The organism is Adhaeribacter rhizoryzae, assembly GCF_008629685.1.
Taxonomy (GTDB): domain Bacteria; phylum Bacteroidota; class Bacteroidia; order Cytophagales; family Hymenobacteraceae; genus Adhaeribacter; species Adhaeribacter rhizoryzae.
This window is the reverse complement of record NZ_VWSF01000022.1, coordinates 1-57,671: the sequence shown is the minus strand read 5'-3', so window position 1 is coordinate 57,671 and position 57,671 is coordinate 1. Positions and strand designations below refer to the sequence as shown.

General features: G+C 43.6%; 39 protein-coding genes and 1 pseudogene (1 of these 40 running past the window's edge). 23 read left to right on the top strand and 17 right to left on the bottom strand.

Features of this window, described 5'->3' with window-relative positions:
- The 4 genes from F0145_RS20970 to F0145_RS20955 all read right to left on the bottom strand — a co-directional run.
- Nucleotides 1-1,145: the 5' portion of a Gfo/Idh/MocA family protein gene (locus tag F0145_RS20970; RefSeq protein WP_150091643.1), read on the bottom strand. The gene continues 292 nt to the left of window position 1, outside the view; only the first 1,145 of its 1,437 coding nucleotides appear in the window; it begins with the start codon at nucleotides 1,143-1,145; its stop codon lies beyond the left edge, outside the window.
- 57 nt (nucleotides 1,146-1,202) lie between these two features.
- Nucleotides 1,203-2,060, bottom strand: coding sequence for a ThuA domain-containing protein (locus tag F0145_RS20965; RefSeq protein ID WP_150091641.1), 858 nt, complete (start codon nucleotides 2,058-2,060; stop codon nucleotides 1,203-1,205).
- Between the two features lie 289 nt (nucleotides 2,061-2,349).
- Nucleotides 2,350-4,305, bottom strand: coding sequence for a RagB/SusD family nutrient uptake outer membrane protein (locus F0145_RS20960; RefSeq protein ID WP_150091639.1), 1,956 nt, complete (start codon nucleotides 4,303-4,305; stop codon nucleotides 2,350-2,352).
- Nucleotides 4,306-4,316: 11 nt separating this feature from the next.
- Nucleotides 4,317-7,451, bottom strand: a complete 3,135-nt coding sequence (locus F0145_RS20955) for a SusC/RagA family TonB-linked outer membrane protein (protein WP_223816185.1) — start codon at nucleotides 7,449-7,451, stop codon at nucleotides 4,317-4,319.
- A gap of 577 nt (nucleotides 7,452-8,028) precedes the next feature.
- On the opposite strand from F0145_RS20955, the gene F0145_RS20950 reads away from it, so the two are divergent.
- From F0145_RS20950 to F0145_RS20940, 3 genes are all read left to right on the top strand, one after another.
- Nucleotides 8,029-9,081: a LacI family DNA-binding transcriptional regulator gene (locus F0145_RS20950; protein WP_150091721.1), complete on the top strand. Its 1,053-nt coding sequence runs from the start codon at nucleotides 8,029-8,031 to the stop codon at nucleotides 9,079-9,081.
- 109 nt (nucleotides 9,082-9,190) lie between these two features.
- A complete protein-coding gene (locus F0145_RS20945; RefSeq protein ID WP_150091637.1) occupies nucleotides 9,191-11,359 on the top strand; it encodes an alpha-glucuronidase family glycosyl hydrolase in 2,169 nt (722 codons plus the stop codon).
- A 116-nt stretch (nucleotides 11,360-11,475) separates the two neighbouring features.
- On the top strand, nucleotides 11,476-12,588 hold the full coding sequence (locus tag F0145_RS20940; RefSeq protein ID WP_150091635.1) for an endo-1,4-beta-xylanase: 1,113 nt from the start codon (nucleotides 11,476-11,478) through the stop codon (nucleotides 12,586-12,588).
- Nucleotides 12,589-12,923: 335 nt separating this feature from the next.
- Here F0145_RS20940 and F0145_RS20935 read toward each other — a convergent pair whose 3' ends face one another.
- Nucleotides 12,924-14,108 carry a parallel beta-helix domain-containing protein gene (locus F0145_RS20935; RefSeq protein ID WP_150091633.1) on the bottom strand — a complete coding sequence of 395 codons (1,185 nt, stop codon included), beginning with the start codon at nucleotides 14,106-14,108 and terminating at the stop codon, nucleotides 12,924-12,926.
- A 455-nt stretch (nucleotides 14,109-14,563) separates the two neighbouring features.
- On the bottom strand, nucleotides 14,564-15,130 hold the full coding sequence (locus F0145_RS20930) for a hypothetical protein (protein ID WP_150091631.1): 567 nt from the start codon (nucleotides 15,128-15,130) through the stop codon (nucleotides 14,564-14,566).
- A gap of 792 nt (nucleotides 15,131-15,922) precedes the next feature.
- Here F0145_RS20930 and F0145_RS20925 point away from each other — a divergent pair.
- On the top strand, nucleotides 15,923-16,516 hold the full coding sequence (locus tag F0145_RS20925) for an HD domain-containing protein (protein ID WP_150091629.1): 594 nt from the start codon (nucleotides 15,923-15,925) through the stop codon (nucleotides 16,514-16,516).
- Here F0145_RS20925 and F0145_RS20920 read toward each other — a convergent pair.
- From F0145_RS20920 to F0145_RS20910, 3 genes are all read right to left on the bottom strand, one after another.
- Nucleotides 16,488-16,946: a Crp/Fnr family transcriptional regulator gene (locus F0145_RS20920; RefSeq protein WP_150091627.1), complete on the bottom strand. Its 459-nt coding sequence runs from the start codon at nucleotides 16,944-16,946 to the stop codon at nucleotides 16,488-16,490. The two genes, F0145_RS20925 and F0145_RS20920, sit on opposite strands and share 29 nt — an antisense overlap.
- An 8-nt stretch (nucleotides 16,947-16,954) precedes the next feature.
- On the bottom strand, nucleotides 16,955-19,717 hold the full coding sequence (locus F0145_RS20915; protein ID WP_150091625.1) for an MFS transporter: 2,763 nt from the start codon (nucleotides 19,715-19,717) through the stop codon (nucleotides 16,955-16,957).
- Between the two features lie 309 nt (nucleotides 19,718-20,026).
- A complete protein-coding gene (locus F0145_RS20910; RefSeq protein WP_150091623.1) occupies nucleotides 20,027-20,350 on the bottom strand; it encodes a hypothetical protein in 324 nt (107 codons plus the stop codon).
- 522 nt (nucleotides 20,351-20,872) lie between these two features.
- On the opposite strand from F0145_RS20910, the gene F0145_RS20905 reads away from it, so the two are divergent.
- Nucleotides 20,873-21,154, top strand: coding sequence for a hypothetical protein (locus F0145_RS20905; protein WP_150091621.1), 282 nt, complete (start codon nucleotides 20,873-20,875; stop codon nucleotides 21,152-21,154).
- A gap of 104 nt (nucleotides 21,155-21,258) precedes the next feature.
- Here the strand turns inward: F0145_RS20905 and F0145_RS20900 are convergent, their stop codons facing one another.
- The 3 genes from F0145_RS20900 to F0145_RS20890 form a co-directional block, all read right to left on the bottom strand.
- Nucleotides 21,259-22,533: an MFS transporter gene (locus F0145_RS20900; RefSeq protein WP_150091619.1), complete on the bottom strand. Its 1,275-nt coding sequence runs from the start codon at nucleotides 22,531-22,533 to the stop codon at nucleotides 21,259-21,261.
- A gap of 44 nt (nucleotides 22,534-22,577) precedes the next feature.
- Complete coding sequence (locus F0145_RS20895; RefSeq protein WP_150091617.1) at nucleotides 22,578-23,486, bottom strand: ROK family protein; 909 nt, start codon at nucleotides 23,484-23,486, stop codon at nucleotides 22,578-22,580.
- A 213-nt stretch (nucleotides 23,487-23,699) separates the two neighbouring features.
- On the bottom strand, nucleotides 23,700-24,896 hold the full coding sequence (locus F0145_RS20890) for a PQQ-dependent sugar dehydrogenase (RefSeq protein ID WP_150091615.1): 1,197 nt from the start codon (nucleotides 24,894-24,896) through the stop codon (nucleotides 23,700-23,702).
- A gap of 254 nt (nucleotides 24,897-25,150) precedes the next feature.
- Between F0145_RS20890 and cysC the strand changes: the two genes are divergently transcribed.
- Both cysC and F0145_RS20880 read left to right on the top strand, forming a co-directional pair.
- A complete protein-coding gene (gene cysC, locus F0145_RS20885; RefSeq protein ID WP_190277611.1) occupies nucleotides 25,151-25,744 on the top strand; it encodes an adenylyl-sulfate kinase in 594 nt (197 codons plus the stop codon).
- A 118-nt stretch (nucleotides 25,745-25,862) separates the two neighbouring features.
- Nucleotides 25,863-26,966 carry a hypothetical protein gene (locus tag F0145_RS20880; RefSeq protein WP_223816184.1) on the top strand — a complete coding sequence of 368 codons (1,104 nt, stop codon included), beginning with the start codon at nucleotides 25,863-25,865 and terminating at the stop codon, nucleotides 26,964-26,966.
- Between the two features lie 524 nt (nucleotides 26,967-27,490).
- Here the strand turns inward: F0145_RS20880 and F0145_RS20875 are convergent.
- Nucleotides 27,491-27,886 (bottom strand): hypothetical protein, encoded by a 396-nt coding sequence (locus tag F0145_RS20875; RefSeq protein WP_150091611.1) that lies wholly within the window; start codon nucleotides 27,884-27,886, stop codon nucleotides 27,491-27,493.
- A gap of 214 nt (nucleotides 27,887-28,100) precedes the next feature.
- A complete protein-coding gene (locus tag F0145_RS20870) occupies nucleotides 28,101-28,979 on the bottom strand; it encodes an AraC family transcriptional regulator (RefSeq protein ID WP_150091609.1) in 879 nt (292 codons plus the stop codon).
- Nucleotides 28,980-29,119: 140 nt separating this feature from the next.
- On the opposite strand from F0145_RS20870, the gene F0145_RS20865 reads away from it, so the two are divergent.
- From F0145_RS20865 to F0145_RS20835, 7 genes are all read left to right on the top strand, one after another.
- A complete protein-coding gene (locus F0145_RS20865) occupies nucleotides 29,120-32,689 on the top strand; it encodes a PVC-type heme-binding CxxCH protein (protein ID WP_150091607.1) in 3,570 nt (1,189 codons plus the stop codon).
- A 250-nt stretch (nucleotides 32,690-32,939) separates the two neighbouring features.
- On the top strand, nucleotides 32,940-33,854 hold the full coding sequence (locus tag F0145_RS20860) for a sugar phosphate isomerase/epimerase family protein (protein WP_150091605.1): 915 nt from the start codon (nucleotides 32,940-32,942) through the stop codon (nucleotides 33,852-33,854).
- A gap of 23 nt (nucleotides 33,855-33,877) precedes the next feature.
- The gene (locus F0145_RS20855) at nucleotides 33,878-35,014 is read left to right on the top strand and encodes a Gfo/Idh/MocA family protein (protein ID WP_150091603.1); all 1,137 of its coding nucleotides are present in this window, start codon (nucleotides 33,878-33,880) and stop codon (nucleotides 35,012-35,014) included.
- A 572-nt stretch (nucleotides 35,015-35,586) separates the two neighbouring features.
- Nucleotides 35,587-38,772 carry a SusC/RagA family TonB-linked outer membrane protein gene (locus F0145_RS20850; protein WP_223816183.1) on the top strand — a complete coding sequence of 1,062 codons (3,186 nt, stop codon included), beginning with the start codon at nucleotides 35,587-35,589 and terminating at the stop codon, nucleotides 38,770-38,772.
- 15 nt (nucleotides 38,773-38,787) lie between these two features.
- Nucleotides 38,788-40,632, top strand: a complete 1,845-nt coding sequence (locus tag F0145_RS20845) for a RagB/SusD family nutrient uptake outer membrane protein (RefSeq protein ID WP_150091601.1) — start codon at nucleotides 38,788-38,790, stop codon at nucleotides 40,630-40,632.
- A 9-nt stretch (nucleotides 40,633-40,641) separates the two neighbouring features.
- Nucleotides 40,642-41,343 carry a DUF3823 domain-containing protein gene (locus tag F0145_RS20840; RefSeq protein WP_150091599.1) on the top strand — a complete coding sequence of 234 codons (702 nt, stop codon included), beginning with the start codon at nucleotides 40,642-40,644 and terminating at the stop codon, nucleotides 41,341-41,343.
- A 232-nt stretch (nucleotides 41,344-41,575) separates the two neighbouring features.
- Nucleotides 41,576-42,784 (top strand): aldose epimerase family protein, encoded by a 1,209-nt coding sequence (locus F0145_RS20835; protein WP_150091597.1) that lies wholly within the window; start codon nucleotides 41,576-41,578, stop codon nucleotides 42,782-42,784.
- A gap of 300 nt (nucleotides 42,785-43,084) precedes the next feature.
- Here the strand turns inward: F0145_RS20835 and F0145_RS20830 are convergent, their stop codons facing one another.
- The 3 genes from F0145_RS20830 to F0145_RS20825 form a co-directional block, all read right to left on the bottom strand.
- Nucleotides 43,085-44,188, bottom strand: coding sequence for an arabinan endo-1,5-alpha-L-arabinosidase (locus F0145_RS20830; protein WP_150091595.1), 1,104 nt, complete (start codon nucleotides 44,186-44,188; stop codon nucleotides 43,085-43,087).
- 297 nt (nucleotides 44,189-44,485) lie between these two features.
- The gene (locus F0145_RS26315) at nucleotides 44,486-44,644 is read right to left on the bottom strand and encodes a hypothetical protein (protein WP_190277610.1); all 159 of its coding nucleotides are present in this window, start codon (nucleotides 44,642-44,644) and stop codon (nucleotides 44,486-44,488) included.
- A 147-nt stretch (nucleotides 44,645-44,791) separates the two neighbouring features.
- Nucleotides 44,792-46,270: an arabinan endo-1,5-alpha-L-arabinosidase gene (locus F0145_RS20825; protein ID WP_150091593.1), complete on the bottom strand. Its 1,479-nt coding sequence runs from the start codon at nucleotides 46,268-46,270 to the stop codon at nucleotides 44,792-44,794.
- 356 nt (nucleotides 46,271-46,626) lie between these two features.
- Between F0145_RS20825 and F0145_RS20820 the strand changes: the two genes are divergently transcribed.
- The 9 genes and pseudogenes from F0145_RS20820 to F0145_RS20780 all read left to right on the top strand — a co-directional run.
- Nucleotides 46,627-47,328 carry an NUDIX hydrolase gene (locus F0145_RS20820; RefSeq protein ID WP_150091591.1) on the top strand — a complete coding sequence of 234 codons (702 nt, stop codon included), beginning with the start codon at nucleotides 46,627-46,629 and terminating at the stop codon, nucleotides 47,326-47,328.
- 95 nt (nucleotides 47,329-47,423) lie between these two features.
- A complete protein-coding gene (locus tag F0145_RS20815; protein ID WP_150091589.1) occupies nucleotides 47,424-47,642 on the top strand; it encodes a hypothetical protein in 219 nt (72 codons plus the stop codon).
- A gap of 367 nt (nucleotides 47,643-48,009) precedes the next feature.
- A complete protein-coding gene (locus F0145_RS20810) occupies nucleotides 48,010-49,806 on the top strand; it encodes a ribulokinase (protein ID WP_150091587.1) in 1,797 nt (598 codons plus the stop codon).
- 2 nt (nucleotides 49,807-49,808) lie between these two features.
- Nucleotides 49,809-50,507 carry an L-ribulose-5-phosphate 4-epimerase gene (locus tag F0145_RS20805; protein WP_150091585.1) on the top strand — a complete coding sequence of 233 codons (699 nt, stop codon included), beginning with the start codon at nucleotides 49,809-49,811 and terminating at the stop codon, nucleotides 50,505-50,507.
- Nucleotides 50,508-50,617: 110 nt separating this feature from the next.
- A complete protein-coding gene (gene araA / locus F0145_RS20800) occupies nucleotides 50,618-52,123 on the top strand; it encodes an L-arabinose isomerase (protein WP_150091583.1) in 1,506 nt (501 codons plus the stop codon).
- A 104-nt stretch (nucleotides 52,124-52,227) separates the two neighbouring features.
- Nucleotides 52,228-53,925 carry a sodium:solute symporter family transporter gene (locus tag F0145_RS20795; RefSeq protein ID WP_150091581.1) on the top strand — a complete coding sequence of 566 codons (1,698 nt, stop codon included), beginning with the start codon at nucleotides 52,228-52,230 and terminating at the stop codon, nucleotides 53,923-53,925.
- A gap of 102 nt (nucleotides 53,926-54,027) precedes the next feature.
- Complete coding sequence (locus F0145_RS20790; RefSeq protein ID WP_190277609.1) at nucleotides 54,028-54,726, top strand: 3'-5' exonuclease; 699 nt, start codon at nucleotides 54,028-54,030, stop codon at nucleotides 54,724-54,726.
- Nucleotides 54,723-56,630 (top strand): DUF294 nucleotidyltransferase-like domain-containing protein, encoded by a 1,908-nt coding sequence (locus F0145_RS20785; RefSeq protein WP_150091577.1) that lies wholly within the window; start codon nucleotides 54,723-54,725, stop codon nucleotides 56,628-56,630. The genes F0145_RS20790 and F0145_RS20785 overlap by 4 nt, the downstream gene beginning before the upstream one ends.
- A 424-nt stretch (nucleotides 56,631-57,054) precedes the next feature.
- Nucleotides 57,055-57,671 (top strand): annotated as a pseudogene (locus F0145_RS20780) (hypothetical protein); the annotation flags it as partial.

The window sequence follows — 57,671 nt, the reverse complement described above, 5'->3', positions numbered from 1 at the left end:
ATTTTGGGGTCGCTGGCCGTGAAGGCTTTGTTTTGTTTGCCACCGGAAGTTGGGTCTGAGGCGGTAACGCCGCCTTCGCCACGGGTAACAAATATCCAGCCGTTGGTGCCTTCAAACTTAATACCGTTCGGGTTTTTACTGTTTATAAACATGGTTACCCCGTTAGCATACTTCGATTCTACGGCATAATCGCCGTGCACCGACCATAATCCTTTTTTCGGGAAATCTGCAAATTTTGCTTCTAGTTCAATGGGGCCGGTTAGTTCTGTATTCATACCCCAATGCGCAATATCTATGTGGTGAACACCCCAACCGGTTATCATACCGGCCCCAAATTGCTCAGAGCGCAACCACCCCGGACGGGAATTAACGTCTTTTTGCGAATGCACCCGCTCTTCGGTATAATAAATATAAGGGGTAGAGCCCAGCCACATGTCGTAGTTCAGATTTTCTGGAATCGGCATTTCGGCGGTGCTGCCACCGGCAGGGTCAGAAGGTAAACCTACATGCACATTTAATAATTTACCAATACGGCCATTCCGGACCAGCTCGCAAGCTTTTTTAAACTGCGGCCACGGATTTATAGAACGCTGCTGGCTGCCCAACTGAAACGTAACCCCTGATTTACGCACGGCATCGCTCATTTGGCGGCCTTCTTCTATGGTAAGGGAAGTTGGCTTTTGCAGGTAAATATGCTTGCCGGCCATTGCGGCCTCTATGGCGGGTTGGGCGTGCCAGTGATCCGGGGTGCTAATCATAACCGCATCAATATCTTTATTGGCCAGCAGTTCTTTATAGTCGTCGTAGATTTTTACATCCAGGTAGCCTTTGGTATTCATTTTTTTATCGTACCAACCTTCTATCATTTGTTTGCCGCTTTGTAGCCGGTTTTTATCTACGTCGGCTACGGCCATAATCCGGGCCACATCGTATTTAAAGGTTTCGGGTAAATCATGGCCCCGGGCTATCCGGCCAATACCAATCTGCCCAATATTAATTTTGTTGCTGGGGGCATTTTTGCCAAATACCGAGGCGGGCACAATAGTAGGAAAGCCGGTAATAGCCACGGAAGTAACCAAAGCACTTTTTGCTGCTTTTTTAATAAACTCCCTTCTGCTATTTAATTCATGCTCATTTTTATTCATGATAAGTTTACTATAGTTGGTGGATAATTTTAGTATAGGTTAATTTAGGCATAAAATTTAATACCGCACGGGCGCATCTTTCGATTGGGCATATGCTTTGGTATAATCGAGTTTTTTGCTTTGGCCAGCAATAAATTGGATGCCTTGTAATAAGTGCTTTAAAAACATAGGTTCCTGGTAGTATTCTTTGTTATGGCCCAGGGTGGTAACCCAAATATTGCCGCCGTCAAAATGCTGGTACCAAACTGCCGGAAACAAATCTTTATAAGGGCCAGAATATTGCTTAACTTTTTCGGCATCGGCGGCATCTAAAGCTTTAAAAGAAGTTAAGTCGTGGGCCATGGTAACTTTTATGCCCGGGTAAAGCTCTTTGGTAAAATAGCATTCGTCGCCTAAACTGCGTTCCCAAACTTTAGGCAAACCTTGCATGGTGGGGTGCGATGGATCAATTAATTTTACATTAAATACCTGGTTTTTGGCATGCCAGACAAAAGTTCCGCCCACCATTTGCTTAAACCAGGTCCAGTTACGTTCGGTACCGGTTACCGAGTGCACTCCTACAAAGCCGCCGCCGGCTTGTATGTAGCGCCGGAAAGCCGTTCTTTGGGCATCGGTATCAAATACATCGTTGTTGGTACTGGTAAAAATAATTAAGGTAAAATCTTTTAGTTTGTCTTCGGTAAATATTGCCGGGTCTTCGGTTACTTCTACTTTAAACCCATTCTCCTGGCCCATTTTCTGAATACTTTTAGCCGCAAAAGGTATATTATCGTGCACATAACCTTTACCGTTTTTGGTATACACCAAAACTTTTACATTTTTCCAGTTTACTTTAGCACCGTTCTGCGGGGGAGCGGCAGCCGTTAAAGAAGCTATTATTAAACAAAAGAGTAAGCTTTTCAAAAATAATTTCATGAGCGCAAGCTGGTGGATAGTTGGTTAATAATTTTTATCTGAGTTCGGGAATTTCAATTTTAATAAAGGAAGCGGGTGTTTACTTAATGAGCATTAACTGCATAAGTAAGTGCCTAAAGTAATTATTTTTTATGTATTAAGTCTGCCTGTTTTTAAATTTTCAGGATTACTGTAAGCAGTGGTTTTGCGCCAGGCCAGCTTTTGGTTTTTTAAAATAGTTAACAGGCCTTTGGGCAGGCTTTTAAATAAACAAGGTGTACCGGACTGGTACACCTTGTTTAGCTAGCAATTACAAATAGCCTGGGTTCTGAAATTTGGTTTTTTCTTCGGCGGTCATTTGCATTGCATCCAGCTGCCCGAGCGGAATTGGGCGCAAATAATGGAATGGTTGAATGGTACGCGTTACGGTAACCGCTTTATGATCTCCTTTTGCAACACCGGCAATCTGGTAAGTAGAAGCCAGTTCCGTCCATTTTTGGGTACGCACCAAATCAAACCAGCGGTATCCTTCACCAAAATACTCCCGCGAACGTTCTGCCAGAATATAATTAATATCTATAGTGGCGGGCGTAGCCGCAATCATCGCTGCACTATTATCTACTACTTTGGCCGTATTGCCGTTGTTATCCCAGCGCCATTTGCCGGCACGGGCCCGAATAACGTTAATCAGATCTCTGGCGCTTTTACCCGGTTGCGTAGCGGCACCCTTTACCGCAGCTTCGGCCGCTATAAAGTAGAACTCTGAATATTTAGCAATGTTAAAGGGCCGGGTACTGCCCGCATTTGGCTGGCCTAATCCATTGCCGTTGTCGGTACGGTAAGGTCCAAGCTTCCAAAGACCGGGATATACAATTCTGCTTATGCCTTGCGGCGATATTACAAAATCAGATCTGCCGGGTAATTCACCGGCACCAATACCGTTTCTGCCTGCTCCGTTAGGATACGTAATAGGCGTAGCGGGTTCGTCGTTCAGGAAAGTTAATATTGCTCCGCCTGGGCTAACCGGCAAACTATTGGCATTATATACCACCGCTTTTGTATCGCCGGCTTTGGGCCAGTTGCCCCGGAAAACGGTGGTAAAGGTACCATCGTAGCGCGAATCATTTGTTTTATCAGCAAAGGTGTTGGTAAATACCCCAATGGTAGGAGCCATCCGGGTCCAAGGGCGCCCTAAGGCTTGTACTGCTTCCCGCTGAACGGAGTTGATGGAAGCCGCCCAGTTTGGATCGGCGCCACTTCTGAGCTCGGTATAATTCCAGGTCATCATCCAGCCGGCAAAGTTATCGGGAGCACCGCCAGAGCCAAAAGTAAGGCTACCGCCGTTATAAAACTGGCTCGATTCCGTATGGTCGGCGTACAGCATTGTTTCCTTGTTGCGGTCGTTTGATCCTAGGTTTACATCGTAGTAAGTAGGCTGTAAAGCATACGGGCCAGGGTTATTAATGGCGGTTGCAGCTACGTCGTATGCCTGCTGAAAGTACCACTGGGCATTGTGTCCATCCGGATCAGTGCGCGGAGCTTCCGGGTAAGTAGGAATATTGTTTGGATTTTCCAGCCACCAGGCGTAAGTAAGATAGGCTTTTGCCAAATAATGGCGCGCAACATTTTTAGATGCCCCTCCGGTAACACGTGGGGTTTCTGGCAAATCATTTACCGCAATCAATAAATCCGGGAATATAGCTTTGGTATAAACCTCAGGTACCGTGTTGCGTACGGCTGTCCGCACCGCGTTGGTGTTAAACTTTAGTTCTCCGGCGCCTAAATCTAAAGGAACCCCGCCAAACGTTTGCACCAACTGAAAGTAATCGAATGCGCGGAAGAACCTGGCTTCGCCAATCAGCGCATTTGAAATTGTTCCTACTTCGGCAGCATTCTCGATAATACCGCTAGCCGTATTAATGTTAGAGAATGCGGCTCCCCACAATACATCGGCCCGGCTGCTGGCAGCATTCAGTTCTCCCTGACCCGACAGATCCATTACCTTAAAGTTTTGATCCGCACTCTGGGCCCATGTTACTTCGTCGGTACCGGTTTGGGTAGCATTATAGTAGTAGGCTTGCCCATATATATAACGCAAGTGGGCATACATAGAAGTTAATCCTCCCTGAACACCTCTTTCGGTACGAAAAAAACCGGGTTCATAAATACTTCGCGGTTGTTCTTCTAAAATATCGGAGCATCCCGCCAGAAATAAGGTTAGGGCGGCTGTTCCTATAATTGATTTTATGTTATATCGTTTTTTCATGGTGCTTTTCGTTAAAATGTTACATTTAAGCCTACCAGGTAGTTCCGCGTGGCGGGTGAGTTGGTGCCTAAAGTCAAAATGCGTCTCAGGTTTCCGGAAAGCGCTACGGCTGCATTTTCGTTACCAAATGAGTTGGTTTCGGGATCCATACCGGTTTCTTTATGATAAGGCGAGAACAACACAAATGGATTTTGGGCAGTAACATAAAGCCGCAGGTTACCTACACCGGCCTTTTGCATCCAGTCGTTTTTGTTAAAGTTATAACCAAGCGAAACAGTGCGTATTTTCAGGTAAGAGTGATTGAAATAACCCAGGGTACTGGCATACTTCGGATTGTCGCCGCTTAAATATTTGCCGGGTCTTGGATAAGCGGCATCGGTGTTTTCGGGTGTCCAGTAATCTACCTTTACGTTATTGCGGCGACCGCTCAGCATATTTAAATAGCCTCCCGAGCCGTAGATGGTGCTGTTAACGATGCCGCCGTTTTGAAAGGCCGCTACCGCGCTCAGGTCAAATCCTTTATAAGAAACGCGGGTATTAAAGCCTCCCTGGAATCTGGGATTCACGTCAATAATTTGCCGGTCAGCGGGTCCGATAGCCCGGGTGGGTGTACCATCTGCGTTAAAAGTGCCGGTATATTTTACTCTTATGGAACCTAGTGTTTCATCAGCATTGGCGGTTGGCTCCAGAATATTCCGGTGCGGGTCTTCTGCATTCCATAAACCTAATTTCTCAAAGTCGAATATTACATTCACAGGATGTCCGACAAACCACCAATTAGATTCATCTCTATCTTGTCCGGAAGCCAGCGCTACCACTTTGTTGCGGTTGGCGTACAAATTAACACCGGCTTCCCAGGTCCAGCCATTAAGGTTTTCCAAAATTACGCCGTTAAGCGAAAGTTCTATTCCTTTGTTTTGGGTTTGCCCTACGTTTTGCACAATACTGCCCACGCCCGATGTAGGCGGCAGGTTAACCCCTAGCAGCAAATCTTTGGTCTTTGTTCTATAATATTCTACCGTACCTGACAGGCGATTATTCAGGATAGCGAAGTCTAAGCCATAGTTAAAGGTCTGAGAATATTCCCATCCCAGATTTGGGTTAGGTATTTGGGATACATAGAAACCGGTTTGGTAGTTGGTAGGGCCAAAATTGTATGGCCGGGTACTTAAAAGGCCCAGAGTAGCGTATGGATTAACCGCCTGGTTAGAGGTTTGTCCATAACCTACCCGCAGTTTTAACATGTTTACCAGACCCACGTTCTGCATAAATGATTCTCTGGCAACATTCCAGCCTACCGAAACGGCCGGATAGGTATGCCATTTATATCCCGGAGCCAGCCGAGAGGAACCATCGGAACGGACGGTAGCGCTTAATAAATAACGGTCGTCGTAGGAGTACATCGCGCGGCCCATCCACGACATCAAGCCGCTTAAAGTATATTGCTGCTCGCCCGGGGCAACTGTAATTTCGCCGGCCGCATTACCTAAGTTGTAATATTGAAAAGCATCCGACGGAATATCGATTGCCGCTATCTGGGACCTGTTGAAGGCGGTTTGCGAAGCAGAGTACAAGCCTACTATATTTACATTATGCTTCCCGGCAAAGGTGCGATCGTAGGTGAGTAAGTTTTCAATGGTCCAGTCGGTTGTAACGCTGTTACTAACCGAACCCGTGGAAGGGGTTTCCGCGTTAACGGCGTTAACTCCCCGTGCGGTGTAGCCGCCACCCTGCGACTGCCGGTAATTCAAGCCCAGGTTGGCCCGATACTTTAAACCTTCTACGCCCGGGATTTGTACCTCCCCGAATAAGGTGTTATAGGTAGCAAAAGCCTTGGTTTCGCTTAACCACCTGTCACTTAAGCCTTCTATTATATCTCTGGTAAGTACAAAGCTTTCATCTAACGGCATCTTGATGGTTCTTTTCAGGGTGCCGTCTGTATTATAGGGGTTGGCAATCGGCGAATTGCTTAAATTACCATACAGCCCCACGTTGTTTCCTTGGGTTTTGTTATAGTTGTTGTTGGTGGTAAAACCTACGCGGATATAATTACCAATACCCTGATCAAGACTACCACGCATAGTATAACGGTTATATTGCTGGGTAGGAATTACACCTTGATCATTAAAATAACCTGCACTAAAATTGTAGCGCCCCTTTTCGGTACCACCAGAAACGCCTAAGTCATGGCTCTGGGTTGCCCCTCTTCTGTATAATAAATCCTGCCAATCGGTATTAACATCATCAGATTCATCTAATGAGTTGTTATACAAACCGGCTGCCTTACGGAGAGCGGCAAACTCCTGGCCGTTCATCATCGGAAATTTAGAGAAAACCTCTTTTACACCATAGAAACTGTTATAGCTTATTTGGGGTTTCTGCCCGATTTTACCACTTTTGGTTGTTACTAATACCACACCGTTAGCGCCGCGCGAACCGTAAATAGCCGTGGCGGAGGCATCTTTTAAAATATCTATGCTCTGGATATCATTCGGGTTGATGTCGCTGATAGAGCCCGGATACGGGATACCATCCAATACTACCAGCGGGTCGTTGCTGGCAGTAAGCGACCGCGTACCGCGAATTCGGATTTGCATAGAAGCGCCTGGCTGGGATGATGTCTGCGAAAATTCAACGCCAGGCAAACGCCCTTGCAAGGCCTGCGTAATATTTCCCGCCGGCACTTCCCGTAGCACATCTCCGCTGATAGATGCAACCGAACCGGTTACGGCTTCTGCCCGTTGGGTACCATAACCCACTACTACCACTTCTTCCAAAGCTTTTGCATCGGGGCTTAAAACCACATTTATAGTAGTTTGGTTACCTACCGTTACTTCTTTCGCAACATACCCTACGTAACTAATAACCAGCACCGCATTATTATCCGGAACCGCAAGCGTAAAGTTACCTTCAGCATCAGAGGCGGTTCCGTTGGTAGTACCTTTTATCTGTACCGTAACCCCGGGTAATGCGCCACCCCCAGCTTCCGTTACCTTGCCAGATACTTGCCGGCTCTGCGCCTGCACCGTAGACCAGGCCAATCCTAAAAACAGGAATAAGGCCGTAACAACTATCAACTTCAGCCTCAGAAACCGATGGTTCTGAGTAGCAGAAGTTGGAACTTTTTGTAAAACGTAATGCATCATAAATTAATTAAGGATTTAATAATTTAAGTAGTAGCCGTTTAACGCTTTTGTAACTACCTGCTTGTTTCAGCCCGTTAGGTTGTACCAAAGGTTAAGCTGCTTAAAATCAGCAATAAATTGTCTTTCAGGCTTTAAATATCATAAGAATTACTATAATTACAATCGATTGCATAGCATAATTTTACTTAATTTTTAAATATTGCAACCAAAATTATAATCTATTAAATTTATATTCATAAAACACAAATATTATTAAATAATATTTAAAACATTTGTTAGCTCTAATTAATCAATTGTAAAATTGTAATGTTCTTTGATATTATCCAGATAAATATTACAGACTTAGACAATATTTACACTTTATACATGCAAGTAAGACTGCTTATAGTAATACTTTAGAATATAAATATCGTAAACAATTAATATACATACAGAAACACCTTTATAAAAGGCAAGTTTAACCAAGGTTATTTCTAAAAATTATACTTTGTTGTGGTAAATACAGGAATACCTTTTTATATTGCAACCGATTACAACAACTTTACAGCTTTAGTTGTAATTAGTGGCCGCAGTATATATGGAACTACTCAGTACAGGTAATAAAGAGATTACCATTTATGATATAGCCCGGGAGTTGAATATTTCGCCGGCCACGGTTAGCCGGGGCCTGAACGACCATCCGGCCGTAAATAAAGAAACTAAGAAGAAAATATTTAACATGGCAAAAGAAATGGGCTATCGCTCTAATACTTTTGCCAGTAATTTGCGGCGGCAACGCACCAATACCATTGGGGTAATTGTACCCCGGCTCAATAGTAATTTTATGTCGTCGGTTATAGCGGGTATGGAAAAAGTAGCCAACGATGCCGGTTACAACTTAATTATCAGTCAATCGTTGGAAACTGCTAAAAAAGAAGCTACCAATGCCCAAACCATGTTTAACAGCCGCGTAGACGGCTTGCTGGTTTCGCTGGCTTACGACACCGACAATATTGAGCATTTTAAAGACTTCCTGAAAAAAGGCATTCCGGTTATTTTCTTCGATAGGGTTTTTAACCATAAACAATGCACCGGCATTGTTATAGATAATGTAAAAGCCGCCCAGGAAGTAACCTCGCATTTAATCGGGCAAGGCTGCCGACGGATTGTGCATATTACGGGTAACCTGAAAAGAAACGTTTACGCCGATCGCCTGAAAGGTTATAAATACGCCTTAGCAGACCATAACCTGGAACTAGATAATAATTTAATTATTCAGACGAATCTTAGCGTGGAAGATGGCATAGCAGCTGCCGAAAAAATTTTGCAGATGAATACTTTACCCGATGGGGTATTTGCCGCCAACGATGCTTGTGCCGTTAGCTGCCTGCAAACCCTGAAACAAGCCGGTATTGCCATTCCGCAGGATATTGCTTTTGCCGGTTTCAACAACGATCCGGTTTCGAAGGTGGTAGAACCAAACCTGACTACCGTTGATTATCCGGGCTACGAAATGGGGGAAGTTGCCGCGCAAAACCTGATCAGCCATTTAAACGGCACTTCAAATATTAACAGCACCAATACCATTATTCTGCGGTCGGAGTTGGTTATCCGGGCATCTTCGCTGCGAAGCGATTCTCTTAATAAATAACACTTGTTTAAACTTTACTGCAGATTTAACCACCCAATAATATTTTAACCCAAATGGCTGCCCGCAGTAGCAACCTTAATTATAAAAACACAGAATCAGGTAAAATTTTATGATACAAAACAAGATTGCCTTAACCCTTTTATTACTCCTGCTCCTGGCCGGCCTATCCGTAGGTGCTTACGCCGAAGATGGTTACCGCCTCTGGCAACGGTACGATTTGGTAAAGGATGCTAAAAAACTAAAAGAATACCAGGGCCGCGTACAACAGGTAGTTATTGAAGGTAGCTCCCCCACGCTTACCGTAGCCAAACAAGAATTACAACAAGGGCTGCAAGGTTTATTAGGCAAAAATATTGGCAACAGTAATATGCTAAAACAGGCTAACAGTTTGCTGGTGGGTACACCGCAAAATTCCCCGGCCATTGCTGCTTTAAACTTAAATCAACAACTTGGTTCGGTTGGCAAAGAAGGTTATTTAATATTAACCACAACCGTTAATCGCAAAAAAGCCACCGTTATTGCGGCTAATTCCGATGTGGGGGCACTTTACGGCGTTTTTCATTTTCTGCGATTAATTCAAACCCACCAGCCTGTAGACCAGCTAAATATTAGTAATGCCCCTAAAACGCAGCACCGTATTCTGAACCACTGGGACAACCTAGACCGTACCGTAGAACGGGGTTACGCCGGCTTTTCGTTATGGGACTGGCATAAATTACCCGATTATATCGACGACCGTTACCTGGAATATGCCCGCGCCAATGCTTCTATTGGTATTAACGGCACCGTATTAACCAACGTAAACGCCAACGCCTTAATATTAACCAAACCTTACCTGGAGAAAGTAAAAGCCCTGGCCGATGCTTTCCGGCCGTACGGCTTAAAAGTTTACCTCACGGCCCGCTTTAGTGCTCCCATTGAAATTGGCGGCTTAAAAACCGCTGACCCGCTAGATGCACAAGTTCAAGCTTGGTGGAAAACTAAAGCCGAAGAAATATATACCTACATTCCGGATTTTGGCGGTTTTCTGGTAAAAGCTAACTCCGAAGGCCAGCCCGGTCCGCAGAACTACAAACGCACCCACGCCGATGGCGCCAATATGCTGGCCGATGCCGTTGCCCCCAAAGGCGGCATTGTAATGTGGCGCGCTTTTGTGTACGACAACGAAGTACCCGAAGACCGGATAAAACAAGCTTACAACGAGTTTAAACATTTAGATGGTCAGTTCCGGAAAAATGTAATGGTGCAGGTTAAAAACGGTCCGCTAGATTTTCAGCCCCGCGAACCTTTTCACCCGTTGTTTGGTGCCATGCCCCAAACCCCGCTCATGATGGAGTTTCAGCTTACCCAGGAATATTTAGGTCAGGCTACGAATCTGGTGTACCAGGCGCCGCTGTACAAAGAAGTTCTGGATGCCGATACCCACGCCAAAGGCGCCGGTTCTACAGTAGCTAAAGTAGTAGATGGCACTTTGCACAACTACCAGCTTACCGGCATGGCCGGCGTAACCAATATTGGCAACGATCGCAACTGGACTGGCCACATGTTCGGACAATCTAACTGGTACACGTTTGGGCGGCTGGCCTGGGATCATACCTTAACTTCCGAAGCTATTGCCGACGAATGGCTGCGCATGACTTTTAATAACGAAGAAAAATTTGTTTCGCCGGTTAAGGAAATGATGCTGCAATCGCGCGAAACGCTGGTGAATTACATGACGCCCCTTGGCTTGCACCACATTATGGGCTGGAGCCACCACTACGGCCCCGGGCCTTGGGTAGATAAAAAACACCGCGCCGACTGGACGGCTGTTTATTACCACCGGGCTAGTGCCGAAGGTATTGGCTTTGACCGTACGGCCAGCGGCAGTAACGCCATTGCCCAATATTTCCCGCCGGTAGCGCAAAAATTTGGTAACCTGGCTACTTGCCCCGAAGAATTTCTGCTGTGGTTTCACCGGGTAAGCTGGGATTATAAAGTAAAATCGGGTCGCAATTTATGGGATGAACTTTGCCATAGATATTACGCAGGTGCCGAGGGCGTAAAACAGATGCAACAAACCTGGAATGCCCAGGAAGCCAACGTAGACCCGGAGCGTTTCCGGCACGTGAAAACTTTTTTGAGCATTCAGGAAAAAGAAGCCCGTTGGTGGCGCGATGCCTGCGTGTTGTATTTTCAATCTTTCTCTAAAAGACCAATTCCGGCCGGTTTACCCAAAACCGACAACACCCTGGAATATTACAGGAAGTTAGAACCTAAATTTGTACCAGGTATTTAATTAATTTTTTAGTCTTACAACCAGAATATTTAAAAGAGAAGTATTCTGGTTGTAAAGGTTATCATTAAAATCAATATTCATTCTATTAAAATCGCTACAACGCTTTACAATTAATAATGAAAAAAATAATTATCTCGGCTTGCTTGGCGGCGTTTGGCCTGGGCTTTGTACAAAAATCGGAACCTACTTTAAAAGAAGCTTTTGCCAAGGATTTTTACGTGGGGGCAGCTGTAAATAATGCCCACGTGAGCAGCCGCGACGAAAAAGCTATTGCTTTAATTAAAAAGCAATTTAATACCATTAGCCCCGAAAATTCTCTAAAATGGGGACCAATACATCCTAAACCAGATGCCTACAACTGGCAACCAGCCGACGATTACGTAGCTTTCGGGCAGAAAAATAAAATGTTTATTGTGGGGCATACGCTGGTTTGGCACCAGCAAACGCCTAACTGGGTGTTCGAAGACGAAGCAGGCAAACCGGTTAGCCGCGAAGTATTACTGAAACGGATGGAAGACCACATTAATGCGGTTGTTGGCCGCTATAAAGGTAAGATTAACGGTTGGGATGTGGTAAACGAGGCCATTAACGACCAGGACGGCGGCATGCGAAAAACCAAGTGGTTCGATATTATTGGCGAAGATTTTGCAGCCAAAGCTTTTGAGTTCGCGCACAAAGCCGATCCGAAAGCCGAATTATATTACAACGATTACAGCCTTTACCGCGCCGATAAACGCGCAGGCACCATAAAATTGGTAAAAAGTTTGCAGGCAAAAGGCATTCCGGTAAAAGCCATTGGGATGCAAGGCCACTACGGTTTAACGGTACCAACTATTGACCAAATAGAAGCCAGTATTGTGGCTTTCTCAAAATTAGGCGTAAAGGTTAATTTTACCGAGTTTGATATTGACGTGCTGCCAAACCCCAGCCGCCGGCAAGGGGCCGATATTGCCGAAACTTTTGGCCAGGACGAGAAATATAATGTTTATACCCAAGGCTTGCCCGATTCGGTGCAGCAAAAACTTACCAAACGCTACACCGAATTATTTGCCTTATTCCGGAAGCACGCCGATAAAATTGACCGCATAACTTTCTGGGGCGTAACCGATGCCAACTCCTGGCTAAACAACTGGCCCATTAAAGGCCGCACCAGCTATCCGCTCCTCTTCGACCGCAATTATCAACCAAAACCAGCTTTCCGGGAAGTAATTAATACTACCAAAAAGTAAAATCTTAAACCATGAGCTTACGAGTAAATTTTAAGTGGTTCATAAAGCATAGAAGCAATAGGTAGCGTTTTTACCGGACTGGCAAGTAATACCAAAATAAAATGATTGCTGTGCTTTAAAATACAGCAAAGGCCAGGCCTCCCACCACGGTCATTCTGGAAGAATCTTATTCGTAGGTAGCCAATAAGATTCTTCCAGAATGACCGTGGTGAGTGGGTGTTCTTTAGAAAATATTAATTAGAAAGCTAATGCGCAATTTTAATTTAATCGGGGTTTAATAACACAACTTTAACGAAGAAGAAAGCCGCACCTAACTGGTGCGGCTTTTTGGTTCGTTACTTTTTAATAGCTACAAAACTTTCCGGACAGGCGGGCAAAACAGCCGGAAAACTAATAGTGTAAATATTATCGCGCCAGCAATTATCTGTACCGGAGCCATCCCAGAATAAATCTGCGCCGGGTAGTGGCAGGTTGGTCGGCGGAGCAGCACCATTATTTTTTACTACATTTTTAATAACCCGGGTGCCGTCCGGATTTGGCTCAATTAAATTAAAAGCTTCGGATGGCAAGCCGGCTAAACCACCCAATAACCGGGTGCTTACTACCGCTATGCCTAAAAAATTATTACCCATTACCTGATTCTGTACCAAACGCGTATTATCGGTGCCTACTACTAAAATACCCGTACCAGTTGGCACAAAATTCTCAAAGCCGCCACCCGGCTCGGCAAAATTTGCCAAATTATTATTTACCACCTGGTTATGGGTTAGCAGAATATCGGATGCGGTAGTAACCCGCAAACCGGGCAATAATACCACCAACATACCGGCCGTATTATTATAACTTTGGTTATGGCTGGCGATAACCTTCGAGCTATTTTCAATCTCCAGCCCTATTACATTTTTGTAAGTTTTGTTGTGGAGTAGTTGCGTGTCTTCGCACTGACCAATGTAAATGCCGCTATCGGTGTGGCCAGAGGCTACGCAATGTTCTATCAGGCCGCGGTTAGAAGCAATCGGGAACAAACCATACTCACCGCAATTAATAGTAGTAACATGGCTCAGCACATAATCATCGGCCCGAATCATGAACACACCGTTCTCCTCAAAATCGCGCAAGGTAACCCCATACAACTTAAAACCGTCGCCGTTGGCTGTTACCCGAATACCATCCTCAGCGCTGCCGGGGTTCTGAATAATTACGTTTTGGCTGCCCTTAATGGTAATATTGGGTTTATCTACCAGAACAGCTTCTTTGTAAACGCCCGGTTTTATCAGAATTACACTGCCGGGTTCAGCCGCATTTACAGCCGCTTGTATAGATTGGCCGGCCGATACCATAATATCGGGTTTTTGCCTTTTTAAATCTGATTGCGTTTTACTTTTCAGATTTTCAGTTTCTGAGGCAGGCTGCACGCCTTCTTCGCAAGAATTTAATATAATGGTTAAAAGAATGGTACTGGCTAAAGTACCGGTAACCTTAACAAGCCGTGGCAGGAAAAGTATTAAAAATGCTTTCATAAACTTTTGATTTAAGGTTTTTTAAAAATTAAAAATCTACAAATTTTAATAGCCTGAATATTCAAACTTGCCTAGGTTTAGAAGGTAAGTAAGGAATAGTAAGGTTTAAAATTCAGGTTAAATAAAGGCCGGATGTAACTTTTACCGGAGCGACGGGTCGAAAAAATTAAAAGAATTACAATTTAGATGGCGTAGTAAGAAAGGCGCAATTCTTAACCCTAACCGTATTAATATCCTTATCAAATGCATACTGCGCTTTTAAATAAAGCCAAGGCTATACCTCCCATCGCGGTCATTCTGGAAGAATCTTATTAGCAGATAGCCAATAAGATTCTTCCAGAATAACCGCGGCGAGTGGATTTTGGTTGTAATTATTTTGTTGCTTTCAAAGCGCAATTCCTGCTTAATATTTAGTATAATTTATTTCGGGAGTTAATATTTAAGCTAGTTTTCAACTAATTTGTTTTGGGTAAGTAACTGATTAGATTACTTTTGTGCTGCTCAAATAATTGCTGATTGCCACTTATCTGAAAACGCTTACTTACCTTGCCAAGCAAAATACCAATACCAGTACCCGTAGCAGCACCCAACCCTGCCCCAATAATCGTGGCCCCTGTTTTATCAATTATTTCAAACGAACATTCGCTTAACCCAATAAATCCAGGTGTGGGATTACAAGGCTTATAAGCAATATTCCCAATAATACTTCCTAGAATTAAGCCGCCAATGCCTCCCAATATGCCTCCTGCTTTAGCAGAATCACTTCTCCGGACCTTAATCGCTGAAATATCTTTTATCGCTAACTTCTGATTATTGCGGCCTTCGGGGTTTAAACTTGTAACTACGCCAATGCGGCTTATTTCCAGGCTCGAATCATTTACCGAAAATAAAAAGCCGTTAACAATCCGGCTGCCTGTTAAATAAACCGTAGCTTTTGCTAATTTAATACCGGGCGGAAAAGCCCAGCTTTTTTCGGGGATATGCAAAAACAAACTAAGAAGAAAAACAATCAACGTTTTCATACCTATTCTTCTTAAAAAGACCTTAACTCTAATAAATAATTCAGAAAGCTGTATTTTACTTACTTTACACCAAATAAAATTTAGCATAGAAAAGCTGCAACTACCAAAACAAGGTAAAAGCCGAAAGAAGCAGGCAGCAATGTTGTTATAAGAAGTAACTTAAAATCTTTTTTGGTTTTGATTGCAGCTAGGGTATTGCAAGCAGTAATGCAAATTGGTTAAATATTGTTAAACACCTGTTAATAAATAACTTATCAATTATTACGCTACTAAAAAACAGTATAAATTAAAACCAACTCAAATTTTACTTGTTTAAACAGGCATCAATTATATTTGTAATATATAAATAAATTATTGCATTATAATATAAATCCCAAAGAAATTTTATTTAATATTTTTAACACTCTTTCTGGTTGAGTTAGATTATCCTGTGGTGTAAACGGCTATTATTTCGTTAAAAATTATTAGTAAGTAGTATTAGCGAAAAGGTTTGCAGAACAACAGCGTATTAGCCATAAACCTGCAATAGCTAGAGAAGAACCTGGTTAGCCAATTATTTATTATCGTAATATTTAATTTTACGTAAAATATAATAGCGGCGCTGCTTTGTATTCTCTAAATATCCAGTATTTTAGATACTTAATTAAAGCATTCATTATTTAACCAAATAGATAAGCCAAATTGCTACCAAATTACTTAAGTTAATTTTTTAGCGCATGAATCCGCTATACTGCTGGTTACACCCATAAACACCTGACTACATCTGCTGAACTTTCGCTACTGGGCCCTGCCATGGAAATATTCCCCCGCATAAAACAACATGTTTTGCATACATTAAAAACCGGACTTTCTCAAAACCTGACCTACCATAATTTAGGCCATACACTGGATGTGCTGGAGCAGGCCTGTGTAATTGCAGAACACGAAAACATTACCAACCCCGATGACCTATTATTGCTACAGGTAAGCGCATTGTACCACGATGTGGGCTTTCTGAAAATCTACTCGGGGCACGAAGAAAAGAGTTGTGCTATTGCTACCGCCGATTTAACTTATTTTGGGTTTAATCCGGACCAAATAAATCGGGTTAATGGCATGATTAACGCCACCAAGGTGCCGCAATCGCCGTTAACTAAACTGGAAGAAATTATTTGTGATGCCGACCTGGACTACCTGGGCCGCGATGATTTTTACCGGATTGCAGCCGGCCTGTACTTAGAATTTCTGGAGCAAGGCATTGTAAAAAACGAGCAGGATTGGGATTTGCTGCAGATTCGCTTTTTAGAAAGTCATCGGTATTTTACCAAATCGTCGTTGCAGCGGCGTCAGGCCAAAAAATTAGCGCATTTACAGGCCATTAAAGAGCGAGTGGGTTTGTTTCACTAGCTTTTTGGGAGGTAACGCTTTTAGCATCCATAATGCGCAAACGGCGGCACAAGGTTTTCAATATACCTTTTAACACCTCGGCGTTATTCATCATAATATCGTAAAAAGGCTCTTGTTCCAGTTTTAAGAGAATAGATTCTTCGGCGGTAGTGGCACTAGCCGACCGGCTTTCGGCATCCAGAATAGATAACTCTCCTACAAAATCATTTTCTTCCAATACCGCCAACGCATAACCGCCATCGTGCACCCGTATTTTGCCTTTAAAAATAAAGTACATGCAGGTTCCGGGGTCTCCTTTGGCAAATAATGTAACGCCGGGTTCCAGGTATATTTCCTCTAATATACCAGCTAATTCTACTAACTCTTGTTCGGGTGTTTGCCAGAATATTTCCGAAGCTCGTAAAAGCAAAACTTTTTCTATCAGCAGCATTCTTGTATTTACGTAAGCACAGATAAAACATACTGTTGGGTTTCCCGGAACAGCACATCGCCGGGTGCCGGCTCTTGGTTAATAACATGCGCCGGTATGAGCTGATTCCGTAGTTTCGGCACTTCGTACAGCGCTACCGACTTGGTCCAGGCATTACACCCGGCTTTATTCTGTAGCAATATTTCCTGCACAATATTATCGGCGGTTAGGGTTGCTTTTATGGGTAAAACCACTGGCACCCCGTTATTAATATCCTGCAGTAATTCTATTAAATTATTTACTTGCAAAAAATATTTTTTTGGCAAAAGTAATTCCAGCATTTCAATAGCGTTTGATATTTTATGCTGATTTCCTAATTGATACAACTGAATAATTCTATCTAGCTGCGACCGATCGTACAACAAGGCTAAACCTTTTAACAAGGCGGTTAAATCTTGTTTTATTTCCGAGTGTAAAGCTGTTTGCAATAATGCTGCTTCTTTGCAAAAGGCTAATTGTTTAAAATAAAATGTTTTTAACTGGCTCTGGCTTAACTTATTTTCAATCCAGAATCCTATTTGATGCCGCGACTCTTCGTCCGGAGTCTTCGTTTTTTTTGCCCAAAGTGCTTCAATCAATAAATTATCAATGTGTTTACTATGGCCGGTGGTGAGTAATTGCAGTAAAAACCGCGTCGAATGCTCGCCTTTTATTTTGCCGGCTGCTTTAACCAGTAATTCTTTTAAATTCCTATCCGGCAATTCAGCCGGCAAGTTTCTGGCGGCAAAAATACCGTCGCCGTATTCGAGCAAGGCAATTGCCAGGGCATTGTAAGCTTTCTTTTCGGCGGCTAACTTAAAAGCTTCCGGAAACAAAGAATAATCTTTTACCCGGCCCACCGCTTCTAAGGCATTATTAAAAACTGTGGGGTTATCATCGCGCAGCAACGTAGCCAATACCGGCGAAAAAATACCCATCCGGGTTTCCATTATTACCTGGCATACTAATAAACGGTCGTCGGGGTGGTAGCTGTTCGCCAATGTAATTAACTCTTGCTGTACCAATTGGTTTATCTGGGTTTCGTTGCGTTGCAATAACCCCACCAAAGCGGCTCTTTTACTTTTAGAATCAAGCAATTGGGCAGTAGCCAGCAAATCCTGGGGCAAACTATCGCTTAAATAAAATATTGCTTTTTGTAAAGAAACCCGCACCTGGCTGTCAGCACTGGTTTCCAGGTGTTTTTTTATTAAGGGCAACGCTTCGGAAATGTTATTCTGAATAATCCGGGAAAGCACATATTCTTTTACTTCCGGCGCTGAATTATCTAACTGCTCCAGCAACAACAAATTAAATTTGGGGTAATCGGCCCGTTCCAGCAAGTTTAATGCGTGAATTATTTCAACGGGTTTGGCAATCTTTATTTTCTGCAGCAAAGTATCAATCACTTTGGCATCATTTAAAAACATTTCGGTTTCAGAGAAGTAGCCTTTTTTTAAGGCGCTTACCAGGGTATCGCGGTATTCTTTTTTAATGAGCGGTACACTTAACGCCCATAAAACCAATAATACAGCCAGCAACTGCACCACATACGGAATACTAACATGCGCATGCTGCTGCAAGTAAAGCGTTAAAAACAAACCCACCCCCAGCAAGGCAAACGGCAAGGTGTACCCTTTGGCAATTAAATGGCCTTTTAGCCGGATGTGCGGATTAAGCGGCTGGAACAAAATAAAGAAAACCGGCTCCTGTATGGTCGACTTTAATATTTCGGCGAGCAACACCATACCCCCAAACGTATACAAATGGGTACGCAAGCCGGCTTCCGAAAAAAACAAGTACGCAATAATAAGCAACAATAAAAAAGGGGTAACCAGTAAGGCATTCGCCAAACCCAAACGGGCAATTACGCGGCTGCTAAATACCGTTTTTATAAAAATGGCCAGAAAGCGGCCCAAGGCAAAAAATATACCTATAAAAGTGGCTAATTCGTGTTCGTTCTGGTAATGATTTTTAATTTCGGCTAAAAACGTAAAATCAATAATCGAGAAAATACAATAGGCCAACAACGACCATAACGAAATAACAAAAATAAGCTGGTTATAGAAAAAGCGCTTAACAACCGATTTTTCGGCGACTACCCCGTGCGCGTGACTGGTTGGCCCGGCCGGGGAACCGTGCTGCTGATTAGCTTTAAAATTAGCGGAATGGGAATATTTATGCAGCAAAAAATACGTAACGAGGAAAGCTGCTACCGAAACCCAGATTAAATTTTTGACCGCAATAACCGGCACCAGCACCGATACCGAGAAATAACCCAGCAATTTGGCCGGAATATCGCCGGCGCCCACAATAGAAAACAGGCGCTTGCTTTCCCGTACATTAAACAATACAGCCGCCATTCCCCAGAAAGCATACCCCACCACCATATAAATTACCATGTTCCAGACGGCCAGCAACAACGAAAGCCAGGGGCTACTGATAAAGGAAATACAAACCCAGTATATAATAAGGGATGTTGCCGAAAGTGTAATAATTACTTTTAATAAATTTTCCGGAGCTAAACGTTCTTCGAGGCGGGCATATAAATAATTAACGCCCAGCAACAAACAAGCCGCCAGCATGTACACCCGCGGCAATAAATTTATTTCGAAGGCCGAAAGGAATAACGTAAGCGAGCTGATAAACAAAAAAGCGGTAGCCAAACCCAGGAAAAATTGTACCAGAAAAAGCTTCTTAACCAAACTAATTTCGCCTGGCTTTACATTTAGTAAAGATATTATTTGGTTATACATTTAAAAGCCAGCCAAAATAGTTAACACCCAAACTTACTTTAAGTTACGCTCATTAAGTTAGGAATTTTATATAAACAAAGCTTCGTTTTGTGTAAATTTTTTAATAAAGAAGCAATTTGATTGTTCTGTGGCTTGCTTTGTTACTTTACTGGTTTAATGGTTATAGTAGCAAGTGCTTATAACCGGCAAATAAAACACCCGACCCAAACGCGGATATTCCTATAAAAAACAATTGAAAAAGAGAAGGAGAAGTAAAGGTTAAATATAACCCAGGCAACAGAAGAGGAAAATTATTAAAAAAGAGAAATATTAAAAATAGATTTCGGCATTCTGGCTAACAATAACGCCTCTTTTAAATGATTCCAAATCGGAACAATAAGCTTCGTGCAACATTTTTATAACCGGCGATTCCTGCTTCTTTTTATCCAGCAGCTTGCAAATTTTTTGCAAGTGGCATAAATGCGCATCCGACAGAAAAATATTAAAATAAATTAAATTAATTTCTTGTTTTAAAGCCGCCACTTCCGGGCATTCTGCCTCGTACACCATTATGGTTTTCCGCAAGCGATCTAAAATCAGCTTGTAATTTATGGTAATTTGCTGCGGGTTGTTCTGGTTATCTTTATACAACATTGGTATTAAAAATAATACTTATACAAACAAGATATGGCAGGATTAATGGTTGCTATGGTTACGTATGCAGCTTTTAGCTCCGGCTTTCTGCTATAAATATTGCAAACTTATATTCTTAAAAAAAGTAAATTTCGGCCAACCACATACTTTGCCCGGCAGACTGGTTTAATTGCAGTTTAAATACACCTAAAGGCTATACAAACATAACCATAACCGCTTTAAAAGCCATTATGGCTTTTAATATAACATCAAGTATAACCAATTTATTGTTCTGGCCGCTAAAAATAGCAATCTTAAACTCCTGATTTATAACTTACTGCCTAAAACAAGCCTTAACTTTATAAAATCTAAAAAATTAAATTTTAAAAAAATATTTGTTTCTTCGTTAAGTTCTGTATTTTTATCTGATAGCAATTAAATTTCGCATGGATTTATAATATAATTGTAAATACAAGAATTAATTTTCCAAGTAATCATATTAGAAAAATACTTTTTTATAGAATTACCATTTTAATATTGCTCATGGATATAAATTATACTGGACTTGTAGTAACCGAGTGTGGCCGGAAGTTGAAGATTGATTTATTTGATCAACTGGCGGTTGGGGTGATAGAATGCGATAATTTTTTAAAAGATCCTTCATTTATACCCTCTACTTTCTCGGTTTACAAAACCGCGTCGGGTTTGTATTTATTACAGATTACCTCTTTTAACGAGCAAAACGATACCTTAGAAACTACTTATAAAATTATTGCGGAGGCAGAGGTTCCGGCTTACCTCGAAAATTGTTTTCACAATATTTAACCCTTTTTACAGATAATAATTTTAGCTACAAGTATATAAACAAGCAGGCTGGTTATTTAAATAATCAGCCTGCTTGTTTATATACTTATAATATTGGCGCTTAATTATTCTTCCAGAAAATCCAGGTCTTTGCCAAAAGTTTCGGATAGTTTCCAAAGCGCCAGCAAGGCAATGGTAACCGTAAGTAACCCTACTAAACCGGCTCCTTGTACAATACCATATTCGCTTCTGAGGGTTAGAAAAAGCGGGGTAATAATATTCACGCTGCCTCGCACAAAGTTGGGCACCGTAGTAGCCACCGTAGCCCTTAAATTAGTACCAAATTGTTCGGCGGCAATGGTAACAAACAAAGCCCAGTAACCAATAGCAAAACCCAGGCACAAACATATGGTATAAAATAATGCCGTCGACTGAATGGGTACAAATAAATAAACCAGGATAAACAAACAGGTTAACAAAATAAATACCAGTACAATTTTCTTGCGACTACCCACATATTGGCTAAAAAAACCGCTCGAAAAATCGCCCAGCGATAATCCAATATAAGCAAACATAATAGCCCGGCCGGCCACAATAGGTTCTTGCACACCCAGCGCTACCCCAAATTCCGGCGAAAAAGTTATTAAAATACCTATAACGTACCAGATGGGCAACCCAATTAAAATGCAGCTCAGGTACTTCACAAATTGTTTACCAGAAGAAAACAGTCTAAAAAAATTACCCCGGCTTACCGGCTTTTCTTTAACGCTTTTAAATATTCCAGATTCGAAAACACTTACCCGCATTAACAGCAGCAACAAGCCCAAACCACCACCAATAAAGTAGGCAATTTGCCAGTCAAATAAATCGGCGACAAAGTACGCCAGCACCGCCCCCAGCACGCCCACCGAAGCCACCAGCGAAGTACCATAACCCCGGATTTCTTTGGGCAATATTTCGGCAACCAGCGTAATGCCGGCGCCTAATTCACCGGCCAAACCAATACCCGCAATAAATCGCAGAATGGCGTACTGATCAACGGTAGTAACAAAGCCATTCACAATATTGGCCAGGGAATACAGCAAAATAGAACCAAACAGCACCGACAACCGGCCTCTTTTATCGCCCAAAACTCCCCACAGCACCCCTCCTACCAGCATACCGGCCATTTGCATATTTATCAGGTAAATGCCTTGCTCCAACAACGCCGATTCCGGTACACCCAAATATTTAAGGCTGGGCACCCGCACAATACTAAACAGCAATAAATCGTAAATATCTACGAAGTAACCCAGGGCGGCTACAATTACGGGTACTTTAAGCAACTGCCGAAGCTTGGAAGGCTGGGGCAAGCCGGTTTCGGTTGTCAGGGCTACCTTGGGGTTAGTGTCCTGTAGCATTGTTTAATATTATTTGAGGTGGAAGAATTAGTAGCGGTAAAATATTAAGCGGTTAGCATGGCAGCACCAAAAACTCCGGCGCTATCGCCCAATTTTGGTTTTAAGAGCAAAATATCCGGTTTTAAGTTAAAGACATATTTTTTTACCGAAGCAACCCCCTCGGTATAAAGCAACGGAATATTACCCACGCCGCCGCCAATTACAATAGCATCGGGGTCCAGAATATTCACCAGCACGGCTAATCCCCGGCCAAAAAACTCGATTAAGCGCGCTACTGTTTGTTGGGCATAAACATCTGTTCCGGCCTCCGAGCGGGCTACAATTTCCTTTAAGGTTAGTTTCTCGCCGCTTAAACTGGCGTAATAACGCTGTAGGGCTGGTCCGGACAATACGGTTTCTACGCAGCCTACCCGGCCGCAATAACAAGGCCCACCCGATTCGTCTAAAAAGTTATGGCCCCATTCGCCGGCTATTCCCTGGCGGCCTTGCAATACCCTATTATTTACCACAATGCCGCTGCCTACCCCAGTACCTAAAATTAAACCTACTACTACTTCGGCAGCCGGCGCAACTTCGGGTACCACGCCCAACAAGGTTTCGGCTAAGGCAAAACAATTGGCATCGTTGCTAATAATAACCGGCAAACCCAATTTGGCTTCTAAATCTTTTTTTAGGGGCTGCTTGTTCAGGCAGGTGGTATTGCTGTTTTTGAGCAATTGTGTGGCCGGGTCCAGGGAACCGGGGGTACCAATACCTATTTGGGCGGGCTGTTCTCCGGTTTCGGTGGCCAGCATATTTAGTAACGCAGCAATCTGGTTCAGGATGTGGCTGTATCCTTTATCGGCTTCGGTTGGTACCCGAAGCCGGCTCAGCACTTTATACGATGGTCCGGGTTCCAGCACTACGCCTTCTATTTTAGTGCCGCCTAAATCAATACCCCACAATAATTGCATACAGAATTAATTATGTTTTTTAATATTTTCTTGTTCTAATAACCAAGTAGTACGCTTCCTTTACCATTAAAATTATTACCCAAAAAGCTGCGGCTAAAGATAGAAATTAAAATATATAAAAAAATAATCTGGTCGGGCGCTGTTAAATATTAGCCATAAAAAAAGCTCCTGTTCTTTTTTTCAAGAGCAGGAGCTTTCACGCATTAGAAATAATTATTGTTTTACGGGGCTAAACTTATACACTTTGCCCGAACTGTAAGCCAAAACATAAATATTGTTTTGGGTATCCTCACCAAAAGACGATAAACCATTGTCTAATTTGGTAACTAATTCGTTTTTAACAGCTTTGTTGTTTTCAAAAGTTAAAGCCCAAATATTGCCCGTAACAAAATCGCCGTAAACGTATTTGCCATTTAAACCAGGCAGGTTTTTATCGCGTACCACGTAACCGCCGGTAACCGAGCGGCCGGTTTCGCTGCCTTGCTGATAACTGTAAATAGGCAATTTCAGATCGGTTTTATCGCAGTTTCTGCCACCGTAACATTCGTCGGCTTCCATGATGCGCCAGCCGTAATTACCGCCTTTTTCTATAATGCTTATTTCTTCAATTTTATTCTGGCCCACATCGCCGGCCCACAATGCCCCGGTTGTCCGGTCGAAATTCATCCGCCACGGATTGCGCAGCCCGTAAGCAAATATTTCGGGGCGATAGCCTTCAGCATTGTTTTTATAAGGATTATCGTTGGGTATGCCGTATTTCAGGTTGCCTTCGGTTTTATTTACATCCAGCCGCAATACTTTTCCTAACAACTCTTTCCGGTTTTGGGCATAGTTTTGCGGATCGCCGCCGTTACCGCCATCACCCACCGCAATATACAGGAATCCATCGTTGCCAAAAGTTACCTTGCCGCCGTTGTGGTTAGAATAGGGCTGATTATATTTGAGTAATATTTCTTCACTTCCCGGATCGGCCTGATTGGGGTTAGCGGCACTTACTTTAAACCGGGATATAAAAGTTTGCAAGGGATTGCCACCGGTATAATTTACGTAAAAATAGCCATTGGTTTTATAATCCGGATGAAATGTAAGCCCCAATAAGCCGCGTTCGCCGCCACTTACCACGCGGCTGCTTATATCCAGAAATACCGTTGCGCTGGCAGCATCAGATTTATTGGGGAACACGTGAATTTTACCTTTCTGTGCTACCACAAAAATGCGGTTAGTGCCATCGTTGGGGCTGGTAAGCTCCACGGGCTGCTCAAAAGTAAGGCTCGGAAAAGCTTGGGCTAATTCGTACTTTTCTGGCGGTGTATTACTGTTGTTGTTGTTGTCTTGCTGGTCATCGGTTAAATCGCAACTGGCTATTGCCATAAACAAGCTAAATAAAGATACAAATAGAGGCATTTTCATAAATTTGGTTTATCAAATTAATTAAATTCGGAATAATAATCAGCAGCATTCGGTAAAAGATTGGTATATAAATATTATAGGAGTTTAAATATTAAACCTGATTAAAATATTTTAGCGAGTTACTGGTATTCAGGTGGTTTTCAAAACGTTTAAGCCAACGTAGTGCTAATTATTTAAACGCATTAATTATTTTATTCTGTTACGTTTCCGGGAAAACTACGTACAGGAAATCCGAAACAAAATCCAACATTAATTTGGACCAGCTACAACACACCCTGCATAATTACCGGATAACTGACCTGAAGCGAGATTTTTTGAAACAACGACCGGTAGCCGTTTGGATTACCGGTTTACCGGCATCAGGCAAAAGTACCCTCGCCAGTAATTTGGAAAAAGCCTTACTCGAACGCGGTTTTTTTACCCAGTGGCTCGACGGTGATTACCTGCGCAACGGCCTTACCAAAGATTTAAGTTTTACCGATGATGACCAGGAAGAAAATGTAAGGCGAAGTGCCGAAGTAGCTAAACTCTTTTTAGAAAGTAATATTATTACCATTTGCACCTTTATCAGCGCCTCAGAACGCCTTCGTACGCTGGCCCGCGATATTATTGGCACTAGTCAGTTTTTAGAAGTATATGCTAATTGCCCGTTAGAAGTTTGTGTACAGCGCGACGATAAAAATATGTACGGGCGGGCCTTACACGGCGGCGTTACCAATTTATCGGGGGTAAATTTTCCGTACGAACCGCCCCGTTTTCCGTGGTTGCAATTGTATACCAGCTACCATTCCGTGGATGATTGCACCAATCAATTATTAGAAGCGCTGCTCCCACGTATTAAAATATAAATATTCTTTTTTCAGCCCAATCTGCCCAAAGCGGTGCAAATAAGTTTTGTAATTGTTTGGGGCTTCAGATTGTTCTAAGTAATTTGACCACGCACATTCATTTTTTATTTAAGTTTTCGTGATTAATATTTTTAAAAGTATACCGCGTATTTTCTCTTTTTCTGGTAAAACTTCCTGGGCCTGGTACCTGATACTGCCCGCTTTGGTGCTTAACAACGGTTGCCAATCTAAGCAAAAGCCAGTATTAACTCCGGCAGTAGCTTCCGAAGCAATTAAAGCACCTGTGCCCGATACAACTACAAAAAAAGTTACTCCGCCACCCGATACTTTGGCTAAAGCTGAGGCTAAAAAGCTCGCCCCAGACTCTTTGGCTACCGCTAAACCCGTTGCCAAAGATCCGCCCGGCTGGCCGGTAAAAATGCCGAATGCTTTACCCGGCGCTATTTTACCCGAAAAACGCATTGTGGCTTTCTACGGCAATCCGCTCTCGAAGCGCATGGGTATTTTGGGCGAATTAGAGCCCGAACAAATGTTTGCCCAACTAGATAAAGAAGTAGCGGCCTGGGAGAAAGCCGACCCAAGTACCCCGGTGCAACCGGCATTTCACGTAATTGTGGTTACGGCCCAGGGCGAACCAGGCAAAGGTGCCAAATACCGGCTCCGCATGTCGGACCACGTGGCCGAAAAAGTAATTGGCTGGGCCGAGCAAAAAGGCGCTATTGTTTTTCTGGATTTACAAATTGGCCGGAGTACCCTGCAAGAAGAAATACCCCGCCTGGAGCCATTTTTAAAATTACCTAATGTGCACTTGGGCATAGATGCCGAATTTGCCATGAATAGCACTGGCGTACCCGGCCGCCGCGTAGGGTCTTATGATGCCGCTGATATTAATTATGCTACCTCCTTTTTGGCCAGCTTAGTCGATAAATACCAGATTCCGCCCAAACTCCTGATTGTGCACCGGTTTACCCAACGCATGATTACAAATTATAAAAATATTAAGCTCGACCCGCGCTATCAAATTGTAATGCACATGGATGGCTGGGGTAACCAAGTCTTAAAAAAAGATACTTACCGGGCTTATATTCAGAAAGAGCCGGTTCAATACACCGGATTTAAAATATTCTATAAAAACGACAAGCGTAAACCAGGCTGGCGCATCATGACCCCAGAGGATGTGCTAAAACTTAACCCTAAACCACTCTACATTCAATATCAATAAAAATATTCATTATTAATAAAAAGAGAGCGCCTGTTACGTAGCAGGCGCTCTCTTTTTTAGCTAATTCCAAATTACTCCAACTCTATTCCGAATAATACCAGCTGTTTGTAGAACCTTTTATAGTTGCTAAAAATAATCCCATTCAAACCGGAATATTCTGCCTAGAAAGCGTTACAGGAAAAATACAGGCTTAGTTTATTACCTGTTTATCTAACCCATACAGAATATTCTAAACAGAGTAGCAGGCAGAGAAAGCTTTTTGTTGCATTGCTATGGAACCTTGAATTTGCTGTTTGGTATAACGAAAATATTCAGGCAGGAATATTTATAAATATTGGCTTAATATTTTCTCGTAAACTAAGCGAATGGCTTTGAGGGGTTAATAAATTACAACAGTTTAATCTGGCAAGAGCAATTATTCATTACGAACCAAGCACAATAAGCCATACCTAAACGCATATAGCTACAGATTAAGCTTATTAGTAGCTTAAATAAATAAGAAACCAGCTGGCGCTACAGGCTTGTTAATTTACGGCGGCGTAGTTTAAGGAAACTGATTCTGTAACTGGCACACAGCGGCTTACTTTTGAACCATAATGGTCGTTTAGGTATAAGACACCGGCATGAAAAGGAAGTTCCGGATTAACCAAGTGCATGTAATCTTTGAGGAAATTCGAGAATAATTCTTCGAGGTAAGGCGATTCGGGGACTTTGTTAACCAGACTTACAGTGATAGAAAGTAAATGATTTATTTGTCCGTCCAGGGTAAAGGTTACCTGTTCCGGCACATCAAACTTGCCCTGAAATTGGGCAATAACCGCCACCTTATTGTACTCCTGTAAAGTTGCGTTAAGTTTGCTTATAATATGGTGATAAAACCTTGTTTTTGCTTCCAGCCTTAGTTCCTCAAGCGTATTCATGGGCAGTATTACGTGCAACAATAAGTTTAGATGCAAATTTGTAAAAATTTTTATCCTTTAATCACTAATTTATTTAATTTTTTTCAGAAGTCTAGTTTTTATTAAATTAACCTCTACAAACAAATCTCTTAAAAACCTGTTATTCAAGCACTTTGTAGTTCAGCCAATATAATATGTAAATTTTCTAATATTTACTAAATTAGGGGCTTAACACTTAGGTTAAAGCTATATTGGCGTATTCTTTCCGGTACTCAAAGGGTGTTTTGTGCATTAAATCCTTAAACTGCTTATTAAAATTAGATAAAGTATTGAAGCCGCACTTGTAACAAATTTGCGAGATAGAATCTTCTTCTTCCATCAGCATTTTACAGGCCAAACCAATGCGCAATTCGGCAATAAACGCCGAGAAAGGTTTATTCGTACGTGCTTTAAAATATCGGCTAAAGGTTGTCGGCGACATATTGGCAATGGCCGCTACTTCTTCCAGCATAATATCTCTTTTAAAATTTTGCACAATATAATTGTACACGCCGCTCATTTTATCTTTATCTGTTTCTTTAGAGGTATTTAAATAACCAATGCTGGAGATATAAGATATTTCGTGCGATTCGGCTAGTACCTGCAAAATGGAAAGCAGTTGAATAATACTTTCCAGGCCTTTTAGAGCCAATAAATCCTTCATCATTTGGGTTGCCCGCGCTGCTGTAGCCCCGGTTATGTGTATTCCCCGAACCGCTTTCTCAAAAAGTTGCTTAATCAATAGCATTTCTTCTTTCCGCAGCGAGCCTTCTCCCAAAAAATTCTCCGGGAAATAAATAACAATGCCCTGCACCCGCAATTGGTTAACCCGGTCAAAGTAAACTTCATCGTTTCGCCAAAGGTGAGGCAGGTTGGGGCCGGTAAAAACCAAATCGCCTTCCTGAAAGTGGCTAATATTATCGCCGATAAAGCGGGTACCCGAACCTTCCAAAACCACGAACAACTGGTACTCCGAGTGAAAGTGCCATTTTGTATCGAAACAAGGATCGTTCAGGTAATTAATAACAAAGGTTTTAGCCTCCGGAATTTGAGATTTATGCAATGCTTGTTTCATAATAACACTTATTTGCCTTAAAACAGCTGCTACAATTACAAAGTTGGCAAAAAACAGTCAGAAAATGGCAGGATAAAGAATGTTTCTTAAAAATTTAATTAGTATAATTGTATAATCTACACCACAATAATTAACCTATAATGAAAAACGTAAGAATAATAGTACTCCTCCTGGTACTGGTGTTCCTGAACAGCTGTGCCAAGCAAGGCAGTTCTACCAGTAACTTGTCTGGGAAAGAACCCCGCCGGATAGAAATATTATTCCTGGGTCATAAAAGCGAGCACCATAACTCTGCCAAGTATGCCCCTATGCTGATGACGGCATTATTTAACAAAGGAATAAATATTTCCTACACCGACAACCCCAACGATTTAAATAAAGAAAACCTGGCCAAATACGATGGCTTGCTGGTATATGCCAACCACGATAAAATTACGCCGGAGCAGGAAACGGCTTTGCTGGAATTTGTGGAAAGCGGCAAAGGCTTTATTCCTATTCACAGTGCTTCTTTTTGCTTCCGGAACTCCGATCCGGTGGTAAAAATGATTGGTGGTCAGTTTAAAACGCATAAAACCGGCACTTTTACGGCCCAGATTACCGACCCGAAACATCCGGTAATGGAAGGCTTAACCGAATTTGAAACCTGGGATGAAACCTATGTACACGATAAACTACAAGCCGATAACCAGGTACTAATGGTTCGCGACGAAGATGGTCGCAAAGAACCTTGGACTTGGGTTCGTAACCAAGGCAAAGGTCGCGTGTTTTATACTGCTTACGGCCACGACGAGCGCACCTGGAACAATCCCGGCTTCCATAAACTGGTAGAAAACGGCATTTTGTGGGCTGTAGGCGATCCGCTGAAAAAGCAATTAGCTAAACTTAAATTACCGGTATTATCTTACGTAGATGCCCAGGTTCCGAATTACGAAAAACGTGATCCGGCACCAAAACTGCAAAATCCATTATCGCCAGCCGAATCGATGAAGTTGATTCAGGTACCGGCCGGCTTTGACTTACAATTATTTGCGGCTGAACCAGATGTAATTAACCCTATTTCGATGGCTTGGGACGAACGCGGCCGTTTGTGGGTGGTAGAAACCGTTGATTACCCGAACGAAGTACGCGAAGAAGATGGTGTAGGCGATGACCGAATTAAAATTTGCGAAGACACTAACGGCGACGGCAAAGCTGATAAATTCACGATTTTTGCCGATAAATTGAATATTCCGACCAGTATTGTATTTGCTAACGGTGGTATAATTATTTCGCAGGCACCCGTATTTGTTTTCCTGAAAGATACCAACGGCGACGACAAAGCCGATGTACGGGAAGTAATTATGGAAGGCTGGGGCAAATCAGATACCCACGCGGGGCCTTCTAACTTAAAATACGGTTTAGATAACCGCATTTGGGGCACCGTAGGCTACTCGGCTTACCGTGGCAAAGACGGCGACCGTGAAATTCAGTTCAGCTCCGGTTTGTATAACTTCCGCCCCGATGGCAAAGATTTACAGTACATGGGCCGCACCACCAACAATACCTGGGGTTTAGGCTTCAACGAAAATTTTGAAGTATTTAACTCTACGGCCAACGGTAACCACAGCGATTATTTTTACATGCCAGAGCGTTACCTCAAAAGAGTATTAGTAGGCGGTACCGCCCAAGCTATCCGCAAAAACGATGGCCACGCCAACATGCCTACTGTTACCGATAAAATTCGCCAGGTAGACTTTCATGGTGGTTACACCGCGGCTGCCGGCCATAACTTGTACACCGCCCGTAGCTTCCCGAAAGAATATTGGAACCGCATTGCTTTTGTGTGTGAGCCAACCGGCCGCGTAGTACACCAGGCTATTCAGGAACCAGATGGTGCCGGCTACAAAGAAGTAAACGGCTTTAACCTGGTGGCTAGTTCTGATGACTGGATGGGCCCGGTACACGCCGAAGTTGGCCCGGATGGTGCCGTTTGGGTAGCCGACTGGTACGACTTTATTATTCAACATAACCCCACTCCTTCGCCGGAGCGCGGTGGTTACCAGGCTAAAAATGGTAAAGGTAATGCTTACGAAAACCCCCTCCGGGATCACGAGCGGGGCCGTATTTACCGGGTAGTTTACAAAGGTGCCAAGCCTTATACCCCGGTTAAACTGGAACGCAACAACCCGGCTACTTTGGTAAAAGCCCTGGAAAACGATAATATGTTCTGGCGTACTACCGCTCAGCGTTTGTTAGTAGAAACCAAAAACACTACTGTTTTACCTGAATTATATAAGCTGGTAAACAACAAAAATGTAGATGAAATAGGGCTGAATGCACCTGCCGTACACGCTTTATGGACCATGCACGGTTTAGGCGCTTTAAATGGTTCTAACAACGAAGCCATGCAAGTTGCCATTAGCGCTTTGTCGCACCCGGCTGCCGGTGTAAGAAGAGCCGCTGCGCAGGTACTGCCCCGCAACCAGCAGGTACTGGATAATATTATCAAGTCGGCAACTTTGAACGACCCGAACCTGAATACCCGGATGACAACGTTCTTAGCCGTATCGGAAATGCCAGCTTCAGTTGAAACTGGCCGGGCGCTGTATACCGCTAGCTTAAACCCCGACAACGAAAAAGACCCCGCAGTAGCGCAAGCCTTATTTGTTGCCGCTGCTACGCATCACGAAGGTTTCCGGGAAGGTGCTAAATCGCAGCCTGACGCAAATGCTGCTGGTTTAACCGGCCGCATCCTGCAAAGCTTAGACAAAGATATCCGGGTATTAGAAAGATACGTGGGTATTTCGCAGGCAAATGCCCCGGATTTAGTAGGGAAAGAAATTACTTTCCGGACCAATGTTACCCGTCGGGGTCGCCCAGGCGGCGGCGGTGGTAATAACCCTAACTTCACTCCTCCTCCGTTCGAAGGCACTTTAATGGCGCAAGGCGACAAGCAAAATGGCTACGCCGTTTTCATTAAAGATCAGAAAATAAATATGCTGGTAACCCAGAACGGTAAACCTACTACTATTTCAGCGCCAGTTCCCGAGTCACAACGGTTTAGTGTAGTAGCCCAATTAAAACAAAACGGTGCGATGGTGTTAGAAGTAGACGGTAAGCAAGTAGCCCAGGGCAAAACAGCCGGCTTATTTAAAAAACCTTTAGCTAATGGTGTTCGGGTAGGTCTGGATGGTAAAAACGAGGTAAAAGTAGGCGATTACAAAGAAGACTTTTTCCTGAGCAGCAGCGATATTGCCCAAGCTTTCCTGGAAGTAGGCTCTACCAGCAATAACCAAGTGGCGAAAGCTGCTGGCGCTGCCGATGTTACCATAAATATTAAAGTGGTGAAAAACGAGATGAAGTTCGATAAAACTTCCTTCACCGTTAAAGCCGGCCAAACAGTGGAATTGGTGTTGGATAACCCGGACTTTATGCAGCATAACCTGGTACTGGTACAAACCGGCATGGTACAAAAAGTAGGTGCTGCTGCTGATAAAATGGCCAGCGATCCTAAAGGCGCCGAGAAAAACTATGTACCGGCCATGAAAGAAGTAATTGCTGCTACCGAGTTAATCGACACTGATGGCCGTTCGGTAATTCGGTTTAAAGTGCCGGAAAAAGTAGGCGACTATCCTTACATCTGTACCTTCCCGGGCCACTGGCGCATCATGAATGGTGTAATGAAAGTGGTGAGCGCCGGCACCAGCAGTGCTTCGGCAGTAGCCAAATAATAATTGAATTCAGGTCTTAGTTTATAAAGAAGGCCAGCTACATAACCAACCACCAATTTGTTTAGGAGATTACCGAGCCCAATCGGAAACCTGCGCAAATTGGTGGTTCAATGGTTCTCCTTTTGAAGTTCGTTGTAATCTGAATCCGGACTTGTTTTCCCGACTGCTTAATTATTTGCCTGATAACAAAAATTACCGGGGGACCTATTTTTTTTCGGGTAATCCCCTCCTATAATTCAAATCTTATTACATGAGTTTAAATGTAAAATTTGGAGTTAGTACCTGGCTTTGGACTTCTCCTTTCAGTACCGAATCAGTTTCTTTATTTCCGAAAATAAAACAAATGGGCTACGATAAAGTGGAGCTTGCCGTAGAAGATCCTACTCTTATCGATACCGCCGTAGTAAAAAAAGTCCTCCAGGACAATGACCTGGAAGCTATTATTTGCGGTGCCTTTGGCCCTACCCGCGACTTAACCAGCGAAGATGAAGCCTTGCACCAAAACTGTTTTAATTATATTCAAAGCTGCCTGAATATTTGTGTAGACCTGGGCGCTACCTTCCTGGCTGGTCCTATGTATTCAGCGGTAGGCAAAGCCCGGTTGGTTTCGCCGGAACAGAAACAAATTGAGTGGAACCGCGCCGTTACCAACCTGCGGAAAGTTTGCGATATGGCCAGCGAAAAAGGCTTGTTTATTGCCTTAGAACCCCTGAATCGATTCGAATCTGATTTAATTAATACCACCGAAGATGTGGTAAGATTGGTAAACGACATTAACCATCCGGCTGCTAAAATTATTCTGGATGGTTTCCACATGAATATTGAAGAGCCAGACGTGGAAGCTGCTATTCACCTGGCCGGCGATAAATTGATTCACGTGCAGGTTTCTGAAAATTACCGGGGTACACCGGGTACCGGCCAAACCCGCTGGGATGCTTTCCGCCGCGGCCTGGAAGCCATAGGTTATAGCGGTACTGTTTCTATCGAAAGCTTTACGCCGGCTATAAAAGAACTGGCCGGAGCCGTTTGCATCTGGAAACCTTTGGCTGAAAGCCAGGATAAATTTGCATCGGAAGGATTACAATTTTTGAAAAGCTGGGCCAATAATCCTGCACCCAACCATTCTCAAATATCAGCTAATCAGACTGTAGAATCTAATTTTTAATTATCTAATACACTGCAATTTTTATGAAGAAAGACAAAATTAATGTTGCTATTGTTGGATTGGGTTTTGGAGCCGAATTTATTCCGATCTACCAAAAACACCCCAATGCCAACATGTACGCCATTTGTCAGCGTAACGAAGATAAACTGAACGAAATTGGTGATGCTTTTGACATTAGTGTTCGTTACACCGATTACGACGAATTGCTGAAAGACCCAAATGTTGATGCGGTTCATATTAATACACCCATTCAGGCCCACGCCGAACAATCTTTAAAAGCCTTGCGGGCCGGCAAACACGTAGCTTGTACGGTTCCCATGGCCACTACCGTAGAAGAATGCCGCCAGATTGTAGAAGCCGTAAAAGAAACCGGCCTGACTTACATGATGATGGAAACTGTTATCTATAGCCGGGAATTCTTGTTCGTAAAAGAAATGTACGAAAAAGGCGAATTAGGTAAAATTCAGTTTTTACGGGCTTCGCACCAGCAGGAAATGGCCGGCTGGCCCGGCTACTGGGAAGGTTTGCCACCCATGCACTACGCCACCCACTGCGTAGGTCCGGTATTAGCCTTACCTCGTGCTGAAGCGGAATATGTATCATGCTTAGGTTCCGGCCGAATTGATGAAGATTTAATTCCCAAGTACGGTTCGCCGTTTGCCATTGAAACCTGCCATATTAAATTCCGGAATTCTGATTTAGCCGCTGAAGTTACCCGTTCTTTATTTAACACCGCCCGCCAATACCGCGAAAGCTTTGATGTGTACGGTTCTAAAAAATCCTTTGAATGGACCCTAATCGAACACGAAGACAATATTATTCATACCGGCGAACAACCTAGTAAAGTTAAAACCCCGGACTACGCCCATTTACTGCCCACCGAAATACAATCGTTCACTTCGGCTGGCGTGTACGACGGCGAAGGAAATCAGCACTTATCATTTATTCAGGGTTCTGGCCACGGTGGTTCGCACCCGCACCTGGTACACGAATTTGTAAGTGCTTTGGTAGAAGGCCGCGAGCCGTTCCCGAACGCTGTACAATCGGCTAATATTACCTGCGTGGGTATTTTGGCGCACGAGTCGGCTATGCAAGGCGGCAAAATTATGTACTTACCCGAGTTTACGCTTTCGGAAATTTCCGAAATGGCAACGACTTAATATTTTTTTTAAATCAGCATTTCCTGTACAGCAATTGGGTTAAAGAAACAACTCAAAATATTTCCGGAAAAATGCTTAACCTACAAAGGTACTCACCTGGCACAATAACCAGGTGAGCCCTTCTTTCTTAATAAAAATTGCTTAAAATCTTACTCACTAAGCAGTTTATTATTTAAGCAAGCGCATATATTCTACAATTTACAACAGCCAAAACTCCGGCTAATTTTTTAGTAAAAAATTTTAAAACTGATTTTAGGTTATTCAGAATCATTTAAAATTTTTATAAATGTTAAAAAAACATTTATTCTATTAAATAAAGGATTCCTTAATTACGCATTCAGCAACAAACCTTTAACTTAATCTTCAAAATCATTGATTTTTAACTAATAACCGCTTTAACTAACCTAACACACATTATTTGGAATATGAATAAAAATTAGTAAATCGTTGTAAAAAATTAATGTTTAAATGACAATTATTACGCCACACCCTGTATGATGTAAATTAAAATCAGATCAGAAAATTACCCACGAATTTTATCACCAATTCACTTAGTCCAAACACTTTCATTTATGAAAAATCAATTACCTAAAAACTTACCTCCTTCCGGCGAGCCCTTCTACAGGTGGCTATTCCGGAAAGCGACTTTATCATTAATAATGGTTTCGGCCATTGTATTTATTTGTGCCGGTCAGGTTTTAGCCCAATCGACTGCCGTTAGTGGTACTATTAAAGGTGAAAATGGCGAAGGCCTACCTGGTGTAACCGTACTGGTGAAAGGCACCACTAATGGAACTGCTACTAACCCAGATGGTGGTTTTACCTTAAACGTTCCAAACGGCACAGGTACCCTGGTTATATCTTTTATTGGTTATGTAACCCAAGAAGTTCCGATTAATAACCGCACTACGGTAAACGTAACGCTGGCGCCAGATGCCAAAGCTTTGGAAGAAGTAGTAGTGGTAGGTTATGGTACCCAAACCCGTGGTACGGTAACAGGTGCGGTTAGCCAGATTCAGGCTACCGATATAGCCCGTACTACTTCTACTACCGCTACTGGTGCGTTGGTAGGTAAAGTACAAGGTATTACGGCCCGCCAGGCCGATGCCCGCCCAGGTGCTGGTACCAGCATCCAAATCCGGAACATGGGTACGCCGCTCTATGTAATTGATGGGGTAACTTCAGATGCCGGACAGTTTAACAACCTGGCCGTAGATGACATTGAAAGTGTATCTATCCTGAAAGATGCTTCGGCGGCTATTTATGGTTTACGTGCGGCTAACGGCGTAATATTAGTAACTACCAAAAAAGGTAAAGCCGGCATGAAGCCCCAGATTAATGTGGGCGCTTATTACGGTGTTCAGGATTTTACCCGCTATCCAAGACCAGCTAATGCTTATCAGCATATGCGCGCTTTAGCCGAGTCGGAGCAAAACCAAGGCAGAGATCCCAGAGGCGTGGTAACCCCGGAAAATTTAGAAAAGTGGCGGGTAGGTACCGAGAAAGGTTTTATCAGCACTGATTATTATTCAGAGGTAATGGATAAATCTGCTCCTCAATATAATATGAATGCCAGTGCTTCTGGTGGTTCCGAAACCATGAATTATTATTTCTCGGTGAGCCACGTAAACCAGGACGCTATTATTAAAGATTATAACTTTAACCGTACTAATATTCAGGCAAATATTGATGCCGGGGTAGCCAAAGGCTTACGGGTAGGTACGCAAATTTACGGTCGTCTGGAAGATCGTTCGCAGGCCGGCGTACCAGGATTAGATGATTATTTTAACCCTTTCCTGAGTATTTTTAGTATGTGGCCAACCGAACGCCCATACGCCAACGATAACCCGAATTACATAGCGCAAAACCACAACGTAAACGTAAACCCAGCCACTTATAAAAAGAGTGTTACGGGTTACATCGACGAAATCTGGCGGGGTGCTAAAGGTAACTTCTACGCGCAATACGATTTTAATTTTGGTTTAAGCGCGCGCGGAACTTACTCTTATAATTTCAGCAACTTCGATTTTGATGGTTTTGAATATACTTACAACGCGTATTCTTATAACCCTACTACCGATACTTATAAATTAGAATCGGGTAACCAAAACCCTTGGCGGGAACGTCGTAAGCGGAATATTATTGACCGTTTTGCCCAGTTTCAGTTAACTTATAACAAGCAATTCGGCGACCACGGCTTATCTGCGGTAGCGGCTTACGAGCGAAACGATACGAAGAATAATTACATGGTAGTACATACCGTACCGCCTAATAATTATATTCCAATCATGTATTTCGCGAACCAGGATTTATTGATTGATGAATTTAACCAGGAAGCCCGGGCCGGTTATATTGCCCGTGTAAACTATAACTACAAACAAAAATACCTGTTAGAGGTTTTAGGCCGTTACGATGGTTCATTCTTATTCCGCGATGATAGCCGCTGGGGCTTGTTCCCAGGTGTTTCGGTAGGTTACCGTATTTCCGAAGAAGCTTTCATGAAAGACCGCTTTGGCACCTTCCTGAACGATTTAAAACTACGCGCTTCATACGGTTTAACCGGTTCTGACCGTTTAAATAATGATGCTTATGTAGTAGATCCGTATAGCTACACCCCAGGTTATAACTGGGCACAAGGCAGCGCCATATTCGACGGAACTTATTATACAGGTGTTCGCCCAAGAGGACTTCCTATTACCACCCTTTCCTGGATTAGAAACCATACCCGTAACGTAGGTATCGACTTTACCATCTTTAACCGCTTAACTGGTCAGTTTGATTTATTCGAACGCAGAAGAACTGGTTTACCAGCCGCCCAGACCGATGTAATATTACCGGCAGAAGTAGGTTATACCCTGCCCCAAGCCAATGTGCTGAAAGAATCTAACCGGGGTGTGGAAGGAGCTTTAACCTATAGCGGTAAAGTAAAAGATGTTACTTTCTCAGTAGGCGCAAACGCCACCTTGGCCCGTAGATGGGATATTTACCAGCGCTATAACCCACAATGGGGTAACTCCTGGCAAGAATACCGCGATGCCTGGGAAGACCGTTGGGGTAGCGTAAACTGGGGTTACGAAGTAGTGGGCCAGTTTCAATCACAAGAACAAATTGATAACTACGATGTAGATAACGACGGCCAAGGTAACCGTACCCACCTACCCGGCGATTTAATTTACAAAGATGCCAACGGCGATAAAATTATTAATGGCTTAGACGAAAGACCAATTGGTTACCAGGAAGGTGCTAACCCTTACATGAGCTTTGGCTTAAATACCAGCGTGGGCTGGAAAGGGTTTAACCTGGCTTTCGACTTTGCCGGCGCTACCCTGCAAACTTTCCGCCGGGAAGTAGAAATGAAAATTCCGTTCCAGAACAATGGTACTTCACCTAACTACATGTTCGAAGACCGCTGGCACCAGGCCGATCCGTACAACAACGATAGTCCTTGGATTGCAGGCAAATATCCAGCCGTTCGGAAAGACCAAAACAGCCACGTTAACTTCTCTCGCCGGAGCAACTACTGGAACACCAACGTAAGTTACATCCGCCTGCGTAACCTGGAATTAGGCTATACTATTCCGCAAGTTATTGTAAACAGACTTGGCATGAACCGCCTGCGGGTGTTTGTAACCGGTACCAACCTCTTCTCTATCGATAATACCAAAGAGTTTGGTTTAGATCCGGAAGTTTCTTCTAACGGGGGTCTGGTTTATCCGCAGCAAAAAGTATTTACTGCCGGTTTTAATTTAAGCTTATAATTTTTAGTGAGATTTATGAAAAGTATATATAAGTATTTATTTCTTGGAGCCTCCTTATTGCCGCTGGCGGCTTGCGAGGATGATTTTCTGGAGCGGCAATCGCCCACGCTTATTAAAGAAGAGCAGGTATGGAACGACCCAAAAATGATTACCAGTTTGCTGGCTAATTATTATGACCGTTTACCTACTTCTTTATCAACCCTTTCGAACTGGGCCGATTTTGCTGCCTATGACGAAGCCATGTGGTCGGGTAATAACGACGACCGGAATAACCTGGTAACGTATGGTACCAACCGTTGGGAACTTTGGGATTATGGTCTGATCCGGGACATTAACCTGGCCTTGGAAAACCTGGATAAATTTGGAACAACCTTAACTGCGGCGCAGAAAACGCAATTTCAATCGGAGCTGCGTTTCTTAAGAGCCTACACGTATTTTGAGCACGTTAAAAGAATGGGCGGTGTACCCATTATTACAAACCAGCTTATTTACGATTTCAGTGGTAATGTAACACCCCTGCAACAGCCCCGAAACAAAGAAGCAGAAGTGTATGATTTTATTGCCACAGAACTAGATGCCGTAAAAGACAACATTGGCAATGGTGTTAGCCAGACCCGGGCAAATAAATTTACCGTATTAGCGCTGAAAAGCCGGGCCATGTTATATGCCGGTTCTATTGCCAAATACAACAACCTGATGGGCGCGCCTATTGCTACTCCTGGTGGTGAAGTAGGTATTCCGGCCGATAAAGCCAATGATTACTATACCAAATCATTGGAAGCCTCTAAGGAAATTATTAACAGCGGTACCTACTCTTTGTATCAGCGGAACCCTGATTTAGGCGAAAATTTCTTTGATGCTATTACAAAGAAATCAAACAACCCGGAGGCAATATTTGCGCAGGATTTCTCGGTAACCAAAGACAAAAGAATTTCTTTTACCTACGATAATATTGCCCGTAACGTGCGCGAAGATAATCTTTCCTCTTCTAACATTACGCCAACTTTAAACCTGGTAGAAGATTTTGAATACCTGGACGGCACCCAGGGCATTTTGAAAAACCGGACTGCCGATAACAGCGATTATATTTATTACGATCGGCCGCAGGATATTTTTGCGAACAAAGATGCCCGTTTATACGGTACGGTGGTTTACCCAGGTACTGCATTCAGAGGCTTACCGGTAGAGATTCAGGCTGGGGTTAAAGTTTGGACTGGTTCTGGTTATAACACCGTAGAAAGCGGTCAGCTAGGCACGAATTATACTGATGGCAAATTGCTAACCGGATCTTCTGGACCGCACCGGAGTATTACCGAAGTTTCTAACTCTGGTTTCTATATGCGTAAATACATCGACCCAACTCCTATGTCGAGTACCCGGGGTATCCGCAGCGAATTATGGTGGATCAGATTCCGTTACGCCGAAATATTGTTAAATGCCGCAGAAGCTGCGCTGGAGTTAAATATGCCAGCAGAGGCTTTAGGTTACGTAAATAAAGTTCGGGAAAGAGCTGGTTTCGGGGCCAACAGCCTTACCACACTTACCGTGGAAAGACTTCGGAATGAGCGCCGGGTAGAATTGGCTTTTGAAGATCACCGGGTTTGGGATTTAAAACGCTGGCGTATTGCCCACGAAATCTGGAACGGTAGCGCAACTAACGAGGATGCCATTCCTATGGCGTTGTACCCTTACCGGGTCGTTCGTCCGGGCCATCCAACCCACGATAAAATAGTTTACGATAAGTTAGTTGCACCCCGTTTCCGGGCACCGCGCAACTTCCAGTTAAACAATTATTATTCGGCTATTCCGCAAAACGTTCTGAATAGTAATCCTAAAATCACCAGAAATCCATTCCAATAATTTAGAAGTATGAAACTTAAAATATATTCTTATTTAACCGTATTGCTGGCAGTTTTTATGGCCGGCTGTGAGTACGACAATTATGAGCCACCCAAATCTACGTTAACCGGGCAGATAGTACACAATGGCGAACCAATTGGGGTAAGATCCAACGCTGTGCGGCTGGAATTACGGCAACCAGGTCCGGAGTACCCGTTGTGGAAGACTACTCCCATTAACATAAATATTGCCCAGGACGGCACTTTTTCGGCGGTTTTGTTCGACGGTAATTATAAGCTTACCCGTGTAAGAGGTAATGGCCCTTGGGCAGACCAAAACGATACCATTAATGTAGAAGTTAGAGGTTCGTCGATGGTAGAAGTACCGGTAGATCCGTTTTTTATAATTAAAAATGCAGCTATTAAAAAAGGTACCAGCACCATTGATGCTACCTTTAACCTGCAGCAGGTAAACACCACCCGGCAACTGGAACGGGTTAACCTGTACGTGAGCAGCACCAACATTGTAGATGCGACCAACCAGCGAGCCAGCGCCCAAAAAGTAGCTGCGGATATCAATGGCTTAAATGCACCTGTAACGTTGAGTGTAAATATTTCTAGTTTACCAGCCGCTGTTGCCGGCAAACAATATGTTTTTGCCCGGGTTGGTGTAAAAACAGTAGGTATACAGGAACTGGCTTACAGTGCTCCAATAAAAATCCAGTTAAAATAATCTGGTAAAAACCCTAACCAAAAGCATTATACCAGCGGCTAACCCTAATGGTATAATGCTTTTTGTTTTTAAACCCGTCTGCTTATAATATTTAGCTACTAAATTACCGGCATATTCCAAATCATGATGCCGGTAGAATTCTTTTACAAATGTTTAGTTTCGGCAATTTTAAATATTTGATTAGTTTTAAACCATTAATTCCAAACCTTCTAAAACCAGGAAATCTGCTTATATGAAAAAAAGTAACCTGCGCCACACGTTGCTATTGCTGGCCGGACTAGGCGTTACCGCTCCTACCCTGTACAGTTGCAACAATAAAAGCGCACAAACCGAAGAAACTTCTACCACTAACAGTAACGAAGAAACTAACTCCAACATGAGCATTCAGAAAGAAAGCTTTGGCAAAACCAAAGACGGCACCGAAGTACAATTATATACCCTGCGCAACGAGAAAGGCATGGAAGTAAAAATTACCAACTTCGGCGGTATTGTTACTTCGCTTATTACCCCCGATAAAAATGGCAAGCCCGGCGATGTGGTACTAGGTTTTGACAGCGTAGCAGGTTACCAGAGCGATGCCTACCTAAAAAGCGGCCCGTACTTTGGTGCTCTGATTGGCCGTTACGGCAACCGCATCGCTAAAGGCCAGTTCACGTTAGATGGAAAAACCTATACCCTGGCTAAAAACAATGGCGCCAATCACCTGCATGGTGGTATTAAAGGTTTTGATAAAGTTGTTTGGCAAGCCGAAGAAGTAGCCGGTCAGCAGGCTTTAAAATTAACTTACGTGAGCAAAGACGGCGAAGAAGGCTATCCTGGTACGCTAACGACGCATGTTACCTATACCTTAACACCCGACAATGAATTGCGCATTGATTACGAAGCTACCACCGACAAAGCTACCCCGGTAAACCTAACCAATCATAGTTATTTTAACTTAGCCGCCGGCCAGGCCGAAGATGCGCTGCAGCATATTTTAACCATTAACGCCGACCGCTATACCGTGGTAGATGCCAGCCTGATACCAACCGGCGAGTTACGCCCGGTAAAAGGCACGGTTATGGGCTTTACTGAGCCTACTGCCATTGGGGCGCGCATTACCCAGGTAGAAGGTGGCTACGACCACAACTATGTACTCAGCAACCCCGATGGCTCGATGAAACAGGCGGCCACCGTGTATGAACCAACCAGCGGCCGGTTTATGGAAGTAACTACCACCGAGCCCGGCATTCAGTTTTACTCTGGTAACTTCCTGGATGGCTCATTAACCGGCAAAAACAATACGGCTTACAAGAAGCATTACGGCTTTTGTTTAGAAACCCAGCACTTCCCGGATTCGCCAAACCAGCCAAGCTTTCCGTCTACCATTTTAAAACCCGGCGATACTTATAAAACCAGCACTATCTATAAGTTTTCGGTAAAAGACCAGCCAGCACAGTAGCGCTAATATTTTTCTAAATACATAACTTATAAAAATAATAGCCCGGACAAATAATATTGTCCGGGCTATTTTTTTATGCCGTAGTTTAATACCAAAATAAAATGATTGCTGCGCTTTTAAATATATAAGGCCATACCACCCAACGCTGTCATTCCGGAGGAATCTTATCGGTTAACTGCTAATAAGATTCTTTTGGAATTCTTCGAATTCTGCAGAATGACTGGATTGCGTGGGCATGCTTTAGAAAATATTTGATAAGAAACTAGGGTGCATTTTCAATTTGATAATGGTATAATATTTCTACAAATTATTGCCGGCTTTGGCTGTAACTACCGGCCAACCATCTTTATCCCAAGTCAGAGTTTCAATGCGCAACTTCGATTTGCCGTTGTCGGCGGCCTCGTACCCGTGGAACACCAGGTAATCTTTTTTACCGAAGGTATACACCGAATTGTGCCCTACGCCATACCAATCTTTATTACCTTCCAGCACCATAGTACCGCCGCCTTTCGCCATAGAAACACCGGTTTTATCCAGGTAAGGACCTTGTACATCTTTAGCGCGGGCAACAATCATTTTATAAGTGCTGTTTACGCCTTTGCAGCAATAATCAATAGAAGCAAACAAATAATAATACTTGTCTTTCTTAAAAATAAAAGGAGCTTCAATGGCATTACCACCCGCATCTACCGGGTTATCGCCAACTGATGGTGGGTTCCCCGTAGCCGGATCTTTTTTGCGGCTCGCAATGGTAGGAATATTTGCCGGATCTTCGGCAATGCTTAAGCGGTCCTTGCTTAATTTCACCAGTTTCAGGCCATCCCAGAAAGAGCCAAAAGACATCCAGGCAGTACCAGCTTCATCGGTAATAATATTAGGGTCGATGGCGTTCCAGTTAGTTTTGCCGGGATACGACTGAATAACTTTGCCGTGATCTACCCATTTAAAATCTTTATCGGTGGGGTGCAACGTGGTATTGGTAGCAACGCCAATGGCCGATGTATTTTTACCAAAAGCTGAAATTGAATAGTACAAATAATATTTGCCGTTGTGGTAGCTAATATCGGGTGCCCAAATATGGTTCCGGAAAGTAGGCACGGCTTGCACCGCCCACTCCGGTGCCGTGGCAAATATCGGGCTTTCGCGCTTCCAGTTTTCCAAATCTTTAGAAGACCAAACCGATATGCCCCTACCGGTACAAAATAAATAATAAGTATCGCCCTGCTTGGCCATAACCGGGTCGTGCACCGAAATATTTTTGTACAGCTTATTTGGGTCCAGTTGGTTAGGTTGCTGGCTTGTTTGGACCGGTGGTTGCCCTGTCGCAGGTGGAGTAGTTTGCGCCTGTGTTTCCTGCAACAGAAAGGCTAGGGCCGGAACCAAGAGTAAGTGTTTTAATTTCATTATTTATAAAGTTATTTGTGGCTGAAATATTATAGGAGTTAATTAAAAGTTGAACTAAATATTAGAAAAGGAAGCAGCTTTTGGTAAGCTGCCTTCTGCGTATTTATTCTAAAATATTCATGTTTATTTATGCAGAAACTTTAACCCGAATCACATTAAAGAAATATGGCTTTAAGTTAATGTTTTGCATTAAACTATTTTCATCCAGTGTTTAGCCCAAATCAAAAAAATCATATTGGTTGCCTTTTTTAATGCCCATGCCCCGGAAGCCTTCATTCGAGAAACCAAAATTGCCGGTTAGGGTATTTTGGCATACAGTCCGCCAACGGCCCCCAGGTTAGTATCTTCAAAAAATACGCCCCACCTGGTAGGCTGAATGGGGGCGGTAAGTTGGTTAGCTTTAACGGTAAAAACTTCGTTTTGGGCGTAAGTAACGTGGAGGATCGCTGTTTTCAAAAACGCAGCATATAATTTTAGGAGTTTATTTTTTAACATCTTTTATTAAAAGGTGGTTGATTAATATTTCTTTTTAGCTTCAGCAGTCTTTACCAACAATGGTTTTTGGGTAAAAAAAGCATCAGCTAGCCTTTGATAAAATATACTTTAAAGCGTTTTCTTTCCCCAAATAGCCGTGCCATTGTTGTTTAAGCCGGTAAAGATTAAAGCGGGCTTTTTGTTTTCCCAATCGCGGCCCCGGGTAACCTGTACTTTATCGGTAAAGCCATTGAGCCACTTCATTTCCAGCCAAGGCGCCTGGTATTTCCAGGTACTGCCGGCATCGGTGTTTAAAGTGCCATCGGCATTAATTTTTAATGGAAAAGCTACCTGGAAATCCGGTATAGTTTGTTCGTTGGCGTAACCCGGCACTACCCGGTAACCCAGCACAATTTGTTCCCAGTTGCCCACCAATTCGGTTTGCGTTATGGGCGTTTGGCTCACCCCCGCGTACCGTTCCGGCGACACTACCGGCCAGCCATCCGGCGTCCAGAATATTTCGCGCACGTGCAACACCATAAAAAATTTATTTACGCCGGGCCGCCCCTGATGCGCCATAAAAAACTGCCCGCTTTCCTGGAAAACCGCCGGATGCGACACGCCCTGCCAACCACCGTGACCGGTAAACTGATAAGGCGCCAGAATCATGGGGCCATTATCCTGCTCGTTGTTAATATCCTGTCCGGCGAAATCGTAGAAAGGGCCTTCCGGCGAATCAGCGCGGCCTACTCGCACGTTGTACTTGGTTTCGAGCCAGTCGTAAGCAATAAAGAGGTAATATTTTTTGAGCTCCGGGTTATAAATTATTTCGGGACCTTCAATATTACCGTTAATCTGCCCGCCGGTAGAGCCGCGTTGGGCTATGCGTTTGCCTTTAGCATTGGGGACAGCCGCTAAACCGGTAGCCGCATCGAGTTTCAGAATATAAATACCATCCCAGGCCGAACCGTAATACATCCAATGCTGGCCGCCTGCATCTACAATTACTGAAGGATCAATGGCATTGGTCATCGGAATATTGTCACGGGAAGTAACTACTAATCCTTTCTCGGTCCAAGGCCCTGCGGGCGATGAGGCGGTGGCTAACCCAATGGCGCTGAGTTTAGGTGTTGCCGACGATAAAGAATAATATAAGCGGTATTCGTTATTTACTTTTATAACATACGGCGCCCACAACGAAGCAAACGGCGTTCCGCCATTTTGTTTAATATAATTGGCGGCTTGCGGGGGCAAATCCGGGAACGCCCAACCCACAAACTCCCACTGAATTAAATCTTTCGATTTCCGGACCTGAATGCCGGGCCGAACGGTAATGCCGAAAGCGGCATCGGTGCTGTAACAATAAAAATATTCGCCACTTTTAATAATAGCCGGGTCGTGCACATTATAGGGCCCCCACTGCGCTACATTGTTAAAAGGTGCCAGTTCGGCGTAAGTATCGCTTATGGCGTTTATATCAAAAACTGCTGGCGTTGGATCTGGCGGCTGGGGCTTAATATTTACATCGGAATCTTTCTTACAAGATATGGTGCTAAAGCTTAACCCAATAGCGCTGATATATAAATAAAATTTAACCAGGCTTTTCATGTAGGAAGCTTTGCTATAACCCTTCTGGAATAAAAATATTTACGAACGAAAAATAGCATCAGCCGAAGGTGCGATCATCATTTGCCCGTTAACAAATATAGTAATTACATAAATGTAAAAACAACAATTATAAAATTATAAAAACCAGATTTATTCTAAATAAAGTACCAACAAATAAATATTGTAATTTAGAAGGCTTATGTAATTGGAAAATAAAGGAGAATATTACATTTTGCGAATAAATACACCCAGTTATTGGCAGTGCTAATAATTAGTAGATTTCCTAAAAGTGTATTCACCACAACTTATCAGTAATAATATTTAATTACTGTTCCTAAACAGGATTATAAAAGAGCATGAAATATTCGGGTCAGACCAGGTTTCTGGTAGCTGTAGATTGCATTGTTTTCGGTTTTGATGGCGAAAAGTTTAAACTATTGCTCATTCAGAGAGGGTTTGCCCCCGAAAGAAAAAAATGGAGCTTAATGGGTGGCTTTATTCAGCCGGAAGAAAGCCTGGAACTGGCGGCTAACCGGGTGCTGAAACAATTAACCGGCCTGGAAGGAGTTTACCTGGAACAATTGCAAACTTTCGGCGACCCGAAGCGCGATCCGGTAGAAAGAACTTTGGCGGTAACTTATTTTGCCTTAATTGATATTCAGCAGTACGAAAAGCAGATTAACCACGAATACAACGCCGATTGGTTTTTACTGGACGAAATGCCCCAGCTCATTTTCGACCACGAACAAATGGTGGAAACCGCCATGAAACGCCTGCGCTACAAGGCAGCCTTACACCCGGTTTTATTTGAATTGCTGCCCGAAAAATTCACCATTCCGCAACTCAAAAATTTGTACGAAGGTTTATACGGCACCACTTTCGATAAGCGTAATTTCAGCCGCAAGGTTTTATCAACGGGTTTGCTGGTAAAACAAAAAGACAAAGACAAAGGCAATTCCCGGAAAGGCGCTTTTTATTATAAACTCGATAAGCAAAAATATTCCGAAAATTTCCAGGCCTTTCTAAAATTTATTCCTAACCCGGATAAATTTTTGTAAGAAGGCCCGGGTTATTTAAAAACAGCCCAACCTTTATTTTCGTAAGCTGAAAAGTTTAACAAAAGCAGACTTCATCTTTAAAGAAACCAACAGCTATGAAAAAATTCACTTTTGTACTTTTAGTGGCAAGTGTATATTTATTGCCTGCTTGCTCCAGCGAAAAAACCAATACCAACACAGAAGCCGCCAGTAGTTCCGAAGCCGCTACCGCCGACGACTCCAGCACTACCAATCCCATCAATTCAGAATACGGCACGCCTAATTCTTCAGAAAACCCAGTCGATTCGGCCCAGAGTAAAAACGAAGAAAAATAATTTCATAGCCAGCCTAAAGTCAGTTATTTATTCTTAGGATTTAAATCCGGGGAATAATTATAGCCTTAAACCTGAGAAGCAAAATAGTACCGTAGTTTAAACACCATTTACGCGGGTACACCACTTTTGCCAATGCTAAAGCAAATAAAATTAACCCGCCGCTAAATATTAATACTGAATTAATATTGGCTTCTTTCGCTATGTATATATTATTTTAGTACGATCACCTTGAATTTTTGTGTGAATACCGGTATTTGACCTTAGTTAAAATTTAATAGCCAAAAAATCCTATCAATCTGCGAAAAGAACAAATAAAATATTTTTTTTCTAGAGATAATAAGCGTTAATTTGACAATTTAATTGAGCTATGGAAAAAGATACTTTTGTAATAGGAGTCGATTACGGCAGCGACTCTGTTCGGTCGGTACTGGTTAATGCCCGGAATGGCGAAGAAGTAGCCTCGGCGGTTTTTAATTATCCCCGCTGGGAAGCCGGTGCTTATTGCGTTCCTGCCGAAAATCAGTTCCGGCAGCACCCGCTGGATTATATAGAAGGCCTGGAATACACCATTACCCAGTGCCTGCAAAAGGCCGGTAAAAATATTGCCGCAGCGGTAAAAGGCATTGCCGTAGATACCACTGGTTCCACGCCGGTAGCAGTAGATAAAACCGGAACACCTTTAGCCTTATTGCCGGGCTTCGAAGAAAATCCGCATGCCATGTTTGTGCTTTGGAAAGACCATACGGGCGTAAACGAAGCGGCCGAAATAAACGAGCACGCCAAAAAATTCGATACTAATTATTTACAATACGTTGGTGGCATTTATTCGTCGGAGTGGTTTTGGGCGAAGTTATTGCGTACCCTGCGGGCCGATAAACAAGTGCGCGAAGCCACCTACTCCTGGGTAGAACACTGCGACTGGATTCCATTTTTGCTCACCGGCGGTACCGATGTGCACCAAATGAAGCGCGGTGTTTGTTCGGCGGGTCATAAATCGTTGTGGGCCGTGGAATTTGGCGGTTTACCACCCGAAGATTTTTTCGCTACTCTTGATCCATTGCTCTCCGGCTTTACTTCCCGTTTGTTTAAAGATACTTATACTTCCGACCAGCCGGCCGGCAATTTAAGTCCGGAGTGGGCCGAACGTTTAGGTTTATCTACCGATGTGGTAGTAGGCGTAGGCGCTTTTGATGCGCACATGGGCGCGGTGGGCGGACAAGTGGAGCCATACCACCTGAGCAAAGTAATGGGAACTTCTACCTGCGACATGCTGGTAGCACCCATTGATGAAGTAAAAGATAAACTGGTAAACGGTATCTGCGGTCAGGTGCCAGGCTCGGTTATTCCGGGCATGATGGGTCTGGAAGCCGGGCAATCGGCCTTCGGCGATACTTACGCCTGGTTTAAGAAAATATTGCTATGGCCTTTGCAGCAATTCTTTGCGCAGTCGCAGGTAATAGATGCCCAAACCGCTAAGTCATTGCTAGATGAAATATCGGCGAAAATAATTCCGGAACTCAGCAAACAAGCTGAACAGATTCCTTTATCGGAGAATAATGAATACGCGATAGATTGGTTTAACGGCCGCCGGACACCCGATGCGAACCAACTCTTAAAAGGCGCTATTTCGGGCTTAGGTTTGGGCAGCGATGCGCCCCGGGTTTTCCGGGCCTTGGTAGAAGCTACCTGTTTTGGCGCGAAAAAAATTGTGGACCGGTTTAACGAACAAGGCGTACCGGTAAAAGGCCTGATAGGTTTGGGCGGCGTGGCTAAAAAATCACCGTTTATCATGCAAATGATGGCCGACGTGATGAATATGCCCATCCGGATTCATAAATCAGAACAAACTTGCGCCATTGGCGCCGCCATGTTTGCCGCTACGGCCGCCGGTATTTATGCAAAAGTAGAAGATGCGATGGCCGCCATGGGCCAAGGTTTTGATGCGGAATATATTCCGGATGCCGAAAAAGCTAAAATTTACGCCAAACGTTACCAGAAATATACCGAACTCGGCGATTTCCTGGAAGACCATATTACCAATTCCAAATCGCCGCTAATTTCGGATTTACCCGAAACGGGCACCAAAGCGCAGGAGCCGCACACCGAAGCACAAAAACAAAAAGAAGAAGCTTTGGAAAGTACTTCTACCAACAATACTAAATAATAATGAGCAAATACGCGCATATTCAGCAGGAGGCTTACGAAGCCAACATGCAATTGCCCAAACTGGGGCTGGTATTATTTACTTTTGGTAACGTGAGCGCCGCCGACCGGAGCCAAGGTGTTTTCGCCATTAAACCCAGCGGGGTTCCTTACGAAGACCTCTCGCCGGAGAAAATGGTAATCGTGGATTTTGAAGGTAAAACTGTAGAAGGCACCCTCCGCCCCTCTTCCGATACCTTAACCCATGCCGTATTGTACAAACACTGGGAAAAAATTGGCGGCATTGTGCACACCCACTCTACTTACGCCACCGCCTGGGCGCAGGCCCAACGCGATATTCCGATTTACGGTACCACCCACGCCGACCACAACACGGTAGATATTCCCTGCGCCCCGCCCATGAGCGACGAGATGATTCAGGGTAATTACGAATACCAGACCGGTTTTCAGATAATGGATTACCTGGCGCATAAAGGTATGAGCTACGAAGAAGTGGAAATGGTATTGGTAGGCAATCACGCGCCATTTACCTGGGGCAAAAACGCCGCCAAGGCCGTGTACAACAGTGCGGTAGTAGAAGAAATTGCCCGCATGGCTTACCTCACCGAGCAAATTCGGCCGCAGGTTCCGCGCTTGCAAGATTCGCTTATCCGCAAGCACTTCGAGCGCAAGCATGGTCCTAATTCTTACTACGGTCAATAATATTTCGCGCTAAGCTTTAATATTCTTTTAAATCGGTATCCGGATTTTAAACCATAACTAGTATACCTATCCCCTTAAAACTGAATAATAATCAACATACAAAATTTAAAATGGTTGACTTAAAACAATTTGAAATCTGGTTTATAACCGGCAGCCAGGATTTATACGGCGAAGAAACCCTGAAACAAGTTGCCGAGCATTCGCAGCAGATAGCCAAATCTTTCGACGAGGCGCCGCAAATTTCGGTACGAGTGGTTTTTAAACCTACCGTTAAATCGCCGGAAGAAATATTCCGGATTTGCCAGGAAGCGAATGTAGCCCCTAATTGTATTGGTGTTATTACCTGGATGCACACTTTCTCGCCGGCCAAAATGTGGATTGGTGGCTTAAAAGTATTGCAAAAACCGTTGTTGCACCTGCATACCCAGTTTAATCGCGATATTCCGTGGAGTTCTATTGATATGGACTTTATGAACCTGAACCAAAGTGCCCACGGCGACCGGGAATTTGGCTTTATGGTATCGCGGATGCGCATTAACCGCAAAGTAGTGGTTGGTCACTGGCAAGATACCGAAGTACTGGACCAGATTAATACTTTTAGCCGGGCTGCCGCTGGTTGGTACGATTGGCAAGGCGCTAAATTTGTGCGTTTCGGCGATAACATGCGCTACGTAGCCGTAACCGAAGGCGATAAAGTAGAAGCCGAAATGCAATTAGGTTTCTCCGTAAATACCTACGGCATCGGCGACCTGGTGAAAGTTATTAACCAGATTAGCGACAGCGAAGTTGACCAGCTAACCCAGGAATACGAAGAGCGCTACGCCGTAGTAGAAGCTTTGCGGAAAGGTGGGGCCCAATATTCATCGTTAAGAGAAGCCGCTAAAATTGAATTAGGCTTACACGCTTTCTTAAAAGACGGCAACTACAAAGGCTTCTCCGATACTTTCGAAGATTTGCACGGCATGGCTCAGTTACCGGGTATTGCGTCGCAGCGCATGATGGGCAAAGGCTACGGTTTTGCCGGCGAAGGCGACTGGAAAACAGCAGCTTTGGTACGCGCCATGAAGGTAATGGGTAGTGGCTTACCGGGAGGTAATGCTTTTATGGAAGACTACACCTATCACTTCGAGCCAAATAATGCCATGGTACTGGGCTCGCACATGCTGGAAGTAGACGAATCTATTGCCAATGGCAAGCCTTCGTGCGAAGTGCACCCATTGGGAATTGGCGGCAAAGCCGATCCGGTACGTTTGGTATTTAACGTGGCGGGTGGTCCGGCCCTGAATGCTTCGGTAGTAGATATGGGCAACCGTTTCCGGCTGTTGGTAAACGAAGTAGAAGCTGTAGAACCGCAGCACGATTTACCAAAACTGCCGGTAGCGCGCGTGCTTTGGAAACCACTACCCGATATGAAAACCGGTGCTGCTGCCTGGATTTTGGCTGGTGGTGCCCACCATACTTGCTACAGCCAGAATTTAACTTCGGAGCATTTACAGGATTTTGCCGAAATGGCTAACATTGAATGTGTGCTGATTGACAAAGAAACCCGGCTTAACCAGTTCCGCAATGAGCTGCGCTGGAGCGAAGCGTTTTACCAGATAAACAAAAGATTTTAATATTTTTTTAATAGGCCTCTGATTTTTTTGGAGGCCTATTAATTTTTAAACTAAATTACCCCTCCAAAAAGTTATAACCATCCACCTTAATGTAATTTCCTGGCATGAGCAAATTCGCCACCATTGATTATGTAATTTTCATAGTTTACTTTATTGTCGTAGCAGGTTACGGCATTTGGGTTTACCGCCGCGACCGCAACGTAAACGCCGATAGTAAAGATTATTTTCTCGCCGAAGGGTCCCTCACCTGGTGGGCCATTGGTGCTTCTCTTATTGCCTCCAACATCTCGGCCGAGCAATTTATTGGTATGAGCGGTAACGGATTTGTGGTGGGTATTGCTGTAGCCGCCTACGAGTGGATTGCCGCCATTGCGCTGATTATAGTAGCTGTATGGTTTATTCCGGTTTACCTGAAAAACAAAATTTTTACCATGCCGCAGTTTTTGCAAACCCGGTATAACGGCACCGTAGCCTTAATTATGGCTGTTTTCTGGTTGTTTTTGTACGTGTTTGTAAACCTTACCTCTATTCTTTACCTGGGCGCATTGGCCATCAGCAACTTGGCCGGCGGCACTAATTTTCACCTGATTATTATTTTGCTGGCGTTTTTTGCTATTATTATTACCCTGGGTGGTATGAGCGTAATTGGTTATACCGATGTTATTCAGGTTACTGTGCTTATTTTAGGTGGTTTAGCCACTACTTACACGGCCTTAACTTTAGTAAGCGAACGTTTTGGCATGGGAAGCGATGTAATTGCCGGCTTTAACATGCTGATGAAAGATGCACCTGAACATTTTAGGATGATAATTGATAAACCTACGGTTGAATCTTCGCAGGCTGATATTAACAAATACCTGATGCTGCCTGGCATTGCTATGTATTTTGCCGGTATGTGGATTGTAAACCTAAACTACTGGGGCTGTAACCAATATATTACCCAAAGAGCCTTAGGTGCTAACTTACACACCGCCCGTACCGGTATTTTATTTGCCGGTTTAATTAAATTAATGATGCCGATTATTGTAATGTTACCGGGTATTGCGGCTTATGTGCTTTACAAAAACGGCGCTTTACAAGAAGAAATGGCACCAGGCGGGAACTTCAACGCCGATAACGCTTATTCTGCTATTCTGGGCTTCTTGCCTACCGGTATGAAAGGTTTGTCTTTAGCTGCTCTTACCGCCGCCATTGTGGCTTCGCTGGCGGGTAAAGCCAATAGTATCTCTACTATTTTTACCCTCGATATTTACCACAAATACATTAACAAAGACGCCAACGAAAAGAAGCTGATCTGGATTGGAAAGCTAACCATTATTGCTTCTATGCTGTTCTCTATTTTCCTGACCTGGGACGATTTACTGGGCATTGGCGGCGAAGGTGGATTTACCTTTATTCAGAAATATACCGGCTTTATTTCCCCGGGAGTATTTGCCATGTTCTTACTGGGTATGTTCTGGAAACGGACTACCGGCACAGCGGCCATTGCGGGTCTGTTAACCGGCTTTATTTTATCGGTGGTATTTAACAACTTTGCGCCAGCCTGGTTCGGCAACGAAACTTTCTTGTATACGGCTTACCCGAATGGCAAAGGCGGCTTCGAAATTCCGTTCCTGATTTGTATGGGCTTGGCCTTTATGTTTACCATGATTGTAATGATTGGTTTAAGCTTAGCTGGCCCTAGAATTAACCCGAAAGCTTTCGACCTGGATAAATCTATGTTTAAAGTTTCTAATTCAACCTTGGTATTAATTATTATTACCATGTTAATTATTACCACCCTATACGTTAGGTTCTGGTAAATTTTATAAATTAAGTAAAAAAGCGGGCAGCAACAGCCCGCTTTTTTTATTCGCCCGTACCATTGGGTAAACCCTGGCGTATGTTTTAGCTTAAATTTTGTTGTGAGAGATTACCTGCTGTTTATAGATACCGAAACTTCCGGGCTGCCTAAAAAATGGGATATTCCTTATTCAGATTTAGATAACTGGCCTTATTCGGTGCAGATTGCCTGGGTAATATTTACGAAGGACGGGCAGGAAATAAAACGGGAAAGCCACTATATTAACGATAACGATTTTGAGATTTCGCCGGGGGCTTACCGCATTCACGGTATTTCTAAAGCGTTTCTGCACCAGCACGGCGAAAGCCGAAAAACTATTTTAACCCAACTCGCCGCCGATTTGCAGCATTACCAGCCATTGGTAGTAGCTCATTACATGCAACTCGATTTTCACATGATTGGTGCCGATTTTTATCGCATCGGGCTGGAAAATCCGTTGCAGGATCTGCCCAGATTTTGTACCATGCTGGCAACTTCCAAATACGTTTCTAATCCAAAATCTAAATATTTACGCCTCGATCGCCTGTATTATATATTATTTCAGGAAGATATGGGCAACCAGCACGAAGCTTTAACAGATGCTACTGCTACTGCGGCCTGTTTCTTCGAAATGCTAAAAATAGGCGATATTAGTGCGGAAAAAATTGCCTCTCAACAAACAACCCAAACCAACTCCACCAATATTATTTCGGGCTGGGGCTGCAGTACTTTGGTGGTAATAATTTCATTTTTAACTTATTTGTTTCTGCTTTGGCCATGACCGATAGAGTTTCGTTTCTGAAAAAAGTTGCCCCCTTTAACTTACTACCCGACGATGTATTGGAAGGCGTAGCCGATCTGCTTCAGGAAGTAACCCACCAAAAAGAATCTGTTATTTACCACCAGCAGGTTACCAAATTAAAGGGTGTTGATATACTTGTAACAGGTGCTTACGAAACCTTTTTTTACGACAGCGAGCAAAACAAAAGAATATTAGAAAACCTGCATCCGGGGCAATTATACGGCGGCGTATCGGTGTTGCTAAACCGGAAAAGATCTTTGCGCACCGTTATTGCCAAAAAAGGCACCAAGGTCTATTTTCTGCCCCGCCGCGACTTCCGGGGGCTTTGCCAGGCTTACGAAGAATTCTTTCATTATTTTACCCAGGAGTTTGGCCGCCGCATGATGGATGATGATTTTGCCCATTTTGTGAAGCACCCCACTTTTTTCGAAGAAAATTATATTGCCACCGACCAGTTATATTCCCGGAAAATGGAAAGTGTGGAATACCGGAATATTATTTCGTGTGTTACCAATACGCCCATTTACGAAGCGGCCCGCCTAATGGGAGAACACCGGATAAGTTGTTTGTTTGTAACAAATGCGCAGCAAAAAATAATTGGCTACGTAACCGATATTACCCTCCGGAACAATGTAGTGGCCCAACAAATAGATGCGCGCCTGCCCGTAGCCAGCATTATGGATAACCCCATTGTTTCTATTCCGTGCAAAGCGTTTGTGTACGAAGCCATCTTGCTGATGTTTAGCACCAAAACCCAATATTTGCTGATAGAAGAAAATGGTGAATACCGTGGGGTAATCAGCCGGAATAAATTATTAAGTGAGCAGTCGCAATCGCCGTTTGTATTTATACAATCGGTAAAGCTGGCCCTGAGCGACGACGAGCTAAGAAGCAAATGGAAGAAGGTGCCGGAAATTGTAACGCAGTTGCTGGGCCGGGGTGTAAAAGCCGAAATTGTGAACCAGGTAATTACCAACGTAGCCGATAGTATTGCCTTAAAAGTAATAGAAGACGTAATTGCCGAAATGGGTACACCGCCAGCTAAATTTGTATTTATGGTGCTGGGCAGCGAAGGCCGCAAAGAACAAACCCTCAAAACCGACCAGGATAACGCCATTATTTACGAAGACAAAGCTAACGAGCAACGCGAACTGGTGCGGGAATATTTTTTAAAATTCGCCGATACCGTATCGGAGCGGCTGAATAATATTGGCTTTAGTTACTGTACGGGCGGCTACATGGCCAAGAACCCCAAATGGACCCATTCGCTATCGCACTGGAAACGCAATTATATTAGCTGGATGGAGGAAAGCTTACCCGAAACGGTAATCAAGTTTTCTACCTTTTTCGATTGCCGCTACCTCTACGGCGACGTGACCATTATAAATGAGTTGCAGGAGTTTCTGAACGAGGAATTGCAAAAACCGCACGAAAAGCTTTTCTTCCACATGGCCAATAATGCTTTGCAGTACGAGCCGCCGCTTACGTTTTTCAAAAATATTAAAACCTTTACCGTAGGATCGCAGGAGGTTTTCGATATTAAAAAAGCCATGACGCCCATTGTGGATTTGGTGCGGGTTTATGCGCTGAAAAACCGGATATTTTTAACCAACACCGGCGAGCGCCTGGATGCCTTAAAGGCGCAAGGAATATTTACCGAAACAGAATATTTGGAATTAATTCAATCGTATTATTACCTGATGAGCCTTCGCCTGAAAAAGCAAGCAAGCTTAATTATTAACGATAACCGCGAGCCCGAAAATTTCATGAATATTACCAGCCTGACCAAAATTGAGCAGGTAACCATTATCGAAATATTTAAAACCATCCGCAATTTCCAGGGCAAAATCAGAATTAATTTCACCAACAATATTTTTGGGTAAATAGTAAACCCGAAAATTTATTAAACAGAAAAGGACATCCCCAATGCAAATGCTCCTTAATGATATGGCATAAATAACTTGATCTTTCTTTTGAAAGATTACATCTTTCAATGCTGGGGTGCTAACTGAATTTATAAGCCTAAGTTTGCTCCCGGCCGCGGGGCCCCGTTTGGTCATTCGGGCTGCTCATCTTTCCTTTCCTCCTCCGTCGGAATGCTGCGCACCGGAAACCTGAAAGGCCCTCATCGCCCAAACTGCTGTCGTTTACTTCGTAGCTACGGCTTTTCTAAGCCTAAATTATTGTTAGTAATTAACAAGTCAGCTCAACAAAGCTATTCCGTAACTTTCTGGTTCGGCCGAACTCCTTCCCTAATTTAGGGCTACGATTAGGACACAAAATGGAGCGGGGAGCTGTTGGGGGTAAATGGCAGATGCAATATTTAGCAATATTCGGATAGAGCGACGGGTCAAGCAAGTAGTAGAAAAGATAATAGAAAAGCAAAGTGTGGTGATACATCAGCTAAGTGCGAGCGAAGCCGAGCAGCGGAGTTACTACCGTCTGCTGCATAACCCCCGTTTGCAGACCAGTCAAATCATTTCGTACTTGCAAGCGGACTGTGGGCGGCAAGTGGAGGTGGGGGCGCATTATTTAGTATTTCAGGATACGACCCAACCTAACTTTGAACGCAACCGGCGCAACATTTCCGACCAGCAGCAGCTCGGGGTGATTGGAGATAAGCAGTCCTTAGGCTTTTTCCTGCATCCTTCGCTGGTGGTGCAAGCGGATACTGGCCGCTGCCTGGGCTACAGCCATGTGCAGGTCTGGAGTAGAGAAGCAATGGCGCCAGATAGAAAGCAAAGGCAGTATCAAAAGCAGCCCATAGAAGAGAAAGAAAGCTACCGCTGGATTCAGGCTGCTCAAGCCAGTAAGCAGGTGTTGGCAAAGGCCAGCGCGTTGACCATTATCTGTGACCGGGAAGGCGACATTAGCGAGTTGTTTTTACAAGTGCCCGACAACCAGACCCATTTGCTGGTGCGCTC

Excerpts from the sequence above, each read along its gene's own strand:
- F0145_RS20965 (WP_150091641.1), bottom strand. The coding sequence starts at position 2,060 with ATGAAATTATTTTTGAAAAGCTTACTCTTTTGTTTAATAATAGCTTCT.
- F0145_RS20960 (WP_150091639.1), bottom strand. The coding sequence starts at position 4,305 with ATGAAAAAACGATATAACATAAAATCAATTATAGGAACAGCCGCCCTA.
- F0145_RS20955 (WP_223816185.1), bottom strand. The coding sequence starts at position 7,451 with ATGATGCATTACGTTTTACAAAAAGTTCCAACTTCTGCTACTCAGAAC.
- F0145_RS20950 (WP_150091721.1), top strand. The coding sequence starts at position 8,029 with ATGGAACTACTCAGTACAGGTAATAAAGAGATTACCATTTATGATATA.
- F0145_RS20945 (WP_150091637.1), top strand. The coding sequence starts at position 9,191 with ATGATACAAAACAAGATTGCCTTAACCCTTTTATTACTCCTGCTCCTG.
- F0145_RS20940 (WP_150091635.1), top strand. The coding sequence starts at position 11,476 with ATGAAAAAAATAATTATCTCGGCTTGCTTGGCGGCGTTTGGCCTGGGC.
- F0145_RS20935 (WP_150091633.1), bottom strand. The coding sequence starts at position 14,108 with ATGAAAGCATTTTTAATACTTTTCCTGCCACGGCTTGTTAAGGTTACC.
- F0145_RS20930 (WP_150091631.1), bottom strand. The coding sequence starts at position 15,130 with ATGAAAACGTTGATTGTTTTTCTTCTTAGTTTGTTTTTGCATATCCCC.
- F0145_RS20925 (WP_150091629.1), top strand. The coding sequence starts at position 15,923 with ATGGAAATATTCCCCCGCATAAAACAACATGTTTTGCATACATTAAAA.
- F0145_RS20920 (WP_150091627.1), bottom strand. The coding sequence starts at position 16,946 with ATGCTGCTGATAGAAAAAGTTTTGCTTTTACGAGCTTCGGAAATATTC.
- F0145_RS20915 (WP_150091625.1), bottom strand. The coding sequence starts at position 19,717 with ATGTATAACCAAATAATATCTTTACTAAATGTAAAGCCAGGCGAAATT.
- F0145_RS20910 (WP_150091623.1), bottom strand. The coding sequence starts at position 20,350 with ATGTTGTATAAAGATAACCAGAACAACCCGCAGCAAATTACCATAAAT.
- F0145_RS20905 (WP_150091621.1), top strand. The coding sequence starts at position 20,873 with ATGGATATAAATTATACTGGACTTGTAGTAACCGAGTGTGGCCGGAAG.
- F0145_RS20900 (WP_150091619.1), bottom strand. The coding sequence starts at position 22,533 with ATGCTACAGGACACTAACCCCAAGGTAGCCCTGACAACCGAAACCGGC.
- F0145_RS20895 (WP_150091617.1), bottom strand. The coding sequence starts at position 23,486 with ATGCAATTATTGTGGGGTATTGATTTAGGCGGCACTAAAATAGAAGGC.
- F0145_RS20890 (WP_150091615.1), bottom strand. The coding sequence starts at position 24,896 with ATGAAAATGCCTCTATTTGTATCTTTATTTAGCTTGTTTATGGCAATA.
- F0145_RS20875 (WP_150091611.1), bottom strand. The coding sequence starts at position 27,886 with ATGAATACGCTTGAGGAACTAAGGCTGGAAGCAAAAACAAGGTTTTAT.
- F0145_RS20870 (WP_150091609.1), bottom strand. The coding sequence starts at position 28,979 with ATGAAACAAGCATTGCATAAATCTCAAATTCCGGAGGCTAAAACCTTT.
- F0145_RS20865 (WP_150091607.1), top strand. The coding sequence starts at position 29,120 with ATGAAAAACGTAAGAATAATAGTACTCCTCCTGGTACTGGTGTTCCTG.
- F0145_RS20860 (WP_150091605.1), top strand. The coding sequence starts at position 32,940 with ATGAGTTTAAATGTAAAATTTGGAGTTAGTACCTGGCTTTGGACTTCT.
- F0145_RS20855 (WP_150091603.1), top strand. The coding sequence starts at position 33,878 with ATGAAGAAAGACAAAATTAATGTTGCTATTGTTGGATTGGGTTTTGGA.
- F0145_RS20850 (WP_223816183.1), top strand. The coding sequence starts at position 35,587 with ATGAAAAATCAATTACCTAAAAACTTACCTCCTTCCGGCGAGCCCTTC.
- F0145_RS20845 (WP_150091601.1), top strand. The coding sequence starts at position 38,788 with ATGAAAAGTATATATAAGTATTTATTTCTTGGAGCCTCCTTATTGCCG.
- F0145_RS20840 (WP_150091599.1), top strand. The coding sequence starts at position 40,642 with ATGAAACTTAAAATATATTCTTATTTAACCGTATTGCTGGCAGTTTTT.
- F0145_RS20835 (WP_150091597.1), top strand. The coding sequence starts at position 41,576 with ATGAAAAAAAGTAACCTGCGCCACACGTTGCTATTGCTGGCCGGACTA.
- F0145_RS20830 (WP_150091595.1), bottom strand. The coding sequence starts at position 44,188 with ATGAAATTAAAACACTTACTCTTGGTTCCGGCCCTAGCCTTTCTGTTG.
- F0145_RS20825 (WP_150091593.1), bottom strand. The coding sequence starts at position 46,270 with ATGAAAAGCCTGGTTAAATTTTATTTATATATCAGCGCTATTGGGTTA.
- F0145_RS20820 (WP_150091591.1), top strand. The coding sequence starts at position 46,627 with ATGAAATATTCGGGTCAGACCAGGTTTCTGGTAGCTGTAGATTGCATT.
- F0145_RS20815 (WP_150091589.1), top strand. The coding sequence starts at position 47,424 with ATGAAAAAATTCACTTTTGTACTTTTAGTGGCAAGTGTATATTTATTG.
- F0145_RS20810 (WP_150091587.1), top strand. The coding sequence starts at position 48,010 with ATGGAAAAAGATACTTTTGTAATAGGAGTCGATTACGGCAGCGACTCT.
- F0145_RS20805 (WP_150091585.1), top strand. The coding sequence starts at position 49,809 with ATGAGCAAATACGCGCATATTCAGCAGGAGGCTTACGAAGCCAACATG.
- araA (WP_150091583.1), top strand. The coding sequence starts at position 50,618 with ATGGTTGACTTAAAACAATTTGAAATCTGGTTTATAACCGGCAGCCAG.
- F0145_RS20795 (WP_150091581.1), top strand. The coding sequence starts at position 52,228 with ATGAGCAAATTCGCCACCATTGATTATGTAATTTTCATAGTTTACTTT.
- F0145_RS20785 (WP_150091577.1), top strand. The coding sequence starts at position 54,723 with ATGACCGATAGAGTTTCGTTTCTGAAAAAAGTTGCCCCCTTTAACTTA.